Origin of the sequence: uncultured Flavobacterium sp., from assembly GCF_963922255.1 — a bacterium.
Lineage (GTDB): Bacteria > Bacteroidota > Bacteroidia > Flavobacteriales > Flavobacteriaceae > Flavobacterium.
This window is the reverse complement of record NZ_CAWUIC010000004.1, coordinates 1-57671: the sequence shown is the minus strand read 5'-3', so window position 1 is coordinate 57671 and position 57671 is coordinate 1. Positions and strand designations below refer to the sequence as shown.

Here is a 57671-nt window from a genome sequence, read left to right as displayed (position 1 = left end):
AGCCGATAGCATAACATAACTCTTAATAGTGAGTAAGGTCAAAATTCTAGCAGTAATAGGATTAACGTTAGTACCAATATTGATATACCAAGGCTTTTGATTTTTAAAGAAAAAACCAGCCTGAACATCAGCATATATTGTTAATATTTTTCCATTACCTGGCAATTTATAATCCGCTCCAAATCCAAATTCAAGCGAATCATCACCCACTGCAACAAAAGCAAAAAATGGAGGATCTTTAGTATCATCAAGTCCTAAACGGGCTGCAAGAATATTAGCCCTACCATCAATCATAAATAAAGAAGGAATGGAGAATAAAGCCATCGCTTTTATACTAAAAGTATAACCATCATCAGCAGATGTTCCTAGAGTAGCTCCAGCTCCTAATGAAACTAAGGTATTATAATTAACACTCTTATCAGGACCATTAAACTTCTGAACATTAATACCTCTTCTCGGCGCTTTATAATATTCATACCAAGTATTATCAGATGTAAACCCTTGTATAGCCTGTTTTTCAGCAACATATCGATAACCTAGTAAGCCTCTAAATCCATATATTGCAAACGTCCCCAAAGGAATAGGAACAGGTGGTTCTAACTCACAATCTATGATAAAAGCAGGATACCTAGGCATCAGTTTCATTTCTGCTTTTCCAGCTAATTTTGCTTTAGGTATTTGTAAAGTAATACCTCCTGCATACTCTTTAGAAACTCCCGGCTCAGGTATAGTCACCCATCCATTAATTTTAGCTAGAGAGCCTGAATTAGCAGGAATTACTAAATCTAAATATAAAGTCTGAATGTGTAAATAAGGTTTGGGTTTTTCTTGTCCCTCAACATCATCAACACAATAGTAATACTTAACTCCGTCTCCTCTTACTTCTATTCCCAGTGGGTCAATACTAACACCACCATCAAAACCAAAATAGTTAAATTTACGCATTACACCATTAACCTCTTTTTGATGAGAACCATAGTGTATAGCAGAAACGGTAATCTCTACAGGTCCTAATGGTAAAACTATTGGATTTATTAGTTGTACGGAACCTCCTTTAAATTCTATAGACCCATCACTATAAATACGCAATCGCTCAATCTCAATAGGGCCTAATTGCAAAGTCTCTTTTAAAAATCCTTCAAATTGTAAAGTTCCAGAGGTACCAATATAAAAATCATTATCTTCTTTACCAAGTTCAACACTTTTCATGTGATAGGTAAAAACATCAGGGAACTCAATAGGATATGGAGGTTGTGCAGAAGCAGTTAAATTAAAATCACCATCATCGCTTAAATGCCCTTCAATATCAATGTGTACTGGATCAGTTGTTCCAGGATAAACAAATTTTTTAATTTCTAAAGCCCCTTTTATATTCGAGGAAATAACCTTGTTCTGTTTGAACGTGATATCAAATTTTTGAAAACCTACCAAAAAACCCTTAGTCTCACTACCTATATTAAACCACATAGTTCCATTTTCTGAAACTACTATATCAGTTATATAACTTCTAAATTCAGCTAAACTATTGAATTCTTTTGATAGACCTGAAGTTGGATTGATGTTTAAGGGAAACTTAAAATTATATAAATTTTTATTATTTAAAGAGTTCAAGTAAGTTAATAATTCTGCTTCATCATTAATTAATATACTTTCTTCCTCTTTTGTAATTATATTATTCTTTAATCCTACAATTGGATAAACAAAATTAAATTTAGAACTAAAAAAATCTATAATTTGACCGTCGGATGGATTTTCAGTAGGAACAGCTTCAAGTGCGAATGTACCAGAAACGCCACCAGTACCTATCAATAAACCATAACCTCCAATTCTTAAGGTTGAACCATTAGTATTGGTTGCTGTCTTAAACCATTTTGCGGGCAAGGTTACTGAAAGCGTATCTGCATATACTCCTCTAAAATCAACTGATCTTCCATCAGCATCTGCTTCAGGAATATTTACTTTATCACTTAAATCTATCTTTAACCTTTCTAACTGAATTAAAAGCCCTGTTTTGCCTATTTCACTGTAAGTGGGTCTTAAATCCCCAACAAGATCCATTTTATAACCAACACCTTCTTGCGTGTCAGCATATAATAATACATTACCAAAATAGAAACGGGTTAACACTGTACTGTTTTCAGGCTCTCTTTCCCATATTCCAGTAGTATCATTTAATTTATAAGGATATAAAATATTTCTTGGAAATTCTACAGCTGTAGAAACATTTAAGGTAACCCTTGCTTTTGGAATTAAAATATCTTTAATGTAGGACTCAATATCTTCAGGTATAAAAGACTTAAAAAAAACTTCTAATTTTCTTTTTGTTTCATTCAAATCATTATTTAATAAATAAGCTCCAAAGGCATATAGTGTAGCATACTTGTCTGTATGTGAATTTATTGCTTGAACAACTTCTGTTAATTTTGTATCTTCATTAACAGTTAAGTTTAAAGTTTGTATTACAGGATCATTATTGTAATCCTTTAAATCGGTAATAAATTGTTCTAGAGCTAATGTATCTTCATCAACAGGAATGGTAAAAGTATTAATAAACTGAGCTATAGCTTGTTCTTCTGATACATTCAAAATCACTAAGCCCAATTCAAAAAATTCTTGAGGGGTAAATGAAAAATTATTCAAATCAAAACTACGGAGGTACGCCAAAATTCTCCATTCATATTCCAATGTTACTGGAAAGGCTGATATAGAACTATCTGTTGTTTCACTTTCATCAGGATTTATAACTAATCGGACACCAGACCCAAACAACTCTATACCTAATTTATTAGTTACAATACTTAAGCTATAAAAGGCTTTATCCCCTTTAGGGCTTTTTTTATATTGTAAGTCTTTGTAATGAATATTACTGAATAAACTTTGCAAACCCTGCTTTACAAAACTCAGTGACTCAGGGAAATCATCTAACGATACTACAGATGAAAGAGTAGGATAATAACGACGAACTACCGGTGGTGTATTACTTGATGAAGGCATAATTATCTATTATTTATTCTAAATTGAAAGCTAATAAAACAAAATATATATCTTAAAAAACTATAGTTCTCTTTTATTTAACAACCTCAATGATTTTTTCAAGTCATTAATAAAAAAGCCTACATCATTTATGTATCCTGTTTTCAATTTTTAAAATTAAATCCTTAGACAATATCAAACAATACGTATAAACACGTAATTTTAAAAAAACAAGACCGAAAATGAATTCACTTTCGGTCTTGCAATTAATTTTTTTTAATCAAAAAAGATTATTTCATCATAATCAAAATCTCCCTACTCTTATCAGAAAGATTGACTCTGTTTTATATGATTTTTTAAACTCATTTTCTAATAATTTTAAATCATATCCTGTGGGTTTTATAAGCTCTAAATGAGCTTGTAATTCCTCCTTACTATATGTAGTTTCCATATTTTCTAATTATTATCTAAACTTGTTAATCGTTTGAAACCACTAATTTCATCGCCATTTTCTAAATCATATGCTTTAATATTTTTTGGGAGATGTAATTTAACTTTGTTTAAATAAAGATAATATATCATTTAACACATAAAATATTTAAAATGGATTATATCCTTCTTTAACCCTATCAATTCTTCTTTCTGATAGTGATTTTATGGTATGATTAATATTTCTGAACCAAATAGAATTGCTTTCATAAGCCGATGCTTGATAAATATCTGGATTATCTCCTTCATCTAAATAAATGAATAAAAATTGATCTCCACCATATAAGTCTATTGCATAAAAAGGACGAGTTATAGTTTTATTCATTTCAGTCATTTGTTCTCGAACCCATTCTTGCATTTCATTTTGGTTTTCTGGAATTCCATAATCAAAAACGTAACAATCCTCTCCTGCTAGATATAATAATTCTTTTAAAACTTTTGGAAAAGGGTTGCCATTGTTCCAAGTTTTCTCTAATTGTGTTATTTCAGCTTCTGAAATGCCTTTTATTGGAAATCTAAAATCTGTATCTTCTGAATACTCAATTGGATTATCTTTTAATTTTGTTAAATATTGTATATTCATGATAATGATAAAAACTATTATAATCTAATTTCAAAATTCACTTTTTTTACAAACTATCTAGATAAGTTTTTAATGATTGTATGAAATTTGCATCTTGAATTTCACCCTCTTGCGTGTAATAATTAATAAGTTGAGTTGCATAATTATTATAATCAGAAATTGATAATAGTTTTTTTATAATCAATTTTCGTTCAGGAAGTGGCTGAATATAAAAGTTTGCTTGTTGATCAATATTCATATTTTCTCCCAAATTATAAAAATTTTGTAGGGTTTGATTTTGAGTAATAAAATTAATAGCAGCATTTATCATTTGCTCTAATAATGGCTTTACTATATAAAAACTTGAATCATCAAATACTTTTGTAGATTTTAATTTTTCCTCATCTAATGATGCTAATACATCTGAAAAATCTTCTGAAAAAGTAGGTGTTTCATTTAAAAAATGTTTAAAATATACATTTGAATTATTAATATAAACATCATGGAATATTTGTTCTACATTGCTAAATAATACATTAACAGAAACAGATGAAAAAACTACATCATGAGGAAAGTAATCATCATAAAAAGGTGTAATTGTAATTTTTCTTTGAACTTCCTGTTTAGTGTAAAAAAACTCGTTCTCAAATGATTCTAATGTGTAACCTGCAGGTTTTATTAGTTCTAAATGAGCTTGTAGGTCCTCTCTATTATATGTAATTTCCATATTTCTTAATTATTATCTAAATTTGTTAATCTTTTAAAATCGCTAATTTCATCACCACTATCTAAATCAGATGCCTTAATGATTGTTGGTTGTCCATCGAATTTAAAATCACCATTAGTCTTGTTGATATTAAACTTTTTTTCAAATTTTAACTTTCTATTATTATTCCTCAATTCAAAACCAGAAAAGTTATTATCATAAGCGGCATTAATTGCTCCTTTTTGATTTAATGAAGTAGCTGTAGTTTGCTTTAATTTGGTTTCAATTACTATTATATCACTTATTTTCTTTTTACCATATTGATCTGTTGTAAACTTTACAAAAACTTGATCGGCAATAAAATAATCTCCTGCGCTATTATATTTTAATTGAACGTTAGTAATTAAATCATAATCATCTAAATTTTTAGCGATTGAATTACTACTCATCCAGTTTTGCAGAGCATTATATTCTGTTGAATTTCTTACAGCAAAACGAGCACTAACAATTCCTTCAAATTTTCTTCCCAAAAAGGTTACATGTTTAAAGAAATAACTTTTTCGCCATCTTAACCAAGCAGGAGAAAACAATTCCTTTGAACTCCAAAGTCTATAAGGATCTTCTAAAATAGGTTTTAGTTGATTAATGATATCCTCTGGGTTTGCTTGTATAAGTCTTCTTACATCTTTACCTCTTTGTCCCGAATGTGCAATTTCATGAATAGCTTTCTCAACCAATTCATCACTAAAATCATCAAATTTACGTAAAAAACTTTCCGTTTGAAAATTTCCTAATGTACCATTTTTTTGCATTTTTAACCACGCATTCAAGTAACCTGTACCTGGCAATGGAGTTACTTGCGATAAAGGGCTTTGCATAAATAATCTTCTAGCTTCATCATCAAACTTTAATATTTGTGCTTTTAAACTTGGATAACTATAATACTGCGTATAACGGTTGGTTAATGTTGTATCAAAAATTATTTCTAGTGATTTAGCATCATTGACATTATGAATCCTCAAGTTTTTCCAATTATCCATCGCTTCACCACCATTCTGAATCATTTTTTGCCAAAACTCATCGGTAATGTTTGCATCCATAAAATCATCCAGAAATAAGATTCGTTGGTCTGATGTATAAGATAATAATTTAGATTCTACATTAGATCTAAAACTGGTAGGAATTTGATTTATAAAAGATTGAAAATTATCTAAACCCGCTGCATTTATTCCTTGAAACTTTTGCTTTAACTGTAAAAAGTCTCCCACATCCCAACTTGCTGGATAACCAAGGTCTTCAAGTTTTCGTGCATGTTTTTTTATCATTTTACTTGCCAAAACATCTAAACCTAAAGAACCTATTTGAATCCAAAAAAGTATCTGATCTAATTGTTTACAACGTTTAAACTCATCACTTTGTGCTGAATCATCAGGTAACTGACCATTTGGCGTATTGTCATTAATGTTTTGGTTGACTTGATTTCTATAATCGTTACAATTGTTAGTTGTATAAGTTAAGTAAATTGACACAAAACTTGAAGATATTTCTAATAAAGCTCCTATTCCTTGAGCACTAGACCAAATCCCTTTAAGAATAAATAAAGTTTCTGAAGTTTGTGTTCCTGTTCTCCATGCTCTAAATGCTCTTCCAAACTTCCCAACATGTCTTAAATGTCTTAGTTTAGAAAGGTTCCCAATTCCAGTAAAAGTTAATGCAACATCAAATGCTAAACCAATTCCTGTCCATAAATCTTCATTATCACCAAAATCATCCATATATTTTAAGTAAAATAATGGCAATAATGCGGTTACATTCTGTCCATTCTGATTTAAGTCTACTAGGGGTATTTTTATAGCTACATCGTTCTCTTTATAATCTGAAAGTGATATGGCTTGAAAGTAATTATAGGTACCCACTAATTTAGGCACTGTTGTAACCTTTTCAGTTTGATAATCATTTCCATAATTTGGAGATGTTTTTACTACCTCTTGCTTGTCTTCATAAACCTCAATTTTTCTATCAGAAAAATTGAAACTCATATTATCTGTATAAAAACCAAAAGACTTTTCGTGGTTGTAATTTAACATTACAGTATTAGATGTATATCCTAACAAGCCTAACTCTATATTGTCATAATTTGTTACATCATCTTCAAAATCATTTGTATTAAAACTAGGATTAAATTCAGAGACATACCAAAGATTAAACAATTTTAGCATTAATGCTTTTCGATTATCTTTCCCAATCCAAAGAATTTGATCATTAATTTTATCATATAAAGTCTCAAAAAGAGTTTTATTTTCATTTTTCTCTTTTAAAATTGTACTTTGCAATTTAGCTAAAAAGTAGGTTGAATCTGCTGGATCTATAGATTCAATAATCTTTAAGACAAGATTTTCTTTGTCTTCATAAATTTTGTTTTTTGCAAAACCTATTAATATGTCTATTCTCAGATCTATTGGTATAACTTGAAGAGAAGAAGGACCTAAACATTTAATAAGTAATTCTAATTTTTTATCATCATTAGTTTCATTTAGTAACAATGGTTTAATTCTATAGCAACTTGAGTAGAAATTTACTAAAGAACTATAGTACTTACTAAAAGCCTCATAATCTGGGTAATAACCATCGTTTGGTAAAATAGGCGAATAGGTATTTAAAGAAGGGTTATTTGGAAAATAATACATTGCCCATCCTTTTTTTATCTCATATAAAATTCTTAGTAAGTTAGTATCCAAATCGGCCAAAGTAAAGCCTGGCTGTTGAGTTCCAACACCATCTATTATCCCCCAATAATCAGTAAGCAATGGGAAAATTTCAATTCTAATTTGATTAATTCTTAAGGTAATTAATGTGGTAATTCTATCCATTTTTTGGATAGTATCTGTAGTGGCTATCCAACCTGAAACTCTTTCAGAAAAATTCTTTTGATAAAAATAACCTAATGCTTTTGTGTTATAATCTCTATCTGGATGTAAAAAATCGTTAATTTGACTTAATTCATAAGAAACAAAACCATTACCAATTTCATTTTTAATTGGAAAATCAATTTTCTTATTTGATTTTAAGTAATATAATTTAGGCGTATTGTCAACATTTTTAATGATTTTAAAAACAGCTTTATTCTCTTCATAAATAAAATTTGGAAGTGAAGAATTTATCGAAGTAACTGTAACTTCATCATCAATATTTGCTGGATAATTGTTTTCAAAATCTATATACTTAAAACAATAATTTTCTTTTAACTCAACAGGTGTAGGAGCAATACTTTGAGTAAATGCTGTCCCTTGTTTGTAAGCAAAATAAAGTATTGCTTTTTCTTCCAGATAATAACCATCAGGAACATAGCTTTTTCCGTTATATCTGATATTCTTAAATTCATCCGAATAGTAAAAATGATATTTTACAAAACTTGTTTCTTTTTGGAATTCAAAACTTATTAAAAATCCGTCAATATCATATATTAAATTTTGAAATATATCTTCAGGCAATTTTACAGCTAAACCATTTTTTAAAATACAAATATTATTCATTTTTATTCTTCTTTAATTGTAAAACTTATTTCTTCATTTATTACACTTTCAATTAAAATATTTTCTGAGTAACTTTTTGAAAAGAAAATTAATTCATCAATGGAATAAATAGTAATATTGTCATTCAAATTGTTAATTAAAAAATTATTATCAGAGTTTTCAGAAACAATCTTTAATGTATATTTTTTATATGAAACACCTTCTTCAGATAAATTAAAATTGCCATCATCTAAAGTTGGATGAAAATAAAGCTTAGGATTATTTAGGTTATTCAATTCAATAATGTTCAATAAAGAATTATGCTCGTCCTCTGCAATACCAAGTATCATTGTAGTTGCCAAAGAATTGTCATAAGTATGTAATACAATTCCATTTATCGTTTCACCCATATCTGTAAATTTATCAAGCTTAACAAATTCATTACTAGATAAATTGGGTAACTTTTGAGAATCATTTAAATCTTGTACTCCATAACCAGTAGCTTCTTTATTAGATGATGGAGTTGGAGAAAAATTTGAATGATTACTTAACTCATTTTCTGAAATAGATAAATAAGTAAACAAGGTTAAATCTTCAGTTTCACTTATAGCTATAGTATTTTGTGTACGTTGAGTATAAGCAATTATTAGTCCTCTGTTTTTGTCAATTGATTTCTGACTAAATAAATTAGGCTTGTAATTATGAACATGATATATTTTGTCAGCTTTTAAAAAAGAAATAGCGTTCATTAAATCAAAAATATCGTCCATAAATTTTGGAGCAAAATGAATAGGGTCAGGTATCGGAGTGGCTGGGTCACCATCATCTATTCCTAAATCTGTAAAAACAATATCTTTACCTAAATAAATCAATTGTATTATTGAAGCTATATTCTCATTATTAGCAATCGGTGAACTTACAACCACAGTTTTTGTAAAATCAGAAACAACTCCATTAACATCAGGTTCTTGTATTAGATCTTTTGATTCAATAAAATTTTCGCTGTTCGTAGAAATTATATTAGCCATTACACCATACAAGTAAGTATTTTGTCCTTTATCTGTGGTAAATTGCAAGGCTATATTTTGTTGAAAACTTGATACCACTGGTGCTGTTGTAAAGGTTTTAACAGGCCACTTTTCTGTTTCAAATGTTGTTAATGCAAGATTTGGCTCATCTGTTCCAATCTTAATATTATTCAAATTAGTACTGTCTAGTTCATAATTTTTATAAAAATTATAAGAACGTTGTCTGTTACTTTGTATGTAAAGATAGATAGTGTTTTTTGTAGCAAATGAATTTATTAAATTATAAATATCTGTTGCAGATGTAATAGGTGTTGTCAAACCAAATTTATTTATTTTTCCTCCATTAGCATGCAAACCATAAAATGCAGCAGGATCTAAAAATTGAGTAATGGTTTCTCGTATTAATTTTTCTTGGTAGTTATCTGTTGCTGTAGACACATTAATTACATTTGCTGATGCTCTAGCAAACGCAAGGTTAAATTGAAAAAGGTTTGCGTCATTTTCTATATAATAGTCTCCGTTGTTTAGCACAATGTCTAAACCTATGACTCCAGAACAACTTGCCAAATGTGTTCCTGCTGGAATCATAGGAAATTCAAAATTTTTATCTGGGTCAACTAAATTAGAATCGTCACCATCATAAGAAGCTGAAATTTTATAAAAATAACTATCTAAAAGTTGAGTCTCTAATTGAGTACTACTTGAATCAGGATAACCAACAAATTTGGCTTGAAAGACTGGAATTGGTTCATTAGGTATTTGATTATAAAAACTAGTAAATTCGTTTCTAATATGAGTTATCAAACCATTCGTGCCGGTTGGAACTACATCACCATTTGAATCAATAAATTGACTTTTAGGAAGACCTCTATAAATAAAATATTTTATAGACAATCCATTTACGGGTTGTTTATAGGGTTTCAAAATCAAGTTGACTTTTGTAGCATCACCTGTCATCGGTTGAATGAAAACTTGACCAGAACAAATACTAAATATTTTCTTGTCTACAGTTCCTAAGTCTAGTAAAGAAGTAGTTCTAAATTCATTTTCGGAAACTATGCCAAAAGCTTGGGCAGCCGTTTGCGTAAAATTGGCATCTTCTAAAAAGAAAAAAGAATTGGCATCTAATTTAGGTTGCTTATTGGTGCCACCGTTAGATGTTGTCGAATTTTGAGCTTGAGTATTGCTTATTAAATCTGGCATAAGAAATAGGAATAAATTAAAAACGATTTGTTTAAAAGACTTTCATTATCTACTATAATAAATAAGAGAGTAGTCTAAAACTTCCTATCCACCTTCTTAGACAATCGTTCCAATTTCTTATCCATATCCTCCATCAAACTCTCAATAGCACTCTCGCACATCGGTTGAATTTTATCTGGACTCATAACAGGAATTCCTCCTACCATCACAGCTTTCTTTTTGGATCCAGCCAACTCATTAAACTGAAAAATACTTTTTCCTGTCTTGTCATACAAGTCTATTTCTACGTAAGCTCTAATACTATAATACCCAAATTTTCCAACACCCGTTTTATTAAAATCAAATTTTAAATAAACAAACATTACACCATCTACTCCTAGCTCTTCAGCCATAGCAGCAACTTCACTAACAACTGGACCAGCTTGTCTAATGATTTTATATCCCTCAATGGATTCGTAGGATGACTCTAAAAAATCTTTCTTATTTTTATCATAAGTTGGTACATATTCTTTATATGTATCATTATTCAGAATTTTATCTTCATCTAAAACTTCAAATGGAAAGTTTTTTACATAACTTTCAAAAAATGCATCGTGGAACTTTTTAAGGGGTGCTTCTAAATTAAAACTTGGATCTTCACTTAACTTTGTGTTTTTTGCAATAAAGTCAGCCGAAGCATCTACTTGCGATAAATCTATAGTTTTATCTGCATAAAAAGTTACCACACCTACTTTTCTTTCTTGAGAAAAGGATACTACATTAATTAGAAATATAGCTACTACGAAAAATTTAGTTTTTAAATTCATTTTCTTCTTTTTATATTATTATGTGTTTGCATAAAAGCATTTTTTTAAGTAATAGCTTTAGTGCTTTGTAAATTTATTTTAATTTCAAATCAATAGCAATGCGTATTTATACGTAATTTTCAACCTAGTAAAATCACTTAACTACCAAAAAAAAGGTCTCAATTTGAGACCTTTTAAATTTTAATTATATGCGCTAAATGTGCCATCGGAAATAACACCAACATTTCCATTCTCATCCTCTCCAGAAAAACTAAAAGTCCCTTTGATAAACTCTTCATTCTTCTCTGTAATAACCAAAGTACCACTCATAGCTGTAAAGGTCGCATCACCAACCCATAACTCCGCATTAAACAAAGTCTCAAGATTGGTATCTGTTGGAGTTTCATCAGTAATTGGATGATTACCTATTGAAGCGTTAACTGGCATCCATAAAACAAGCCTAGTTGTGATTGAATTTGCTTCTTGCTCACCCGAAATAGCTTTCTGAAGAGAAGTAATAGTAGCTGGATTAAAATTGTACTGTTGTCCATTATAAGTGAACTTTAAGTATAGTTCATCTTGTACATCGTCATTTGATGAATCATCTTTCGAACAAGAAACAAAACTTACAGTTAACAAAACCAAGAAAAGTGAAACTAATTTTTTCATAATAATAAATAGAGTTTTAAATTTAATGGGTAAAATTAATTGCATAAGTTAAGACAAACAATACGTAATAACACGTAATTTTGACTCAAAAAAAAACCGCAAATTGCGGTTTAAAAAAACAAAAAAAATCTAAATACCGAATTATTGACAAATAGGAATTTCAAATTTTCCTTCAATAAAATTATCAGTTGAGGAAGAAGCTCCTTTTACTTTTCCAATAACTAAATTGTCAGCTATTGAAAGAATTTCAACAGTAATGCCTGAAGATAGACTAATAAAATCAGAAGAATTTGGATCATTAAAAGTTAAATATACATCGTTTGTAAAGACACCTATTTGACGCGGTGCAATTAAAGTTATAGGAAAATCTGAAAAACCTAAAGTTTCACATCCAAGATTCTGTGATGTAAAATAAAGCTCAAAACTATCAACTCCAAAAACATTGGCAAGCGCTCCTTTGCCTCCACCAATAGTAAAGTTGGAATCATATAGCTCACCACTTAATGGATTATTAGAAATACCATCTTCTTTTACTTTATCATCAGAAGAATCAGAACATGAAAGTAAAAGAGTAAATAATAAGAAAAGAAAACTAAGATTTTTTACTGCAAATTTGTTATTTATCATATTTTAAAGAAAATTAAATTATAACAACAAATTTAACAGGTAGAAAACAAACAAACAATACGTGTTAATACCTAATTCATACAAAATGGTATTTCCTATAATTCACTCAAACTAATCGCATTAGTTTTCAAAGCATATAAAATAACACCAATAAAATTTTTAGATTCCGTTTTTTCCATGATCCGCTTTCTATGTTTCTCCACAGTTCGAGCACTAATACATAAAACATCAGCGATCTCTTTACTACTTTTCTCTTGCGAAGCCATTTTTATAATTTCAATCTCTCTAGGAGTAAAATTAATATGAATACTTAAATCATCATTATAGAGTATCTTTTTTTCCCACAAAATAGCCTCTCTAATAACAGCTGCTAATTCAATATCAAAATAATAATCTTTCTCTATAACACTTTTTATAGCATTTTCTAAAAGTTCCGGAGCAGAATTTTTTGTAAAAAAACCATTAGCACCACATTCCATAATTTGATGAATAGCCTCTTTAGAAGTAAGCTGTGATATAATTAAAATCTTAATGTCTGGATTAATTGCTTTTAACCGGCTACACACCTCAAAACCATCTATAATTGGCATTTGAATATCCAGCAAAACAACATCAATCAAGGTGTCCTCAGCGGCCTTTAAAAAAGCTAATCCATCATTAGTATCATAGACAACTTCAATACCTTCAAAAGTAGAAAGCAACAAGGATAAACTTTTTCTAAAAAGTTGATGATCATCAACTAAAGCAACTTTAATCATGTTTTTTATGTATTGAGATAACAAAATGGTTTCCTTCCATAACATTTCGTTGAACAAGTTTAGCTTCAATACTAGTCAATCTAGATTGAATATTATATAATCCAGCTCCTTTGGATTGTGAAAAACTGGCCTTAAAATCAAATGGTTTTCCGTCATCTACAATTTCAAGATGAATCAAATCATGAGTTTCATATAAAAACAATTTACATTCAGTTATAGAGCCATACTTAAGCATGTTGGATGTAAATTCTTGAATGATTCGAAACAATTCATAGTTAATTGCTTTAGGGATAACTAGATTTTGCACATCAGTTTGCAAACTGAATTTTTTATCAGTTGATTTAGTTAAATTTTCAAGATATTCTCTAAGCGCAACAATTAAACCTGAACTTTCCAATAAAGGAGGCATTAAATTATACGAAATTAATCTTGCGTTTTCAATAGTTTGTGCAATAGCTTCTTTGATAGCTGTCAGCAAATCTTGTGTTTCCTTTTGAGTTATCTGCTTAGATAATAAAGTAAAATAATTTCTAACGGCACCTAAATCTCCTTGAACACTATCATGTAAATCTTTAGCTATACGTTGACGCTCTTTTTTTTCACTTTCCAAAGCTGTTTTCAAAAGCAGTTCAGCTTCCTTTTGCTTTACATTAGCTATTCTTTTCTGATAAAAAACAGCTAAAAAAAGTAGGCCAAAAGCTAAAAATAGCATCACAAATGTCCCAATCCAAAAAACTGATATTATTTCAATCTTGCTTTCCATATACCAATAATTATTAAACTGCGTAAGATTAAATTCAAAGCAATATTCAATAGCCAATAATTTTGAAAATCTGATTTATCTGAAACATAAATATAATTTGCTAACAGAAATAAAAAAACAGATCCACAATAATAGATAATTAAACCTGAAATGAAGTAAAAATTTGAATTTTCTAATAGATTATCAGTTTCAAGTTCCTCAAATATTCTTTTAAACCAAAGTATTGAAAAAAACAATATATTAATAGTTTGATATACCTTAAAAAAAGCTGAAATAGTTAAGTAATCAAAAGATATTCTATAGATAAAAGCTAGAATAGAAAAAATTATGAATATAAGTATTGAAATGATAAAAACTCTTTTAAATTTTTCATTTAATAGTTTATAAAAAAAATAGTGTATACTTAAGAAAACTAATATACCATAAATAAAAAACCAATATTCTACATTTAGCTTAAGCAGCAGTGAACCAATAAATTCATATAAACTTGCAATAAAAACTACAAAGATAAAAGGATGAAATTTTTTAATACCTCGAAGACTCTTATCAAAAACTATGAAAGAAAATGGTACTAAACCAAATAGAATTGTAAATGTTAAAATGTATATCATTTGTGGAGTAAGTTTTTAAATAAACTTACTCCACAAAGTTAATTAATTTTCCGAAAGTGAGCCCTCTAATGGACAAGTTGGTGGACAAGTAATCATTTCATCATAAATAATCCCCTGCTCTAACATATCTTTTTCATCAGTATCAACACCAACCAAAACTAAACTCATTTTTGAATTTTCATCATCATAACCATTATAGATTCGTAAACCAATGCAATTTTCTTGATTCAAAATATGATTTACATTTTCAGTCCCGATAAATGACGAAACTACTTCTCCTGGATATTTTCTATCAAAGGCGTTTATCAAAATTCTAGCTTTTTCTTCAGTAATAATACTTCCTGAGTTTTCACTTAATGCCATGCTTAAATATGTTTTAAATTTATTTTTCAAATCTAAGAGGCAATCATAAATTATAAAATAAGTATTAATACTACTTTATAATACGTATTTATACGTAATATATGAATTTTTAAAGCCAATGAGTTATCATAACGACTGATTTAACAAGAAAAAAGAATATAATAATCTCCATATTAAGTGTATTTACGTATCCAAAAATTAATTAAATAACAAGTAAAAGAATAAAGTTGGTAATTCTAAGGATAGAATTAACTTCGAGAGCTTCAGGACTACGCAATAATTTATTTAAATTAAGTATTTATACGTATTTTATTAACATTTATTAAAATATAACTTTACATATTTAATACTTAAACTAATACATTGTTATGGCTTCAAAAACAAATTTAGATACGTTATATCTTGTTAATGACAAGAACCGTAAAGTAAAACTGAATATTACTGTGGGTGATGAAGGTCAAACTTCAATGCTGACGGTTAGACTGAATAAAACAGTTTTAATTGAAGATCACGAAGGAAACCTAATAGATTGTGAAATTGGTAATAACAGTGAGCTAAATGGCAAAAAGCTTAAAATTGTAGCTACTATCTCAGATACTTCTAGGAAAACAAATGTAACCTTCTTAAACCTAAAAATAAATGGTGGTGTTTTAACTAGAAATTACCCGCTTTACAAAACGGTTGAAAATGAAGGGGATGCTGCTGATTACTACTGCAATATCGAATTTTATAAACCTTAAGATATCCAACATGAAAAAAGTAATACAATTTCTCCTAATAGTTTTATTTGTCGGTAATGCTTGGTCTCAAAACACCAACAATGAAACTGAATATGACTTATTAAAAGCTCCTGTTTCTCCTGCTTCAAATTTACTAGGTTTTGCACAAAGCGATATAAATAAACCAACAGATGTATCTGAGTTTATGGTTTCACTACAATCAGCATCTGATAGTTACACAAGTCTACCTTCAAATTATGCTGTTGATATTGCTCCTTTTTGGTTACTGAAAAGTAAAGCCTTAGGAGACATAACTACAAAAGGTCTAGAAAACTCGTATGGCAAAAATGTTATCCCTCAATCACTAGTGCTGTCTTTTGCAATCAAAAATGTGGATTCAACAACGATTAATTTTAATACAAATAGCACTTATGCTGGTTTCGGATTGAAGTTTTCAATTTATAGAGGGGATTATGATAAAACTACAAAAGAAAAACTAAGCCAAATTCAAAACTTACAAAAATTGAAACTTGACTTAATGCAAAATATTCAAGATGTTACTGAAGAAAACTTACCACTAGAAATAATTGAATTAAAAGAAAAAAGAAAGCAAATTTTTATCAACGTGGATGTTAATGATGAATCGGAAGACAATCTGGCTCTAATTGAGTTATTATCAAAAAAAGCAGCTAAAATTGATGAAGAAATTGAACAAAAAACAGCAATTCTTCTAAATGAAAATAAAACAAATAGTGAGCTTAAAACTATAGACGATAAAATAAAAACTATTGCAAGCCAATTTCAATTAACACGTGTCGGTTTTACATGGGATATTGCTGGAGGAATTGGGGGCGAATTTCATAACAAAAGTTTCAACCAAGGTAAGATTTACAATGCAGGGGTTTGGACTACACTGGGTTATACTACAGAAAAAACAGGTGCGTTTTTAGGCTTAGTCAGATACCTACACAATCCTGAAAGAATATTTGCTTTAGATAATGCAATTAATGACCAAAAAAGTGTTTCTACTTTCGACACGGGTTTTAGATATATCCTAGGGCAACCTCAAGCAAAACTTAATGCAAGTCTAGAAGCTATTTACAGAAGTTTTCTTTCTGAAAGTGAAATAGATAACTCTTGGAGACTTATGTTAAATATAGATTATGCATTGTTTAAAAATCAAAAATTAACATTCTCTTTCGGAAAAAATTATGATGGAACAACAACTAAAGACGGAAATTTAGTAGCGGCTCTGGGAATGGTTTTTGGTTTTGGAAATAAAAGATAGAGTATAAATTATTGTATCTAAAAAATAACAAATGCTTTGTTTAAATAGGATGTAAAGTAAATTTGAAAACTCAAATATTAACCTGCTTTAGTAATGAACAAGCAAAAAATAGCTAGATTTCCATGGTATGGTTTTGATAGCTGCATAAGTCATTTAAAAATAAATTATTAAAAATCTAATATTATGAAAAAACTTTTCACTTTTACTCTACTAGTCTTATTTGCTATTTCAATTAATGCACAAGAGAAAAAATCAAAATCTAAAACATACGAACAACACCGTAGTGCAAAAACAGGTCGTTATGTAAAAAAATCAGAAACTAAGAAAAGCCCAAGCACTACATATACTACCAAAAGAAAAAAAGGGTAATGTCAAACAAAGTAAATGCAAAACTCTACAAGCTCCAAGACAGTTTAATACCAATTTACGGTGATACTGAAAAACTTATTGATACAATTGTTGAATTATACAATGACAAAACGGGTCATGATTTTAAAAACATTACTTTAAGAGAAGATATAAATCAGATAGTTACCATTGATGAGGAAGAAAATAACTATTCCTATCATGCAAAATTATTTGTTTTAAATACTGAAGAAAAGACACCAGATTGGATAGATTTTGCTAATACAATAGCACAAGATGAAGCTGAACTTGAAGAATTTAAAAATAGATATTCTTCATTTCTTCTTTTTGTTTATGATGAAGAAAGCGTTTTTGCTATTTCAAAAGGCTATTATGGCCATCATCTATTAGGGGAACACATTGACATCTTTTTTGGAATGGAAATATTATCCAGACTTATTGACAAAAGCTCAACTGAGATTAGACAAATAGAAGATCGAGCTCTTTTCGGGAGTGAATTAGGCGCTCAACGTTTTTTCAGAGAAAACTACAGTCTTGCTTATGATGATGATTTTGGTAAAATTTACAAATCAATGTTGGCAGCGATAAATGAAGAAGATTTTATCAAATTAGGAATAGTGAAAAAGAGAGAAAGTACAAGACAAGTTTCTATATCTGGCAGCTCTTCTTTAGAGATTTCAACAAATTTCGATTATAAAGAATTATTAAATCGTATAACAAAGATTAAACGATTACTATTGACCGATGGTGTAGATTTTAATCAATTTTATCGGGTTCCTCCTCAAGAATTAAGCTTAATTCGAGATAATCTTGGGGAAGAAATTATTAGAATGGCATATAATAAATATTTGGCTAATGAAGAAGTTGACTTCTATCACCCAGAAATATTCGAATATTTAAGCTCATCAGTTACAGAATTTACAAATCAAGATAGCGGTACAAGTATTGAAATTGAAATGAGTTCTTCTAAAAAATTTAAAGATTTAATTGATGAGATTGGAGAGGACGTAATTGATATATCATCCGAAGAAAATTTTAGTAATAGCTTAATTAACACTTATGGTTCATACAAATTAAGTGAAGAATCTAATTTTATTAGTTCCATATCATTAAATAAATGGATTAGCGGAGAGGTAGAATATAATGGAAAAAAATATTTTAAAGTTGATTCCCAATGGTACGCATATAAAGATAGTTTAAATAAATTATTGAATGAAAGATTTAATAATACCAATTTCGAATCTTTAGCTCCAATAATAAAATTAAAAAATTGGGATCAAACTGAAAATCCAAGTGAAGGATTATTTAATGAAAGTTTTATTTCTACTCCAGGATTTATTGTTACTGATAGAACATATATGAGTTATATTGAAGTTTCTGATTTAATTAGAGTAACGGATAACGAATTATTTTTTTATCATGTAAAAAAAGGATTAGGACAAGACATGAGAGTACTTTCTAATCAGATAATCAATGCTTCGAGATATTTAAAATTTGCTATAGACGAAACGGATAATAAATCATTATCTAGTTATTTTACCTCAATAAGTAATAAACATTATGAAAGCGGCAATATTAAATACGTTAATACTGATGGAGAAGAAAACGAATTAGATTTAGACAGTTTCATTGAACTAATGAAGTCAAATAGAAAAATAAAATTTGTTTTTGTATATGCAACTAGTTCTGCTTTAACAATAAATGAGGAAATAATAAATACAGACTCAAGAATTGCAAAGTTATCTCTAATATATACATTAAGAGACATGAAAAGAACAGACTTTGAATTTTTAATCGAACGAATAAACTTAATTTAATGGCAACAACAATAGAGAGCATCGGAATTCTTCAGGCATATTTGAAAGGTGTATTAGATAGAGCAAATCATCATGCACAAGACGTCAATAGTATTGCTTTAGCTATTGCTGGAGGTATAATTTGGCGTTCTACTAACCAAATTAAAGTTTTATCTCGTCAAGGAGATATGAAAAATGTCTTATGGGTGGAAGTCAACCAAACAAGACTTTGTTTTGTATATGATCATTTAGGAGGGAATATTGATGTCAGAGAATCTAGTATTCAAGGAAAAACCATAAAGTCATTCAATAACAAAACACCATTAGAAGAAGTAAAAACTTTTTTTGAATCAATATAGTACTAAAAACACAACAATACTAATAGTGGGTCTGCAAGACAGTACAAAACTTGCTGGATATGAAAAAAGTGCAAAACACAGAAAAGCAGAAGAATTAATAGAGAAAGGATGTAAAATTAAAATTCTTTCTGAAGAAGATTTTGCAGAAATTCATAAAAATTAAATAACTAATTTTAGGACAAGCTACCTAAAAAAAAGAATGCCACACACGAAAATCTTCTCAAAAATCCATGCATGACATAACCTTATTAACAAACTTAATCCAACAATCCCTTAACGAATTAAAAATTGTGTAACATTTCCATTAACAAACAATAGAAACTTATACAAAGTAAAGACTTATTTAACTTCAAAACCATACGTATTAATACGTAAAATCACTTCTTTGATAATGATTTAAATAAATAATTACCCATATAAAATAGTAGGGTAAAAAAAAGTAGTAAAAGAGGTATTCAATTCCGGAATCACACACTACTTTATTAGATTTAAGACAATCTTTACTATAGTTTTGAGCTTTTAAAAATAATAAAAGCACCCACCAAAACTACACAAGGATGAATCCAAACCCCAACCAAATTAAAGCCATCTACCAAATGCTTTTTGAAATGGCAACCGGAAACTTATCGTTCAGAATAAGCGAAGCAAATGATAATCCTGAATTAAATAAAATAGCAAGAACCTTAAACCAATTGTCCCAAGAATTAAAAACTATAATTCTTAAGATCGGATTCATAAACCCACATTATTCGTATCAAAACTTAGTACAAAACTGTTTTCTCTTAAATGAAAATTTTGAGATTGTCAGTTTTAGTCCAACGGTCATCGATATGCTAAATTATAACCAAGAAAAACTCCATAAATTAGATTTTGAAAAAATACTCACAGCCCAATCAGTAGCAGTTTGGAAAATCTGCAAAGATGAACTTCAGCAAAATAAAGAGTACCACAGCACAACGCAATTAGTTTTCAAAGACAGTCAAAATCAACTGATTCCTGCTTTTTGCAGTGTGACCAAACTAATCCTAAGCAACAAAATTCTAGTCTCTAATGTAACTACAATACTTTTCGATATAACTTCAGATAAGGCCAACACCATTCCTAAAAAAACAGATGCCGTTATCATTCAAGAAGTCTATGAATACATCATGGCGCATTTAGAAGAGCCTTTACCTACGCTTAAAGAACTATCCAAACTATTCGGAACAAACGAATTCAAATTAAAAGATGGGTTCAGACATTTCTTTAAAACCAGTATCTATAAATTTTACACGGAAGAACGTTTGAAACAAGCTCACGTACTAATCCAACAAACAGATTTACCTCTAAAAGAAATAGCTTTCATGAGCGGATTCAATGATTACACCAACTTCTCAAAAGCATTCAAAAAACAATACCACTTCCCTCCTAGCGATTTAAAAAGAGACACAAATTTGTAGCCACACTACTTTTTGAACTAGCTTAAATCCCTTTCTAACTAACAGTATCAATTTGAAATTCAGAATTTTACGAAACTAAATAATAAAATACTGATATGAGAAGTAAAGTAAAACCTCTAATAATAGTTTTTATAAGTTACCTACTAGTTTTTTTGTTCGTTTATGCAGCAACTAGCAAAATGCTCGAATTTCAAAACTTTCAAGCACAATTGGGGCAATCTCCATTAGTAAGTGCTTACACAGGGTTTGTTTCCTATGCTGTTTTGGCAATTGAACTAGGTATAAGTGTAGTACTTGTAATACCAAAAAAACGTTTTTTAGGACTCTTAGCTTCGTTTTGTTTAATGGTTATGTTTACTACATACATAACAGTCATTCTAAACTTTTCCTCATTCATACCATGTTCTTGCGGTGGAATACTGGAAGACCTAAATTGGAAAGAACATTTAATATTTAATGGAATAATTACAATAACAGCAGCACTAGGTGTCTACCTATCAGCTACTTCTACAAGAAAGACACTGCTATATCTACTTTCACTGGGTTGTTTTAGTGCTATGCTAATAATCGGCTTATATCTAGCATCCGAGAACCCTATGCATCGTGAAAATCCATTCATCAGAAGGTTCATACAAGGTACAGCAATCAAAACAGCAGAAATCAACCTAGATAACAATTCCAAATACATTGCTGGATCGGATGAAAAAAACATCTATTTAGGAGATAATAAAGCTCCTTTACATATCATTAGATACGACTCTACTTTAAAAATTAAAAAACACCATAAAATAGAACTAGAAAGTGAAAACTTTCCATTTCAATCAGTTCAAGTAAGAGTCGCTCCACCCTATTTTTACCTAATGGATGGTACTGTGCCTGTAATCTTCAAAGGAAGCATAAAAGATTGGAAAGCGAAATTATGGATGCACAACAACAACTACTATTTCTCAAAAGCTGAAATAATAGCAGATGATAAACTGGTCTTCCGAGCTCAAGAACTTAAAACGCACAATAATATTTTAGGTACGTTCACAAAAAAAGACAGCTTAACTGTCAATTACGCACCCACAATTCTACAAAAACAACTAGATGGTTTCTTTGATACGGATGGGATAATCAATGTAGACAGAAAAAATCAAAATGTCATTTACACATATTACTACAGAAATGAATTCAGTGTGTCAGATAAGAATCTCAAACTCTTACACCGCAATAATACCATTGACACAACCACAACAGCCAAACTAAAAATTGCACACATCAAAGAAACAGGACAAAAAAAGATAGCTTCTCTTCCAGCAACGGTAAACCAAATTACAGCTTATAGCAATAATATACTATTTATAAACTCAAAAGTCATAGGACGCTACGAATCAAGGAAAATGTGGAAGGAAGCTTCAATTATCGATATGTATAACTGTGAAAATGGAGATTATATTTCAAGCCTCTATATCTATCATGCTAACAAAGCTAAAGTGAGGGAAATATTCGTCATAGAAGACAACCTCTATGCCATTATAGGGCATCAACTGCACAAATACAAACTAAACATAAAGAAACAAAATAAGCAATAGAACGAAATAAAAAACCAAACTGATCGGTGGCAGGGCTGAGACTGAAAACCTGTAGAAAAGAGTAAGTCAAAAATTATAATTTAAATTTATGTATTATGAAAACATTTTTAAAAGTGATTTTGCCTGTATTGGCATTCACATTAGCTAGTGCAGCTGCAGTAGAAACTAAAGCAACTAAAGCGGAAAAAGCAAAGAATGCAGTGTTAATCACTGGGTACATTCAAAATCCATCACCTCTAAATTGCGAACCAGTAGAGGTGGATTGTTCAATAAATTTTACTACTGCAGCCTGTATGACTTCAGAAGCTACTCCAAGACACGTCTGGGAGAAAAATGAAGCTAATGCTTGTAACGTTACACTTTACAAAGTATTAAATTAACAGCTGTAAAGAATATGCAGTTTCAATACAAAGAAACTGCATATTTTATTTTTTTAATTCTCAATTTGGCTTCATCCAAGGGGCTTTCTGACTCCCTTTCAAATAATAACCAAACCAGTCCAATATTTTATGATTTAAATCTTCCTGGTTTTTGGGATTCGTAAAAATGTGACCATCATTAGTATAAACCAACATGATATGCTCTTTATTCAACCGTCGTAAAGCAGCGTACAAAGTCTCTGACTGAGCAGGACTAACCGTTGTATCTAATTTCCCTGCCCAAGTCAAAAGTGGTGTAGTAATATGGGTAGCATTATGCAAAGGGGAATTCGCATAATAAGCACCTTGATTTTCATAAAACGGAAAACCCATACGCAATTGTTGGTTTTCATAACGCCAAGCTTCCATCCGATTATCATTATTACTAAAAGAAAAATAATTGGAGATAGGATTACCTACACTACAACCACTAACAGCTGCTGCAAATAAATCCGTTTGGGTAATAATGAAATTAGTTTCATAACCTCCAAAAGATTGTCCCATTAAACCAATTTTTTTCGCATCAGCCACACCCATCGACAGAACTTGCGTAACTGCTGCAGTTACACAATCGGTTGCTGACTTCCCAGGATTACCACTTTCATAAGCAATATCTGGTAATAATACAGCATAACCGTTACTCACAAAATTCGACACATTCAGTCCTATTCCGTTATGCAAACTGGGATTTTCATAGGTATGTACATGCTGGGAAAGGGTTTCATAAATGGAGACTATTAGAGGATAAGTAATCCCCTTTTCATAAGAAGCTGGATAAAACAAAGCTCCTTTTAAAAAATTTCCTTGACTATCTTGGTAATAAATGATTTCAGAGGTGCCCCATGGATAAGTAAAATGATGAGGATTACTTTGAACAATAAGCTGTTCATTTTTTCCTCTTTTAAAAAATAAAGCGGGTGGACGGTCAAAATCTTGCTTCACATAAATCATGGATTCATCGCTTGATGAAACAGTTAATCTACTGATAGAGCTTTCATCCATAACATAAATTTGAGCATCTTGCTTGGGATATAAGTGATAAAATCCTTTGGCTTCAGTTACCATATTCCTTGCCTCTAGCAGAACACCTTTAGAAAGGTCATAAACTTTACTAGCGGACTTAGAGTAATTAAACTGCTCCACATTTTTCACGGCTGAATTATGAAACCTAAACCGCATTTGATTTTCTTTTCCTTTAGTTAATCTTTTACGAATAGTACCGTCAGGTGAAAATGCCCAAATATCATGAGCATCATAGCACAATAACAATCCACTTGTAGTAGTCCAACCTGCCTGACCAAACAAATGCAATTCTGTGCCTTCGTCGCTTACACTATTATCCCATTCAGTCACAATTCCTACTGACAAATTGGTATGTTTCTTCGTAGCTATACTATAACACCACCAATTGCCATCCCTATAATAGGAAATAGAACGACCATCTGGAGAAAAATGCATAAAGGAATCATAACCCGAATGTTCTTTAAGGAACAAGTATTTAACTCCTGATTTTAGATGAATAAGATAGTAGTCTCTTCTCCCAAACCATTCATATTGGGGTTCATACTGAATAGGATCCGCAACCAAAGCATACTCCTGAGTACCATTGAAGGCCACCCAAGATTCCTTTTCAGTTGTTATTTGACGTACTATACTTTCTTTTGGATACCAAACAGCCAAATAATTGGGATGAAGAATTGACTCCTTCAATTTCCTTTTTCTATAAGGCAATTGGTCGGCAGCATTCCAAACCTCAACACCTTCAGATAAAGAACTGGTATCTTTAGGCACAAGCGGAGTAATACCAAAAAACACTTTTTGTCCGTCACTAGAAACGTTTAAAGCAGTAGTATAATGTGGCTGTATTTTCATGTCCTTCACAAATACTGTGTCGTTCTGTTTCAATTGCAATAATGCAGTAGAACGTAAATCATAATAATACAAGACTACCTCATCGCTAGCTGTTGCATAAAAAGTGAATGTAGAACCTCCCACTTGCCATTTAATTTTTTCTAAAAGCATTCCAGCTATGCTTATCAGGCTTTTCTGCTTCAAGGAACTTGCAAACCCTAAAGAACTAATCTTGGTATGTCCTCCTGCTTCCTGTGCATAAACCAAAGAGGTTTTCTCGTAATTCCATTGATAACTGGAAACATCTGCTATAGATTGCACAATAACTCCGTTTTTTCTAACTACTAATGTGCTTTTATTTTCAAGGGTAACCAAGTAGTGTCCATCTTCCGAAAAATCAAATTTTGATACGGCAGGAATAACAACTTCGCGAGCATATTGCAAATTAAAAAGCACCAAACTACCTTGCCTTTCAAAAGCAAAATAATCCTCCCCCACAAACCTCCCTCCTATCAAATCAGCAAAAACAAATTTTTGCATCGTAGTGGTGTGAACCACAAAAGTGGTATCAATACTATTCTCATAAGAAAACCGATAACTTACCCAATTCCCTTCTTCAGATAGTTGCTCATTTCCCATAGTACTCCAAAGCTTGTAATCAGCCTCACTAAGTTGCTTTTGGGGTAGCTCCTGCCCCATTACGGGACAGGGAACTAACACAAATAAGAGGAGTGTAACCACTCCATAAAATACAGTCAAAAAAGAAGTTCTCATTAATAGCCTGGATTTTGAGTTAAATTCGGATTGATTAATAATTCGTTTTCAGGCAAAGGCCAATATTGATCAGTACTATTCCAACCTGACTTAGTTAATGGCAATACGGCATCAAGGCTGCCGGTTCGCTTCAAATCAATAAAACGATGACCAAATTCTGTGAATAATTCATGCTGACGCTCCTCTAATACAGCATCAACTAGGGCTACAGCCGTTAAGGCCGTTGTATTAGGTAATCCGGCTAATTGCCTTATTTTGTTTAAATCTTCCTTGGCACTACTCAACTCTCCTTGTCTAGCTCTAGCTTCTGCTCTAATTAAGTACTGTTCACTTAAACGCAGAACAATAGAATATTCTTGGGAAGGTGTTGTGTTCGTTTTTCGTTTATACTTGTGTGCATGATACCAAGTGCTTGTACCATTGGTAACGGCAGCAATCCAATGTGTTTTTCGTAAGTCGTTTGGTTCAAAGGATGTATATAAAGTAGTACTTAATCCAACGGTAGTAGGCGGTCCTGTCTGAAAAATAAACAGAGCTCCTTCATTGGTATTGTTTCCTGTTAGCTTCGGTGAAAATTGCCAAATAGTAGCAGTACTGTTTTTAAGAAATACCGCATCAATATCGTCCTCCCAAACATACAAGGCATTATTAATAACAGCCGATGCTGCATTAGCAGCTTCTACCCATCGTTCATCATACAAATAAATACGAGCCAACAAAGCGGAAGCAGCCGAACGGTTGGGTCTAACTCGTTCAGCCGAAATATAGGCGTCAGGCAAGAGTGTTACAGCTGTTTCCAAGTCACTAATTATGTGTTCGTAAACATCTGATATGGGCATACGACTTTGAACACTATTTAAAGTATAGTCAGTGGTCTTAATATAGGGAATCGCTCCATAAACACTAACCAAATAGGAATGTACTAAAGCTCTAACAAATAGAGCCTCACCAATAAACTGATTCTTTTCTGCAGTTGTCAAACCAGTGGAGTTCTGACAACCTTCTATAACGGCGTTGGCAGAATAAATCTGATGATAGCTGGTATTCCAAAACTGAGAAAGCAGTGGACTTGTAGATAAAAGAGCATTGCTATACATGGGGAAAAAATTGGCATCATTAGCACCATAATAAACAAGTTCGTCTGTATACATGCCCAACGTAGCACTAGAGCCACTAGTACTACCATATAATAAGCCACCATCTCTTAGTTTGGAATAAATATCAACCATAGCCGCGTTGGCTGTACTTTTATCAGCGAAAACAGTGCTTCCTGTCAACTGAAAATAAGGTTCTTCTACAGTCACAAAATCATCACAGCCCAATAAGGTAATAAGGGCAAATACTAGTAGTATTTTATTTTTTAAATTTTTCATGTCTTATCAAGTTAGATTAAAAAGTTAGTTTCATACCTACAGTAAAAACCTTTAAGGGCGGCAAAATATTGGTAACCTTGGTTTCAGGATCTCCTTCCTTAAATTTGGTAAAAGTCAATAGGTTTTGACCTTGGGCATACAGTTGACAACCAATTGTAGTGCTAGAAGGTAAAGGCAAAGTATAGGTCAGTGAGATATTCTTTAAGCGAATGTAAGAAGCATCGCGGATAGCTCCATCGCTCAGCACATAGCGTGAATAAGCAGTGGTTAAAGCACTGTTACCTCCTGCTGTAAAAGGTTGCAAAGTTGCATCATCAAGCACACTAGCCAATTGATTTACCGCTATACCGGGTACTCCTGATAGGGATGTAAATGTTTGTTGCTTTACAAACTGAAACAAAAAGTCCAATTGCAATTGCTTATAAGTAAACTGATTTTGAAACCCTCCAAAATATTTCGGAGTCAAGTCTCCTACTATTTTTCGGTCTCCTGCTGCATTAATCACACCATCTCCATTAACATCTTCAAATTCATAAGCTCCTGTAGTGGCATTCATTCCCGTATAATGATAGAGTTTTATAATAGTAGTGGGCTCTCCTACTACATACAAATTAGCATAAGTAGAGGTTTCAAGTCCCGGATATGAAAGTAATCTGTTGCGATTAACAGATAAATTAAAACTAGTCAACCATTCAAAATGCTTACGCTTAAAATTCAGGGTACGCAAAGTAAACTCCAAACCACTATTCTCCACTGTGGCATCAAGATTGCCATTCAAAGAAGCAAATCCTGTCGTCCCCGGCAACGGAATACCAACCAACTGATTAGACGAACGATTGCGATAATAAGCTCCTGTCAAAAACAAACGGTCATTAAAGAATCCTGTTTCTAGGGCTACCTCCATTTTCTCACTCTGCTCCCACCCAAAAGCTGGATTATACAAACGGATCGGTTTCAAACCATTTGTGCCTTGATAATTGACTCCAGAAGAAGAATAAGTGTCCAAATACTGATAATCTCCTATTTGATCATTACCAGTAGTTCCAAAACTAGCACGCAATTTTCCAAAACTCAATACCTTACTGCCCACCAAGAAATCTTCTTTTGAAAACAACCAAGCAACTCCCACAGCACCAAACGTAGCAAACTGCTTACCTGGACCAAATCGACTAGAGCCATCACGACGACCAGTCAAATTAACGATATAGCGGTCATCCCATGTGTAATTCAATCGAGCAAAAAAAGCTTGGTAGGTATAGACAGTTTCATCACTTAGCGGTACAGTTTTCAAAGTAGCCGAAGCCAAATCATCCAATAAACTATTACTAGCAAACCCAAACCCATTCACATACAAACGATTGGTTTTCTGTTGCTGAAAAGTAGTTCCTGCTAAAGCTTCAAACTTACTTTTCCCCATGGTTCCCTTCCAATGCAGTTGAGGTTCAGCAATCCAAGAGTTACGGGTAGTCAAATTGGTATATAAAGAAGATATTTCACTTCCCACTCCATAGGCAGGATTGTAAATGGTAGAGGGTTGTGCATTCGTTTCTTTGTTAGTCAAATCAGTATAGCCAAAGCTACTTTTGAGTGCTGTATTTTTAAAAAGCGTATACGATAATAAAGTATTTACTACTAAATCCTTGGTTCGCGAACGAAAACGTGACTGCAAAGGAGCCAATGGATTATCCCAAGTGCTATTCTCCCAATTCAAATTACCCTCTTCATCATAAATAGCGGGTGCATTGGGAGCCAATGTTCTAGAAACAGCTGTTAAATTTACTGGAGGTTGCTTGTTATTTTGTACACTATAAGTCCCTGAAAAATTCAAGTTGAATTTATCATCAAGCGACTTATGATTCATGCTAAAATGAGCAGCTCCTTTTTTATAGGTAAAATCCCCAGGAAAAACGGTGGTTTCATCCCTATAAGTACCGCTTAACAAGTACTGTGTTTGAGTACTCCCTCCCGCTACAGTAGCCTGCACGTTATTAATAGTGGCTGTGCCTCCAATAAACTCTTTTTGCCAATCAGTATAACGATCTCTGTCCCATGTACCGTTTACATCATAGGCTGTCGCTGGAAAAGTAGTAACACCATCGTTAGCATAAGCCTGTTCTCGCATAGCTAAATACTGTTCCGTATCCATCAATTTCGGCAAACGCGTGACTGTTCCAAAACTCGTGGAACTATTTAAAGTAAAAGACGTAGTACCCGCTTTTCCTTTTTTAGTAGTAATTAGCACTACTCCATTAGCTCCTCGGGAACCATAAATAGCGGTAGCATCAGCATCCTTCAATACCTCTATACTTTCAATGTCAGATGGATTAATAGAATTAAGTGGACTGGTCAAACTAGGTGAAAAACCTGAAGTGGAAGTAGCACCTGTAGTTTCAGAAGAATACGGCACACCATTAATAATATATAACGGCTCATTCCCATCAGCTCGCAAACTATTTTGTCCTCTAATTCGGATGGAAAATGCCCCACCCGGCAAACCACTATCTTGTCGAATATCAACCCCTGCCATCCTACCCTGCAAAGCAGCCAACACATTAGTAACAGGTTGCTTTTCAATAGCATCAGCCGTAACACGCACTATACTACCCGTACGTTCTTTTTCTTTTACATTGTAATAACCTGCATTAACAATAACTTCTTGCAGTTGCGTAGTATCTTCTTGCAACACCACATTAAAAACAGTTTGATTGCCTACAGCCACTTCCACTGTTTTATACCCCACAAACGAAAATACTAAATTATCAGTGGGTAAAACAGTAAGACTATAATTCCCTGATGCATCAGATAGCGTACCTTGTGCTTTATCTTTAACTAGAATAGTAACACCAGCTAAGGCACCAGAGGCATCAGAAGTAGTTCCCGTAACGGTTTTGGTTTGTGTATAACCCACTGTTAAACAAAAAAATAAAAAAATAGAAAACAATTTGGGCAAAGGTAAAGCAGCCCAAAGCGGAAAGAGTGAAATTTTATTCATACTTTTGGTTTGGTTAAATGAAACATTGGTTTTGTTTGTCTAGACTTCCTAACGAGTTGGCCGACGAGGTAGGAAGTCATTTTTTTTATGCTAAATACACGTTTAATAAATCCTCATAAAATAGATATAAAAAATTGTAGCTACTAAAGGATTTTCTTTTTTTCAATCAGCAATTGAAGTTAAAACAGCTAATCACTATTTACTAATCACTAATCACTATTTCTCCATAAGCAATATTTTAAAAATTAAATAAGTATAAACTGTAAACTGTAAACTGCAAACTAATCCCTTTTCACTTTTCATTAATTACTAATCACTAGTTACTAATTACTAGTCACTAATTACTAATCACTAATCACTATTCACTCAAATTTTCACCCTGAGCGCAGTCCAAGGGCACACAACATCATCAAAAACGAAAATTCCTTGCAATAAACAATATAAAGCTAATCACTAGTTACTAATTACTAATCACTAACTACTATTCCCTGCCAACTGACAACCGACAACAGACAACCGAAAAAAAACTGAGCTTGGCAAAAAAAAGGCATGGAACTCAGCTTATTGCCTTAGAGGTACTGGTATACCGAGGAACAATAAGTGAGCCCACGCCAATAGACGTGAGCATCTGACTTATCATTTCGTTCCTTTTAAAATTACCAGTTTTCTAAGACGAAATTCAAAGCGAATGCTTCAATATTTTGATTTGAAGAATCGCAAATATATTAATTCAAGTACAAACATAAGTAAAAAAATTTTAATATGGTATATGTACCATTGATAATTTATTAAAATTAGTTGCTCTTTGTAATACAAAAATATAAAACGTTTTGACTAAAATTGAGCAATATATAATTGAAGAGATAAAAACTATGCGAAAAAAGCATGGTCTAACACAATTAGAGCTCTCTCAAAAATTAGATATGAGCGATAGTTTTATTTCGCATGTTGAAGCTCCTTCGAAACGAGCAAAATATAATATTAATCATTTAAATATGATTGCTCAAATATTTGATTGCTCACCAAAAGATTTTTGGCCTGAAAAACCACTGTAAGAAATTTTCATTTCTTAAGAAAAAAATTTCAATTCCATATTTTTTCGTTCTGCTTAAAATTTTAATGTATAAATAGTAAATTACGTATTTATACGCAATCAAATGTTTTAAAATTTAACCTAAATTAGCATCAAAATAAAATATTAGTTTTAAGATTATTAATACGTTATAAGCAATTATTTTGAACCTATAATATTTAGAACAATGGATTTATATACACTTGAAGAAGCCAAAGAATTAATTAAATATTATTCGGAAAAACTTATTGGAAAGCCAATAGTTCCAGATATGCAATCAAACGTGATAAGGTTTGATTTTGTTGAATACGAAAATGGAAAATTTAGAGTTAACTGTGTAGGGAGTGATTATGGAATAATAAGACCAATCCACGAAATCTCTAGTGTTGCTAAATACTATAATTTACCTACACCAAAAGAAATATTAGAGAACGCAAAATAAATTGATATGGGTTGGGGTTGGTTAAATAAAATTGTAGTTAAAATTGCAGCTGAAGTTCACAAAACAAAAATTGACGAATTTGAAAAACGTCTACTAGAAATTGAACAAAAACAACAAGTTATTCTGAAGTCTATTGAAAATAATCAAAAAGCAATAAACAAGCTAGACAATAGAATATACAAAGCAAACATTGAATCAGCCACAGCAGTTGGTGCTATAAACGCTGTCATTTCAAGAGCAAACGGAAATAATTTATTAACCCAAAGAGAAAACGATAATGCATAATCAAAATATACATGAAGTAGAGTTACTTTCTCAGAAAATTGAAAAGAATACCGCAACTCTTGAAGATTATAAAAGATATGAAAATCTATTACTCAACGGAGGATTTACTCATGATTACATTTTTTCTAATCTAAACCGAGCAGGATTTTGGAGTTGGGAAGAATTTATTGCAGCTAGACAAAAGAAAGAAAAAGACAAAGATACAGAAGCTAATATAGTTGGAGGATTAATTGGTATTGGTTTAGGATTACTTTTATTAGGTATGTGGGAAGGTAAAAAAAAATAACTACCTATAAGTGCGGTTACAAGTAATGGCTAGGTCAGGAATATCCCAAAAATTCTCCGAATTTTCTAAAATTAGTCTATATTGATTTGGCTTGGTTAAGTATTCAATTCACAAATCAAACATTGTACTATTTGCTTTATAGTATTTTATAGTTCAATTTATCCACAGTCAAGTTTTATCTAAGAGGAAAAAATGGAGTGATAAAATATAAATTTAACATCTAACTATTAATTAGCAAACTTTGTGGTGCTTCAAATTGAAATTAAGACTAATTTTATAAAGTATATAAATAAACTTAAAAAGTAAAACACAAAGTACTTTAATATGTAATTTTCATACTAAAAACAAACTAAGTAGACAGCTTACCATGAAACCAAAAAGAAGAAGATCGTTATAATCTACAATGGAAAGGACTTTCAGATACTATTTTTCAGCCTTAGTATGTTTAGTTTTCTCCCCAGATAAATTTTTCATTCTAAAATGGTACCAGGTACTATTTGGTGTATTCTTTCTAATAATAACTTTTACTATGCTGGCCCTCTCCCATTAGAAATCATTCTATTTTTTTAATAGTATATAAATAGCCGTAAACAAACGACCATTAGTTCAAAAAACTTCCAAATAAACAACATCAAACCTATTAATTACGTATTTTTACGTAATCAAATGTTTTGATTTTATGCTAACTTAGCATTTATAAATTAAACTATTGCGACTATCCTGCTAAATCGACATAATAGTAGTATGGATTTTGCGAGTACAGACAAGTTGTAGTGCATAACCAAAAACCGAAAAAAAATGTTTGACGGAAAAAATTCAAAGAAAATAGAATACCTAGAGGACGAAAGAAGAAAACTCTGGGAAAGACTTTCTGAACTAGAAAAACAAGTTGCAGAAAAACCGTCAGATATAGAAAAAGAAGCTAGACAAGCATCAAAAAAAGCAGCTGAATACAGAAACAAAGCTGAAGAAAGGTTTAATCAAGCAAGCGAGATTCATTCAAAATTAGTTAATATCGAAACTGAAATTGAAGAAAAATTAAGTGATATTAAGTCTAACCACACAAAATCAATTGAAATCAGCAATGATTTGTTAGAAAACAGTACGAATTTATCCAATCTTGTAACTAGAATAAGTGAAGTTCTTGAAGAACACCCAGAAATTGAGGAAGAAATTGACAAATTAGATGAACTAATATTGAAAATTGAGGAAAATTCCAGTAAAGCTAATACAACATATAAAGGGATTTTAACAAAAAAAACGGAAATAGATGAACTTCACAGAGAAATTCTTGGTTATGAAGATGAAGACGAAGATGGAGAAATAATTACTGTAGAAGGACTAAAAAAAGAACTAGAAACATCTTACAATCAACTAACAGAAATATCTGAAAACTTAGAGGGAAATCTTGAAAGTCTTAAAGTGACAAGTAAAGGACAATATGACGACTTCATTAAGATAAATCAAGATAGTTTAGATAGCATTAAATCAAATTCAAAAAAAGAATATGATAAAATTAATAAACAAATAGAATCATTACTTCCCAATGCTTTAACTGCTGGATTAAGTTCTGCTTTTATCACCAAAAAAGGAGAAGAAGAATTATTGTATAATGAATACAAAAAAAGCTTTAACAATGGAATTTTATACATTTCATTATCTGCGTTATTACCAATTGGAATAAGCATTTTTTACCTTTTATCAGGAGCAACTTTAACTGAAACAATTGAAAGAGCACCTAAAATAATGTTAGCTTTTCTTCCTCTTTACATTCCTTTAATTTGGACAACTATTTCTGCAAATAAAAAAGTGAACTTATCAAAAAGGTTAATAGAAGAATACTCTCACAAACAAGTATTAAGTATGACAATTGAGGGACTTTCTAAACAAATAGAAAACATTGAAGATGCTGAAATGTCAGAGGAATTAAGAATAAAACTTCTAAATACTTTCTTAAATGTTACAAGTGAAAACCCTGGTAAATTAATTTTAAACTATCAAAAATCTGATAATCCAATATTAAACTTTTTTGACCGAGATAAGAAAAAGGACAAAACAATAGTTGAGACATTAAAAGACAGTACAAAAGATATTATTGAAAAAGCAGCAGACGAAATTGAAGAAGGAATTGTGAATAATGGAAAATAGTTAAAGATAAAAAATTACGCACTACAACAATGGCTATAAGTAATTGCTTGTTCTCGCCTACTTCTGAAAATCCTCGCGGATTTTCAGTTTGGTGTGTACTTGCAAAGTTAAGTGCTAAACCACGCAACTACTCATAGCCGAGACCGTTGTGCTTCATGCTGAAAAACACCGATAATAAATGAATGATGATTATAAAGAAGAGTTTTTATTAAGACTCAAAAAAAGTGAATTATATAAAGCTCTTAAAGAGAATTGTTCAGAAAAAGACTCGAATGTAATAACGATAGTTGAGGATTGTACATCCTATGCATTTCAAAGGACAAAAACCATTGTTAGGCATATGGGAGAATTTACTCTTCATGATGGTGACCATTTATTTAGAGTTTTAAATCTAATGGAAAGGTTAATAACCAAGGAATCAATTAATGAACTCTCTAGCCCTGAATTACTTCTTTTAATTATCAGTGCTTTTTTTCATGATATAGGAATGGCTCCTAACGAAAAGGAAGTCTTAGCTTGGAAAAAAGTTTGGGACATTGAACCAGAAATTGAAGATAGTGAGCAAAGTACATTTAATGACTTTAAAAGGTTCTATAATTCTCGACCAGAGGATGAAAAAAGATTAAATGATTTGATAGTCAAAGGAAATTACTCACAGGCTGATATAATAAAATCATATTTGATTACGGAATACATACGGCAAACACATGCTGAAAGAGCGAGAGATATTATTGAACAAGATTGGTCGGAAAAAATTGTTTTTAGAGATACAGATTTAACTGTTGAATTGGCTCAAATATGTTATAGTCATAATGAAGATGCACTATCATTATTAGATTTAGACAAAAACTTGCTTTGTGGTTCGGGAATATACGCATGTTTGCCATTTGTAGGAATAATTCTTAGACTCGCTGACATATTAGATTTTGATGGTAAACGAACTCCCTCAATATTATTTTCACATTTATATGTGAGAAATCCAATATCAATCAATGAGTGGAATAAACATCGAGCAATTGAAGCATGGGACATTAGTCCAGACTTAATTCAGTTTAGTGCCAAATGTACACATCCTGTTATAGAATCTTCGATTCATGAATTTTGTTCAATGATCGACCATGAACTTAGTTTAGCAAACAATATAATTTCAACACTAAACGAATTTCACAATTCAATAGACCGAGATTTACAAATTAAACTACCACTCAAAGTAAACAGGGATAAAATAAGAACTAAAATAGATATAAAAAACAAACCTATTTATATCTATATGGATACTAAATTCTCTTTGAGCAAAACTCAAGTTATAGAGCTACTCATGGGAACAAAGCTCTATGGAAATCCCGAAGTCGCTTTACGAGAACTATTACAAAACTCAATTGATGCATGTCTACTACGTAAGGCACAAGAAGCAAAATGGGGCAATTTATATGAGCCTAAAATTTTCGTGAAATATTACACGGAAAAAGGAGAAGACATCCTAGAAGTAATCGATAATGGAACAGGGATGGACAAATATATTATTAATAATTATTACTCCAAAATTGGCTCGTCTTTTTACAAGTCAAAAGACTTCTACAATTTGAAAGCTGAATCTAAAGCGGAATTTTCCCCTACATCGAGATTTGGTATTGGTATTCTTTCATCTTTTATGATTTCAGATGTGCTAATTGTTGATACTAAAAGAGTATATGGTCCTCATAAATCTAGCGACCCCCTTAATATAACTGTCGAAGGTCAAGAAAGTATTTTTTGGATAAAATCAGGAAAGCGGGAAACACCAGGAACTACTACTAAATTAATTCTTAGAAAAAGTCATAACCCTTGGGAAAGAATGACTGAAAATGAATTTATTGAAAATGTTGAAAATGTAATTCCGAACCCACCTTTTGAAATAAATATTGAAACTCAATCACACAATAAAAAAAGAGATGAAAATAGTTTTAAAGAAATTACCTCCTATTCTTTAAAGGATAATTCTTGGCAAGAAAATGAGAACATTAAATATATAGAAATTCCAATTGACAGAAAAGATATTGGCTTAATAGGCTCAGCTACTGTAGCTATCTTGGAAAGTCATAATAAGCCAGTGGAAAGATTAGAATTAAACTCTAGAGACATAGAGGTTGAAGGAGAAATTTACACATTAGAAAGAGAACTCAAAATTGACCTAAACTCAATAAAAGAATCATCCAAATCAATAACAATTAGTGATGATGGTGATATAAGAACAGATGATTCATATAACACATTGGCAAGTTCTAAGTCAAAAATTTCATTGCATGGTATTGAAATACCGTCAAGTTTATTTCCAGAACGTTGGAGAATGAAAAATAACCAAGTTAAAATCAATTGGCCTTTTCCTCTAATACTTGTTATTGACGTTTGCGGTATGCGGGATTTGGATTTAAACTCTCCAAGAACAGAAATAATTGTTAGTGAAAAATGGACAGACTTTGAAGAACAACTAGCGACTCTAATTTGTGAAAAAATTAAAGAATCTGTGGAAACAGATTATTGGAATAACTTATTTAAGATATTCAATTTTTCGAAAAGTAGCGATAGCTTCAAAAGAGCTTTAGAAAAATTAAAATAGAAGCACAAAAGCACAACAGTGTATATTAAGTAATAGCGGTTTAAATGATAAAACGAAGGTAAAAATATAAAATAAAAGTTAGTGCAAAACCGAAAGGTTTGTGAGTAGAAATCCGCTACTACTCATACACGTCATCATTGCGCTAAATGTGACAAATCTATGGAAAAAGAAAGATACTATACAGAAAATGAAGGTCCAATTGCTGAAATCGAAATGATAGCTCTTAAAAAAGCTGTTGAATTGAGTAAAGAAATTGAAGGAATCCAACAAATTACAATTTTAATCCATACAAAAAGGAATACAGGTTATATAGAAAGAACTATTGGAGAAAAATATTTAAAAGATTTATTCAACGGTACTGTATCTGCTTACTCAAAGGGACCGAAATTAAAAATTGAAACTTTACGAACTTATGACAAAGCTTATGGTTCGCAGAAAAAAAATAGTATCCTTCTTGCGTTTGGACTTGATTCAAAAGAATTATTTAAGTATGACGATAACCCAAGTATAAAAGGCATGGTTGCTCATCAATGGATGAAAACTGGAGTTACTGAATGGGCACAAGCTTGGAATGCTACTGAATTAACTTCTAACCAAAAAGCTGAACCAACTGACTTACCTGACGTGGTAGTTCAGGAAGCTTTAAATGAACTTAGTAAAGTCATAAACCCTAGTACTGGAATTACTCATTCCATGGATAATGATAGATGTAAAACTTACTTAAGAGCTCTGAACAAATATGATTACGAATTAAACCCAGTTAAAGTAAAATCATATTTGATTAAAAATTTGAACTGGGATAATAGACACGCGGAAGACTTAATAAAACTAATTGAGAAATTAAACTCAGGAAGTTTTTTCAAGGGCGGTGAAAAAACAGGTCTTCAAAATCATATTAAAAGATGGAAATCAAGAATATAAACATTAAGCACAAAAAAGTATAACCACAATTACGGTGGATTCGACTACGTGCGAATCTAGCGCGAATTTCTAAAACTTATGCTTAATTCTAACAGCATCAACTAAATACCGTAACTCAGTTATACCAACCGTTAAAAGTTTGACTTCTTTTATTTTATCAATTATTAGGTATTTAGATGTAATCTAATGTTTTGATTTTATATTATCTTAGCATTAGTGAATTAATCTATTGAGACTATCCTGTCAAATTGGTATAAAAGTAGTATGGATGTCGCGAGTATAAACAAGTTAGCTGCAAGTAACCCCGAAAATTATGTGGAAAGAATACGAAATAAAATTATTTGACTTACTAAAACAAACTTATCCAGAATGTGAAATAGAATTTGATGATTCTGTTTTTGGAATATATAGTAAAGTTGAAAGACAAATTGACTTTGCAGTAAGAGGTAATTTAGCAGGTAAAAGAATATTAGGAATTGTAGATTGTAAATATTACAACAAAAAAATACACGTAAAAACTGTTGAAAGTTTTATTGGAATGATGCAAGACGTTAATGCAAATTTTGGTCTCATAATAACTAACCAAGGATATTCACAAGCTGCAAAAAATAGAGTGAAATATTCTAACTTAAAACTTGATGTTTTAAAATTCAATGAATTAAATGAAATTGAACTTACAGTAGATTATTTCTTTAATCAGAATATTAAAAGATTACAACTTTCAAAATCAGAATTTTTTCGTAGAAATAAGCAAAATACAGAATATTTTGATGAAATAAAATCGAACTATAAAAAACGTATAATTTGCTATAAAGAAGAATATGCTAATACTGAATATTATGCTTTTAAAAAACTTCTCGAAAATTCCGTAAGAACCTTGCGTGATTTTGAGCAAATTGATGATATCAAATTATTTATTCCTGCAAATAAAAATGATGAGTCAACAAATTGCATTAACAAAAAAATTCTGTATTCTTGTAATATAAATAGATTTGAAATTGAAAAATTTCTAAATACAAATATTAATCATTTAAGAGATGAAATTATTAATTGGAGAAATGATTTTTTAGGAATTTTAACAAAAGAAATAATTCTAAAATTTGCAAAGACTTTTATTAATGAAGAAGAATATAATAATTACGAAGATATTTCCTGCAGATAACAGCGGTAACCGTTGCACAACCCCTAATTTTTCAAAATAATTTAAAAATTCATAAATTTTAAACCTCTTTAAAAGCTATCTCAAGAAGGTTCTTTTTAGGTAAGGTCTAACTTTGATAAATTACGTATTTACACGTAAATATTTGATATAAAATTACACTATATTAGCTACCAATAAAATCAACTTTATTATGACTATCCTGCCAATATGGTATAAAACTAGTAGGAAAGTAGCGAGTATAAACTAGTTGTGCGTCATTGTACGGAAAATCGAAAACACTAACAAGAAACTTAATTCATACATATTATGAATAAAATTGAAATTAATTTTGAAAATTGCTATGGTATAAAAAAATTAAATGAAGAATTAAATTTTACAAATACAAATAAAGTAAATGCAATTTATGCCAAAAACGGATTAATGAAAACTTCGTTCACAAAAGTTTTTAAAAAGATTCAAGATGGTAAAGAAAATGAAGTTGGTGATGAAATTTTTAATAACGAAAAAGTTGAGAAAGAAATAAAAATTGATGGTGAGTTAATAAAGAAAGAAGAAATTTTTGTTATTAATTCTTTTGAATCTCAATATGAATCATCAAGTATTTCATCTTTATTGGTTAATGACGAAATAAAAGATAAATTAGAAGATATTTTAATCTTAAAAAACAATTTATTAAAAAAACTAGAGGATAAATCAGGTTTAAAAATTTCCAAAATTGTATTAGGAAAAAAAGTGTTTGAATTAGAAAATCAAATTATAAAAGATTTTAAGTTAAGTGAAAAAAGTTTTCTTAACAATCTAAATAAATTTAAGAGCAACTCGAATAATTTAATATTTCAAAATGTTTCATATTTAGATATTTTTGATTCAAGTGTTATAAATAAAATTGAAAAAAAAGAATTCCAATCAAAAATCTCTGACTATTTAAAAAAGACTGATGAAGTTTATAAAAAATATTCATTTTTTGAAAAAGGAGTTTTTTCACTTTCAAAACTAAAAAACGTAAATGATTCTTTAAAGAAGAATAGTTTTTTTGTAAAAAACAATAAAATACAGCTAGGTAATGAAGATAGTATTGATGATATAATTGAATTTGATAAAAAACTAAAAATAATTGAAGATGAATTAAAGGAAAGTAAAGAATTTCAAGCTATTGAAAAAGGCTTGTCAGATGTAAAAGGTTCAAAATTAAAAGATGTTTTAGAATCAAATGTTCATTTAATTGAAGAATTAAAGATAAGCAACCTTGAAAAATTAAAAAATAAAATTTGGTATTCATATTTTGAAAGTGAATCTGAACAATTATATGAGTTATCAGAAAAATTCAATAATTTAAAATCAGATATTGAAAGTATAAATGTGCTTGAAACTGATTGGCAAGATGCAATTAATATTTTTAACGATAGGTTTTCTTTACCTTTTAAAATGGAAATTGAAAATTTAAATAGTTGCATAATTGGAGAAAGTCTTCCGAAAGTTATATTCAAATTCTGTTCAAAATATGACACAAACGAATGTCAAGATAATGATTGGGTTAAATTAAGTAGAGAAGAACTTGAATCGAAAAATACTTTAAGCCAAGGTGAAAAAAGGTCATTATATCTGTTAAATATAATTTTTGATGTTCAAAAAAGAATAAAAGAAGATTCAAAAACTTTATTTATAATTGATGATATTGCTGATTCATTTGACTATAAAAACAAATATGCAATCATCGAATATTTAAATGACATATCAAAAAACAATAATTTTTATTTAATAATTTTATCTCATAATTTCGACTTTTACAGAACGGTTTGTTCTAGATTAAATCTAGATAGAAATAAAAGATTTCACGCTGTTAAAAAAGAAAATGAAATAGTTTTAAATAAAGAACATTATCAAGATAATCCTTTTATTACTTGGAAGAAAAATTTATCAAGTGGTTCTGTATATACTGCAATAGATTGTAGAAAACATATAATTTCATTAATTCCATTTATCAGAAATATAATCGAATATGGCGTCGATTATAATATCTTAACAGAATACAAGAATGATTATATGTTTTTAACAAATTTGCTTCATAACAAAAGTCAGTCAAAAGATGTAAAAGTTAAAGAGTTAAAAGAAATTTTTAAAAAATATCTAGATAGATTTAATTTTGATATCTCAATTTCTGAAAATGAAAATGTTTATGATATAGTCATCGATTTAGCTAAAAACCATATTGATAACGAAGACTTTAAATTAGAAAACAAAATAATTTTAGCTGTAGCAATTAGATTAAAAGCTGAAGAGTTTATGAAAAATAAAATAAAATTGAATTCTTCAGCGACATTCGATTGGATTAAAAAAGGGAATATCTACAATGGTAATTCTGACGCTTTTTTGGAATTTGTAGAATTAGAAAAAAATCAAACTAGAACATTATATGATGGTTTTAAACAAATTGGCAATGCTAACGAAATAAAAATTATAGAGACTGTTAATATTATGACTCCAGAAAACATACATCTTAATTCATTTATGTATGAACCAATTTTAGATATGGATATTTATGAATTAAAAAGTTTATATCTTAAAGTAAATAATTTATATAATTAAAAAACAACGAACGCACAACAGCCGTTTCATGAAATTGCGGGGTTTGGGATTTATCAGAATTGGTATTTTTTGAAACTAAATTTTGTCTATATTTGTAATCAAAAGTGTTGAAAATCCGCAACTTCGTGAAGCGTCAAAACGTTGAATATTGAATTGATTATTTCCTGTTTTAACGTTGTTATAAACATCCATAAATGAGTGTTCAATTCCTGAATTACATACTATAAAATTTGTAACTAAAGCTAAAATCCCATACTTTTATTACAATAGCTTTAAAGCAAAGTTATATGTCGTACTAATTTCGTTCATCAGATGAAAACAAAAAAAAGATCTTTTATATCATAAGCAGAAAGAACCTTTCGCTATTATTTTTCGGCTTTAGTATGCTTAGTCTTCTCCCCTGATAAGTTTTTTATTCTCAAATGGTACCAGGTACTATTTGGTGTAATCTTTATAATAATAACTTTTACTATGCTAGCACTAAGCCGCTAAGGCAATACCAAAAAAATCTACTTCAAAAAACTGCAACAACAAACAAAAAAATAAAAATTATCTCCTTTGAATTTAAAATTACGTATTTATACGTAATCAAATATGTCAAATTTAACATAAATTAGCCTCAATAAAAAACTATATAATTGCGACTATCCTGTTAAATAGGTATAAAACTAGCACTAGAGTTGCGGATGTATCCTAGTTACCTGCAAGCTGAAAAAAAGCCAACGCTCGGTCAAGCACATTTGGTTTTTGCCAACGCTCAATTCCAACGCTGAAAAACCAAAAGAGCTTGCCCTTTCCCAACCCACGACAAGATAATGAATAATTACACTGCATTATAGTGAACTTTTACTATCTTTGACACTGAAAAAATAAATTAGGTTTCAATGAACCGAATTAAGGAAGTTCTAAAAGACAAAGGAATATCACAGACTTGGCTTGCCAAACAGACAGGTAAAAGTTATACCACAATTAACGAGTATGCTCGAAATGTGAGACAACCTAGTTTAGAAGACTTATACCAAATTGCTGAAATTCTAAAAGTTTCAGCAAAGGACTTACTAATCGACAAAAAGGATTAAAAAATGTCAGAAGAATTAAAAGCAAACAACTATACAAAAAAAGGAAATCCTTTTGGTATTTATGAGTCCTACACGATAGGTGCTACAAACCTTAACGAACTAAAAAAATATAAAATAGTTCCAAACAACGACTACAAAAATTATGGAAAACGAAAACCAGATGGAGTAATCGTTGACCGTAGAAATAAAGATGAAGTCCGAGTTATTGCAATCGTTGAGTACAAAGACCCTTCAGATTTTGACACAGAAGAAAAAAAACTCAAGGCATTTCGACAATGTAATAACTATTGTCAAGTTGTAGGTGCTGCATTTGGTATTGCGACCGACACACGAGAATATTTCTATATCAATCCAAATGCTAATGAAGAATTAGCAACAGAAACCTATGAAGACGATTTTGGAACAAAAAGGTCATACAGTCTAATTCAAAATGAAGATGGTTACAATTTAAGCCACAACCTTGTAAAAGACTTATCTGACACAACAGAACTGAATAAAAGTTTAGCTCTTTTTGACAGACTATTAAAAGAAATAAATTCTGCCAACAGCAAATTAATTATTGAGCGAAAGTTAAACCCAAATAACCTCGCAAAAAACGTATGGCAATCAATTTGGTTAGCAAGTGGAGAAAACCCTGACTTATGTTTATCTACGTTCGTAGAAATATTCATTTTTAGGTATTTAAGCGATTTAAAGATTCTAGAAAAGAATAGTGATGGCGTTCCTGTCGATTTCGATTCAGTTAAAAAGTCGGGAAAAGATGTTTGCTTGAAATATTACTTTAATAATGTTCGTGGGCACATTAAAGCACTGTTCCCCGAAAGTGAACTAGACAACACTTCTATTATCAATGGTTTTATTCTAGATGCAAGAATCAAAGAACATAATCATTTATTCTTCAATATTTTAACTAGTTTTTCCAATTTCCTAACTAATGAAAAAGGAGAAGAAATTAAACTTGTTAATATTGACCCAGAGTTCAAATCAAGACTTTATGAAGACTTCTTAAAAAGAAGTATAAGTCAAAAAAATTGGGGACAATACTTTACGCCACGTAATGTTGTTAAAGCAATAATTGAGGTTTCGGGCATTGAAAAACTAGGTAAAGATGCTGTGGTAGGCGACCCAGCCTGTGGTGTTGGAGGTTTCTTATTAGAACCCCTACTTACTAAAATAACAAACGCTTTTTCTGTTAAAGATGGTAATCTAAATTCTTCTTTAAATTTCAAAGGTGAAGATAGAGACCCAAAAGTTATCATAATGGCTAAAGCCAATATGATAATTTACCTTTCAGAAGTATTAAGAGATAACCCAACACTAACCAAAAATTTTGCAAAAACAATCAATGAAGTTTTTAAATCCTTCCATACTTCAATTTTAGGTTCGTTATCGACTACTAAAAAGAATGTTTACGACTTAGTAATGACAAATCCACCTTACGTTACGAAAGGAATTGTTAATTACAAAGAAGCTATAAAAAATGATGGAGAGTTAAAAGACTATTACTATGTAAACGGAATGGGTGTTGAATGTTTTTTCATTGAAAAAATAATCAATGAACTTAAACCAAATGGTAAAGCTTTCATTGTTATTCCAGACGGTTTATTAAACCGAGTAAATGACCATAAAATCCGTGAGTTTATTAAAAAGCATTGCATTATAGATGGTATTATTTCTCTTCCAATTGGGACTTTCTACTCAACCCAAAAGAAAACCTACATATTAGCTGTAACCAAGAAAGAATCAACAGACATTCAACAAACTGATAAAATATTCGGTTATGTAGTAACAACAATTGGAGAATCACTTGATGTTTATAGAACACCTATTGATGATAATGATTTAAAGGATTTTGTAAGACAATTTAAATATTTCAAACTTGATAAAAGCTTATTTGAACCTTTAACAATTAATTGTAAAACTTTTGATATTGACAAGTTTGACCCTAAAACTAATTGGTGTATAGATAGATTTTGGGATAAACAATCTAAAATTGATTTGGGTATTGAAGAAGAAATCAATATCGTTGACATTGATGAATATCACAACCAAGTAAGCAGAGTTACTAGTGAGATTCAAGAATTGAATAAAGCTTTGGGTAATATTGATAAAGCCATTGCTTCTTTGAATCCTGAAACTAAATCTTTCACTTTAAACGACCTTTTTTACATTAAACAAGGTGATGCTTATTATACACTAAAACGAATCAAAGAAAATGCTTGGGAAGGGAACATTCCCGTTTATTCTTCGAATACAAAAAATGATGGGATTTTAGCTCACATTTTAAAAGACCAAATAAAGGAAAAAGATAAGTTTTATGATTATTCATTGACTTGGGCTATAGATGGAATGGCAGGTCAACTGTTCTTGAGAAATGAAGAAAATAAATTAAACCTTAAAGAAGATAAGTATCTATTTACAGTTAATAATCACTGTGGTGTTATAATACCTAAAGAGAAGATTGACTTTTTCTTTGAACGTTACTTTTCTGACAGAGCAAATGAAAACTACAAAAATCAATTTTTTAAGGAATTAGAAATTGGATTTGACAACATTACTAGTAAAGACGATATTGAAGAAAGAGATAAAGCGTTTTTAAAGTTTTACAACTCATTGTTCTATGACTGTCCAAATGAAAAATCAAAACTTGAAAAGTTTAAAGATTTTAAAATCAAAGAGGATTTAGTAGATGATAAGGACGTTACAATCCTTGAGAAGAACTCTAAGCTAACTTCTGACAACATAGAATTAATAGTAAATTCAGGCATAAAATCAATAATTCTTAATCCGATTCAAGCCACAAAAAAAGATGAACTAAAAGAAGTTCTAAAAGAATTCAAAAAGTATTCAACGTGCTTTACTGAAGAAACCTCAAAAATATTTTTTAAGGAAATATTACCATTAGTAACTAAATACTATACAAATAGGATTGAAATAGACCTTCGATATGTTATGAAAAACGTACAGCCTTTGTTCTTTCAAAGGACAAGAGCTTACGGTAATAAAAAATTGGGAACAGGTCAAATAATAGATATAGAAATTGCAGTTCCAATAGACAAAGATGAAAATTTCGATTTATTGACTATGGAGAAAATATCAAAAGAACAGGATAAACTTTTAAATATTAAAAAAGAGATAATAATGAAATACAGCGAATTGGGTGAAATGGAAGTTGTGATTCAATAATGCCAACGCTTAAAGCCATACACATTTGCAATTCGCACCAGCCAACGCTGCAACCAAAAATTGCAAAAGAGTATGTCTTTGCCAACGCTGAAAGACGAATGAAAAAATAAAGCCAGCAGGTAACAATGTATATAAAAAATAGGCGAAACAGTAGTAAATTCAAGGGTTTTGGCTCGTGTCAAACTTTGTGCTTAACCGAAAGTTTAGTGCTTCGAAATCGCCTACTTTTCATATACTAACCGTAGGCAATCATTTAAAAAACAACCGAAAAAGTAATAACAAATGGGAGAATTAATACTACCTGATAGATTTAAACATATTGAAAAAGTTGATAATTTTCTTGAAGGTTGGGAAAACGTAAAACTAGCAATACGACCAGAATATCGGCTTGAAGCAAGTTTAGAAAAGACAAGAATAGCAATTGAATCTGGTCTTAATGATGCTGCAATAAATTATGTTTGGAACTTGGCAATGTTTGACATACAAAAAAAGATTGTTGCTTATGGGATTGAATACTTTTCAAGCGCAATTAATTGGGATGGAAAACCACTACAAACTATTGAGGATTTAAGAGAAGTCAAAGATTATCAACTAATTACTGGAGCATTTGGATTAGGAATAATCCCTAATGAAGCTCATTTTTTTTTACAGCAATGTAGAGAAATCAGAAATAATTTTAGCACTGCCCATTTTCCAATGGGAGAAATCGACAAATTTGAAACATACAATTTTATTAAAAATTGTATCAAATATGTATTGACATTTGATATGCCTGCTCGTGGACTTCAAATAAAAGATTTGATTGAAAGCTTAACTTTAGAAAGATTAGAAAGTGTCGAAGAAATAAATGCAATTATTGAAAGTCAATCAGAAAAGATTCACGGACCAATAATTCACAATTTATTTGCCAATTTTATTAAACAAGATTGTGACCCAAATTTAAAATACAATATTCGTCAAATTGGACCAAATTTATGGGAATTAGTTTCAGATGATATTCGGAGTAATATTGCTTCAAAATTCTCTTCGTTAAGAGACATAAAAGGAAAAGATGCTGCGAGTGAGGCTCTGGAATTTCTTAAACTTGTAAATGGCGTTGAATATATTCCAGAGTCATTTAAAGAAATAATATTTAAAAAACACTCACAAGCGTTACTCGATGCTCATTATGGGTGGGATAATTTTCATCACGAACCAGCTTATGCTAGAGATTTGGCTAGTTTAGGTCAAAATGTTCCATTATCTTCTATTTACACTTATGTTAAAGCGATAATGGTTTCTTTTCTTGGAAACGGTTATGGCATCGCAAGAGGAGCTCAACAATATAACGTGCAAATGATTTCCGACTTATCGCAAACAGGAATTAGGACTTTATTTAAGCTATTAGAAAGTGATATTGATATTTCAAGAAAACTATCTAATTCCGCTGCTGTGAATAGATTATATGGAATTTTAGATTTGATCAAAGACAAGACTATGCTTCCAAAACAAAAAGAATTATTTGATTTTATAACTAACAGTAAAGCTATCAAAGTTAGAGGACATTTTGAATCTAACTATTGGAGACTTGCAAAAAAATAACGGTTGCCAATAATGGCTATAAGTAATTACTTGTTCTATCCTACTTCTGAAAATCCTCGCGGATTTTCAGTTTGGGGTGTACTTGCAAAGTTAACCGCTAAACCACGCAACTACTCATAGCCGAGAACGTTACCAGTAAGTTAACAAACACTCGAACTGAATTGAAAAAAAAAGAAATAATCGAATTGACAAACTTTGTAACCGAAAATGGTTGGGATATTTTTATAGATATTTCCAATCTGATAATTAGTCTAATAACATTACTAATTGCATTTAAAATCTTTAACCGATTTTCTTTTAAACCAAAAGTGCTTGACAAACAGTTTGAAACTGTCTCAGAATTGATAAATGTTCTACAGAATTGGACAATTTCCATAAATACAAAAGGAATTGAAGAACCAAAAGAAAATTATTTTAGTAGAGGTTGGCGGACAAAATTTTTTGAGTTTAAGACATTAAAAGAAAGTGAAAATCATAAAGAGTTATTTTTTGAGGAAAAACTACTTTTCACACACGAATGGTACGAACAAAATCCATTACTTGGGTTAGATATAAATCCTTTTATGCCAAAAGAAATTGCTGACAAAATTGCGAATTTCAAAATTTGGCTACCGACAAGAGCAAATGCTGATAATTTTGAAAAAGTTACTTATATAGATTTAGATAAATTTGACACATCAGTAAAAAGATATTCTGATTTAGGATTAATATGTAATCCAAGAGAACTTTGTTTTCAGAATTTTGAAACTTTTTACAAAATGTGTAAAGAATTAATTGAGGAAATAGAAAAATGGTTGAAAAAATATGATGCCACTAATTTAAATCTGAAATAAAACCTACAGGTAACACTTTATATAATTTATTGCTAGTTCTAGCCTTCTTACGAAAGTCCTCACGGATTTTAGTTTGGTAAGTACTTGCAAAGTAAAGCGTTTAACAACGATACTACTCATAGCTGAGACAATTAGTTGCAAGCATAAGGACCATCTAAGTAAAACAAAATGACCGAAAAAATTATAAATATCATAGACGACAGTAGCTCCACTTTGGATGATGCTAAAGATGACTATAAGTTGCTTGCTGAAAAACTTGAAATAGACATTACTTATCATTATTCGCCAAGACTTATCCAAGACGAAATAATAAAAAGATTTAAAGCCAACATAGATAGAAGTGCAGACACAACAAACAAGAACATTTCTATTATTCAACTAAAAATTGTTGCTCAAAATTTAGTTTACAGGTATCTGCTCTTTGACGAGCCAACTCTTGACTATCTAAATATCTTGCAAAATCTTTTTGCAATTAAAGACGCAAGTATTCAGAAGATTCCATCATTTGAAGAAACTGACATTTGGAAAATAATCATCTCAAACGTAAAAGATTACAAGTTAGTCTCTGATCTTTCATTCGACATTAAACCCGAAAGGATTCGAGAGGAGTATCCTCAAGAATATGACAGAGTGATACAGTTAAAAACACTAATTTCAGAAGGTTGCAAAGTTACCATAGAAAATGAAAGCCTCGAAATTAAAGATATTGAACTTGCAATCAACAAACTTGACAGCATTGTAAAAGAAATCGGTGGAATTACATTAGCAAGAAGTATTTTTCATTTACTCACCCAAAACAATTACTCGACATACTTTGAAAGGTATCATTTGACAAGACAAGGTAATGGATTAGGAATGCACAAAAGTCCACAAATACCAATAGGTTACTTGCTAAACCTTTGTGTAAAATATCCGTATGAAATCCAAACGCTAAGAAATATAGACAAAGAGTTAAGACAAATTCAAGATTTATCTATCGCAATTGTTACAAGCTACTACAATGTTGAGCATTACAATCAGTGGACACATTTTTTTCAAACTGGAGAAACAATAATAAAATTTTGCACCGAAATAGCACTTTGGGATTCTATTTACTCTCTGATTCAAATCCGTCCAAAACTTTCATTACAAATAATAGAAGAATTATATCAAGAAATTGATGAAGCAACTTTTTCTAAAGTGGTTGGGGTTAGTAAAACTGAATACTTTACCGTTCTGAATGAAATTTTTAAAATTTCTAATGACAGAAATGGTGTTGTTACTATTTACGTATCTGCTATTAAGAAAAAATTAAAAGAGTTTGAGGAACAACTAATTAAAAAAGTTCTTGATATTAATTCCCATAACACACAAGCCAACGCAGAATATCTTTTACCATCAGACATTACGAAAGTAGATTTTCAATTCAATTCTCTAATAAAATTGAGCGATACGAAATATATCCTAATGGACAAGTCGTGGTGTGCTCCCTCTCTTTTTGAATCATTAGCCACGGTTTTTAGAGCGGCAAAAGTGAAAAAATTTGACAGCAGCATAGGTTACGCGCTAGAAAAACTAATTTACAAATGGCTAAATGAACACGGCATAACTTATTCTCATGGTACTTATTCAGTTGATACCATTGAGGGCGAATGCGACCTTTTAATTGAAGCAGAAGACGCGATAATCTTAATCGAGTTTAAAAAGAAAGTATTAACAAGAAAAGCAAAATCAGGAATTGACATTGACCTACTTATTGATTTATCAGACAGTATTTTATCTTCTCAAATACAAGCAGGTAGAACCGAAATAATTTTAAGAGAAAATGGTGAAATTACTTTGACAAACCAAAAATCAAATTCCTCTAAGAAAATTTATTGGAATAACAGAGCAATAGAGAGAATATCATTAACGCAATTAGACTTTGGCGGCTTTCACGACAAGACAATAATAAATCAGTTTTTTAACGCTTTACTTACCCATTCATATGTAACATATTCAGAGGAAAAAAGTATATTGAAGAAGTTCGAGGAGTTAAAAGAAAAACAAACAATTTGGAGTAAACAATTCACCAAATTAAAAGCCCTTGACAAAGCATTTAATCATTTCCCATATTTTGGCTCAAGTTTCATGAATTTAGGACAACTTCTGGAAACAATAAATCTATCAAAGGACAATGATTCATTCTATGAGAAATTAAAAACGAATAAATATGTTACATTTGGAACACTTGACTTTTATAGAGAATTTGAAATGAAGTTAAATTTGGAAAATAATGCCAGCCACTAACAGCCGTAACCATTGCACAACACCTAATTTTTCAAAATAATTTAAAAATTCATAAAATTTTGACCTCTTTAAAAGCTATCTAAAGAAGTTTCTTTTTAGGTAAGGTCTAACTTTGATAAATTACGTATTTATACGTAATCAATTAATTCAAATTTAACCTAAATTAGCTTCGATATAAAACAATATAATTGCGACTATCCTGCTAAATAGGTATAAAACAAGTATCAGAGTTTCGGGTATAAACTACTTGGCATTAATTTGAAACAATTTCAGTCCACTACATACAAATAAATTAATTAAAATATCAAAAAATGAAAACTACATTTATCATCATTCTTTTTTTATCAATTTCGTCATGTATTTATGCGCAAGAAATAAAACTCAAGAAAGAAACTATCTATATTGACGGAAAAGCTGTTTTGAGTTATGAAAAAAAATCTTATGGAAATGAATTAGTTATATATGAATTGAATACAAAAAATGAACTAATTACAGATGTCTATAACCCGACTAGTAATTATCAAAAAATATTCTTTATTAAACAAAAAAAAAGTATGGAAATGAGGCCAAAATATTGGAATAAATCTCTAATAAAATGGTTTATAGAACAAGATATTTTAGATGTAAACGGTAATTTAAATGAGGAAAAAGTGGATATATTTATTGAAAAATTTGACGAAAAAATTACAGAAAGAACCATAATTAAGGATTAAACTATTGCCAAGAATGGCTTTAAGTAATTGCTTGTTCTCACCTATTTCTGAAAATCCGTGAGGATTTTCAGCTTGGTGTGTACTTGCAAATTTAAGTGCTAAACCACACAACTACTAATAGCCGAGACCGTCAGGTAGCATTTAAAAAATAAACTCAAAAAAAACAATGAGCGGATTTAGATTATATAGCTTAGTCATTGAAAACAGGCAGATAGAAACTGAAAAAATAATTCTAACAAATGAGCAATCGATTAATTCTGATAATTATTTCACTTTAATAATCGGAAACAATGGAACTGGAAAAAGTCGAATTTTAAGTGAAATCGCTAGATATTTTACAAGAGAAACACGTAGTCAAAAACAGGTTCATTTATTCAGAGAATTTTACTTTGAATACAATAAACTACCATCAAAAATTATAGCATTAACTAATAGTATATCTGACAAATTTCCTGTTGATGAAAGTTTTAGACCAACTCGCGATTCTCAATCAGATTTAAGACATAGAGATTTTAAATATAATTATTTAGGAACAAGAAATAGAATTAATAGTTTTTCTAATAAAGCTTTAATGAATAGAGCATTAGAAATTGTTTTTGAGAGCTATTCGGAATTTGATATTTCAAGAAATTATCGCCACATCTTTGATTATTTAAACTATGAACCGATTATAAAGCTTAATTATAGATTTACAACTTCTTTTTTCGAAAACCACAAAGGTCACTTAACTCCTAAAATTCTAATAGCTAATATTGAAGAGATTAATATTAATAGATTTTCATATAGAAGTGAAAGTGTGATAAATGAAGTCAAAGAAAGAGCTGAAGATATCTGTGATTTCGTAAATAATAAAATTAACTTTAGCGAGAGAGAAAACGAGTTGACAATAAATTTTTCGGAAAAAAATATAACTCGAATATATAATGACAACTCAATCTACAGTGATAATGTTTATGCTTATGACATTTTAAATATTCTTAGAAAAATTGGATTCATTAGAAGTTTTGAAATTCAAGTATTTAAAAAGGGAGGAATGCCTTTTAATTTTAGAGAAGCTAGCTCAGGAGAGGCTAGTATACTTTCGACATTACTTTCTTTAATTCCTTTATTAAAAAACGACAGCCTAATTTTAATTGATGAACCTGAAATAAGCTTGCATCCACTATGGCAATCAAGATATCTAGATTTAATCAACAAAATTTTACAAAGTGTTAATGGTTGTCATATTATAATTGCATCACACTCACCTTTTTTGGCGTCTGACTTAAACCCTATTAATTCTAGTGTGATTACTTTAAAGAATAAAAAAGGATTTATTTTTTCTGAAATGATTTCAAAATCTACTTATGGGTGGTCGTCTGAAGATATTTTGCTAAATGTTTTTGAAATGCCTTCAACTAGAAACTTTCATTTATATGAAAATGTTTCAAAAGCACTAGCCCTTTTAGCTAACGAAAAAAGATCAAATAATGAACTACTTAAAATTCAAAATAGATTAAGAGAATTCTACCCATCATTACGTGAAGAAGACCCTATGAAATCAGTTATTAAAGCAATATTCGAAGCTAATTTTAATGAGTAGTAGAATTTTAATTCCATATAGTCTTACAGCAGGTGAAGCTACAGTAATTGATAATAATTTCAATACACATTCTGATTGGAATAAAGGAGTTTTTGATTCAATAAAAAAGAATATTATCAATCATTTAAGAGCTCAGCAGAATAATACTTGTTGCTATTGTAAGTACCCATTAGGTTTTGATATAAAACAAGTAGATATTGAACATATAATTCCAAAATCTGAATATGAGCAATTCACATTTGAAACTAGGAATTTAGCCTTAAGCTGTCCTGCTTGTAATACTAAAAAAAGTACCAAACCTGTTTTATATAATGCTGTTGTGAATTATCCAACTAATGGAGCAAATTTTATAATAATACATGCTCATTATGACAATTATACAAATCATATTGATATAATAAATAATTGTGTTTTTGTCGCAAAATCTACAAAAGGAAGTGAAACAATTACTTTCTGTGAACTCTTTAGACTGAGTACTGTGGAACAAAGAGCAAAGGCTTATCAAAATATTAGTCCTACTGTTATGCAGCAATTAATCAATGAATTAAAAAATGGAAATCAAAAAGAGAAAGAATACCTTATTAATACGATAAAAGAAGCAATACGCTAAAAAAACGTTGTATAGAAAAGACTATATACAATTGAGTCAAAAATTAATAAGCTAAAAACAAAGGTTGATATTAATCCGAAAGTTAGTACCTAAAAACCTACACTTTTCGCAGGTGAGACCGTTTCTATAAATAAACAATAAAAATGAAGTATGCTTTAGTCAATTTACAGAGAAAAGAAGCTGAACCAAAAGAGATAGGAATTTGTATTTGCTGTGGGAATAACGTACGCGCATATTGTGGAAAACTGCGAGTCAATCATTGGAAACATATAAACTTACTTGAATGTGATACATGGTATGAAAGAGAAACTGAATGGCATAGAGAATGGAAAAACAATTTTTATGATTTTCAACAAGAATTTATTAAATATGATAATATAACTGGTGAAAAACATATTGCAGATATATATATTAAGTCAAAAAATTTGGTAATTGAATTTCAACATTCTCCAATTACAATTGATGAAATATTATCTCGTGAAAGGTTTTACAAAAAAATGGTTTGGGTAATAGATTTAAAAAAATATTTAAAAAACATTATTCTATTTGAAAATATAGCTGAAGAATTTGCAGAAAATGTAGAATATCCTTGGGCTGTAAATCAAGATGCAAAATATAGAAGATTAAAAAAAGAAGGAAAACTTGATGAAGCAGAAAAACTAAGAAAAGATAATAGTGGTTGGTATTACTTACAGAGTTTTGAGCAAAAATATGCTCAATACAGCTATAAAGAAAATTACTTTTTAATGGTTTGGAAATATCAACATAAAAGATGGGATAAAACAGCAATGCCTATGTTTTTCGATTTAGATGATATATATATATATTTGTGTATAGATTCTGTTAAAATTTCAAATGCATTTATTGTAAAAAGGTTTTTGAAAGAAGAATTTATACGGCATTACAAATCTTGAATAAAGTAATATAATGAAATGGTTAGTAAAAAACATTAAAGCTTAGTAAATTTATTGAAGTTCCAACAGAATTTTCAATACATTCTAAAAGTAATTTTGTATCTGTAATCATATCAAAAAAATTAAATAACTGAAAAAATTGTTTTTTATCAAATTTTATAATAATGCACAATTATCAATTAACAGTACCACACGAATTCGAGGCTTTTCATTTAGGTATTGAGTTAACCATTATGAATATACAAGATAGTACACATCCGATATTTACAACAACAGAAACAAAGGATGCGATAATTTACCTTATTCCTTTTGATGAAGAAGACAGTATGTATGCTTTCGATAAAGAAATAAGGCTTAGTATGCCTTTTCTTTTTAAATCTTAATTTTGCTCCTCTAGTAACGTTTTGAGCTTAAAATCAACAAAAAAGTAATGTGAAGTTCCCGAATTACATACTATAAAATTTGCAAGTATAGCAGTAACCCTATACTTTTACCAAAATAACTTCAATCCAAAGTTATATGTTGTACTAAATTTGTTTATCAGGTGAAAGCAAAAAACAGCTCTTTTATATCAAAAGCAGAAAGAACCTTCAGATACTATTTTTCAACCTTAGTGCGTTTAGTCTTCTCTCCTAATAAATTTTTCATCCTAAAATGGTATCAGGTCCTATTTGGTGTTATCTTTCCAATAATAACTTTCACCATTCTGGCATTAAGCCGCTAAGGCAATACCAAAAAAATCTACTTCAAAAATATGCAACTACAAACAATCAAATATAAAGTTTGAAATTGTAATTAGTAATCAAATAAAAAATTATCTCCTTTTTATTTAAAATTACGTATTTATACGTAATCAATTAATTCAAATTAAAACTAAATTAGCATCAATAAAACAGTATATAATTGAGACTATCCTGCAAAATTGTTGTAATAGTAGTATTAGAGTTGTGGATATAGACTTGTTATAGAAAACTTTAAAGAAACGACATTGCAAGAAATAAATTTTCGACATATAGCAACTCAAATCGGGGATTCACTAAAATACTCGACATCGGTTAATGAAATTGATCGACTTGGACAATCTATTTTAAGGGTAAATAAAGAGAACTTTCCTAACTCCTCAATAACATCAGTTAGAGCACAATCATTATTTAATTGGGTTCTCTCATTAGCAAAGACACCTTTAGACAATACAGAAAGGGCAAAACGACTTATTAATTTTTGCCTTGAACTGACACCAGAAGAACAGAAGAAAACAACAATTGAATTTTTAGAAAAAAATCACTGTCCATATAACCTGCTCCATAAAGACAATCTTGACGAATTTTTAAAGAGAAATTTTCATTCTGAAGTGACAAAGCATTCTCAAAGACTTTTTGCACAAGGAAATTATTTTCACGCAGTTTTTGAAAGTGCAAAAGCATACAACAAAGACGTAAAAACAAAATCACAAAGCGATAAAGATGGACAACCACTTATGCTGAATGTTTGGGGTTGTGACAATGGTGTTTTGAAAGCAACCACTTGTCAATCGCAAACTGACAAAGACTTCCAAGATGGTATTAAATTTATTTCAGGAGGCTTAATGAGTGCTATACGAAATCCGACAGCTCACGAACCAGCAATTACTTGGCCTATTGACAAACAGGACTGTTTGGATATTTTAAGTTTAATTTCCTTTCTCTATCGACAACTTGATAAAGCCGTTTATTATAAACCCTAAAACCAATCAGTATGGAATTTTTACTTGAATTAAGATTTGAAGATATTGGATATAATGCAATAATTCATTTTATGACATCCTTCACAGCAAATGATGAAAATGAAGCAAAACATTTTTATACGGAACTAATTTCAGCATTTAACAGACGTGGTGTAGTACTATTCCCTTCAACATACATTAGGATTGATAATAACCCTGAACTTCGAGAAAGAACTTATGAATACCATCAATTTTATCTGTCAAGAGCGACAGCGAAAATTCAGATTGAACAATTTCATTTAGAAAACCCAGACCAAGACAAATCTCTTTGGGACAATTTAGTCGAAAAGTTTTTTGCAGGAGAAAATTCGACAGCTAACATCGGTAGACAATATAATATTCCTGTTAGGGTTGTTGACAAACATACTCGAAATCCAATTGGCGGTGAATTTTACTATTTTTCAGTTGAGCAATTGATACCAAAACAGTAAAAAAAGCTGTCTATAAAAACACCTACCCAAAAGTGGCGGTTCAGTGATTAAATCAAGCTTTGTGCTCCTATCAAAGTTTGTTCTTGGTTGATAGTGAAGTGCTTCGAAATCGCCTCCTTCGGGTAGCTGCAAACCGTTAGCTACAATTTGACAGAACAAGAAAATTTATGATTAAATATTTGACATTTGGAATATCAATTTCCTTTATATCTTGGATTGTAGGAATGATTTTGAATAGTATGCTCGTGAAAACAGAATATTACGAAAAATTGTCAAATCTGAACTTTATTGCGAGTAAGAACACGAATAAAAAAATCGGAATTGGATATTTTAAATGGGTTGTGAAAAATACCTTTTTCAAGTTTTTTAATCAGAAAATAAAACTTGAAAACAAAAAAGTGGAATTGACTGAAATACGAAAAGAAATGACTCTTGCGGAAATAAGCCATCTGATTGGATTTATTTTCGTCACTTTTTTTGCTGTTTATAAAAGTTTTACTCACAACTTATTATTCGCACTGATAATAATGGTCGTAAATAATTTAATGAATTTATATCCTTCATTATTACAGCAAGAAAACAAAAGACGAATTGACAAACTGATAAAAAGACAAATAAAAACTGTAGCTAACACCGTATAAAATTAATGGCTAGTTCTCGCCTACTTACAAAACTCCTCGCAGACTTTCTATCTGCGATTTATTTGCTAACTTTAGTGCTTAAAACACGTAACTAACCTTATACAAACACTTCAGTAGCAACACTTGTAAAACAATACGCAAATGGCATCTAAAAATCAAGAGAAAATAGAAGAACTTTACTCCTATCTAAAAACTAATTTTGAAACAAAAGGTTTTGGTTTAAGAGATGGCTATATATATTCTGGTTTTAGTAGAAAAATTCATTTTGAGCTTTTTGTTGATTATTTAAAAATAGGTCTGAAATATCCTATTCCTAATATTTCGGAAAAGAAATTTAATTCTTTAAATCAATGTGTTTCTGAAATTAATAGTGATTTTATTCATAGAACATATAATACAGTTCCAAAAAACAAATACCATGTTTGGGAGATAGATGTTAGTAATTTGTCATATAATGAAATTGGCAAATTAATAATTGCATTGGAAGCTTATACAAAATAAAAGCCGCTGCTAACAGCAGTTCCTATGTAAAGCACCATAAAGTTATTAACAACTTTGAGTAGGGGTTATATTT

The 57671-nt window shown here is 30.3% G+C and carries 46 protein-coding genes (1 of these 46 running past the window's edge); 32 read left to right on the top strand and 14 right to left on the bottom strand.

The features are described 5' to 3' along the window. The 11 genes from AABJ49_RS04895 to AABJ49_RS04845 all read right to left on the bottom strand — a co-directional run. On the bottom strand, nt 1-2994 hold the 5' portion of the coding sequence (locus AABJ49_RS04895) for a hypothetical protein (protein ID WP_338376542.1). 4965 nt of this gene lie to the left of the window's left edge; only the first 2994 of its 7959 coding nucleotides appear in the window; the start codon lies at nt 2992-2994; the stop codon falls past the left edge of the window. 577 nt (nt 2995-3571) lie between these two features. Further along, on the bottom strand, nt 3572-4045 hold the full coding sequence (locus AABJ49_RS04890) for an SMI1/KNR4 family protein (protein ID WP_338376541.1): 474 nt from the start codon (nt 4043-4045) through the stop codon (nt 3572-3574). Nucleotides 4046-4091: 46 nt separating this feature from the next. Next, a complete protein-coding gene (locus AABJ49_RS04885) occupies nt 4092-4751 on the bottom strand; it encodes a hypothetical protein (RefSeq protein ID WP_338376539.1) in 660 nt (219 codons plus the stop codon). A gap of 5 nt (nt 4752-4756) precedes the next feature. Beyond that, nucleotides 4757-8263, bottom strand: a complete 3507-nt coding sequence (locus tag AABJ49_RS04880; protein ID WP_338376538.1) for a hypothetical protein — start codon at nt 8261-8263, stop codon at nt 4757-4759. Nucleotides 8264-8265: 2 nt separating this feature from the next. Continuing rightward, nucleotides 8266-10473, bottom strand: a complete 2208-nt coding sequence (locus AABJ49_RS04875) for a hypothetical protein (RefSeq protein ID WP_338376536.1) — start codon at nt 10471-10473, stop codon at nt 8266-8268. 74 nt (nt 10474-10547) lie between these two features. Next, the gene (locus AABJ49_RS04870; RefSeq protein WP_338376534.1) at nt 10548-11279 is read right to left on the bottom strand and encodes a hypothetical protein; all 732 of its coding nucleotides are present in this window, start codon (nt 11277-11279) and stop codon (nt 10548-10550) included. Nucleotides 11280-11459: 180 nt separating this feature from the next. Continuing rightward, nucleotides 11460-11927 (bottom strand): hypothetical protein, encoded by a 468-nt coding sequence (locus tag AABJ49_RS04865; protein WP_338376532.1) that lies wholly within the window; start codon nt 11925-11927, stop codon nt 11460-11462. Between the two features lie 141 nt (nt 11928-12068). Next, entirely contained in the window at nt 12069-12554 is a 486-nt protein-coding gene (locus AABJ49_RS04860; protein ID WP_338376531.1) for a hypothetical protein, read from the bottom strand. A gap of 95 nt (nt 12555-12649) precedes the next feature. Beyond that, nucleotides 12650-13312, bottom strand: a complete 663-nt coding sequence (locus AABJ49_RS04855; RefSeq protein ID WP_338376530.1) for a response regulator transcription factor — start codon at nt 13310-13312, stop codon at nt 12650-12652. Next, complete coding sequence (locus tag AABJ49_RS04850; protein ID WP_338376528.1) at nt 13305-14075, bottom strand: histidine kinase; 771 nt, start codon at nt 14073-14075, stop codon at nt 13305-13307. Before AABJ49_RS04850 ends, AABJ49_RS04855 begins: the two co-directional genes overlap by 8 nt. A 653-nt stretch (nt 14076-14728) precedes the next feature. Continuing rightward, entirely contained in the window at nt 14729-15049 is a 321-nt protein-coding gene (locus AABJ49_RS04845; protein WP_338376526.1) for a hypothetical protein, read from the bottom strand. A 368-nt stretch (nt 15050-15417) separates the two neighbouring features. On the opposite strand from AABJ49_RS04845, the gene AABJ49_RS04840 reads away from it, so the two are divergent. The 9 genes from AABJ49_RS04840 to AABJ49_RS04800 all read left to right on the top strand — a co-directional run bounded on the left by AABJ49_RS04840 (nt 15418) and on the right by AABJ49_RS04800 (nt 22970). Beyond that, nucleotides 15418-15789 (top strand): hypothetical protein, encoded by a 372-nt coding sequence (locus AABJ49_RS04840; protein WP_338376524.1) that lies wholly within the window; start codon nt 15418-15420, stop codon nt 15787-15789. A gap of 10 nt (nt 15790-15799) precedes the next feature. Next, nucleotides 15800-17056: a hypothetical protein gene (locus tag AABJ49_RS04835; protein WP_338376522.1), complete on the top strand. Its 1257-nt coding sequence runs from the start codon at nt 15800-15802 to the stop codon at nt 17054-17056. 183 nt (nt 17057-17239) lie between these two features. Further along, nucleotides 17240-17425 (top strand): hypothetical protein, encoded by a 186-nt coding sequence (locus AABJ49_RS04830; protein ID WP_338376520.1) that lies wholly within the window; start codon nt 17240-17242, stop codon nt 17423-17425. Continuing rightward, the gene (locus tag AABJ49_RS04825) at nt 17425-19239 is read left to right on the top strand and encodes a DUF6119 family protein (RefSeq protein ID WP_338376518.1); all 1815 of its coding nucleotides are present in this window, start codon (nt 17425-17427) and stop codon (nt 19237-19239) included. Before AABJ49_RS04830 ends, AABJ49_RS04825 begins: the two co-directional genes overlap by 1 nt. Beyond that, on the top strand, nt 19239-19577 hold the full coding sequence (locus AABJ49_RS04820; RefSeq protein WP_338376516.1) for a hypothetical protein: 339 nt from the start codon (nt 19239-19241) through the stop codon (nt 19575-19577). The genes AABJ49_RS04825 and AABJ49_RS04820 overlap by 1 nt, the downstream gene beginning before the upstream one ends. After that, nucleotides 19564-19740 carry a hypothetical protein gene (locus AABJ49_RS04815; protein ID WP_338376514.1) on the top strand — a complete coding sequence of 59 codons (177 nt, stop codon included), beginning with the start codon at nt 19564-19566 and terminating at the stop codon, nt 19738-19740. Before AABJ49_RS04820 ends, AABJ49_RS04815 begins: the two co-directional genes overlap by 14 nt. Nucleotides 19741-20134: 394 nt before the next feature. After that, complete coding sequence (locus AABJ49_RS04810) at nt 20135-21016, top strand: helix-turn-helix domain-containing protein (protein WP_338376512.1); 882 nt, start codon at nt 20135-20137, stop codon at nt 21014-21016. A gap of 596 nt (nt 21017-21612) precedes the next feature. Beyond that, nucleotides 21613-22590 (top strand): hypothetical protein, encoded by a 978-nt coding sequence (locus AABJ49_RS04805; RefSeq protein WP_338376510.1) that lies wholly within the window; start codon nt 21613-21615, stop codon nt 22588-22590. A gap of 95 nt (nt 22591-22685) precedes the next feature. Then, nucleotides 22686-22970 (top strand): DUF6520 family protein, encoded by a 285-nt coding sequence (locus AABJ49_RS04800; protein ID WP_338376508.1) that lies wholly within the window; start codon nt 22686-22688, stop codon nt 22968-22970. A 60-nt stretch (nt 22971-23030) separates the two neighbouring features. On the opposite strand, the gene AABJ49_RS04795 is transcribed toward AABJ49_RS04800, so the two are convergent. Genes AABJ49_RS04795 through AABJ49_RS04785 form a run of 3 tightly spaced genes read right to left on the bottom strand, consistent with a single transcriptional unit; the run spans nt 23031 to nt 29999 of the window. Further along, nucleotides 23031-25634, bottom strand: a complete 2604-nt coding sequence (locus AABJ49_RS04795; RefSeq protein ID WP_338376506.1) for a prolyl oligopeptidase family serine peptidase — start codon at nt 25632-25634, stop codon at nt 23031-23033. Beyond that, nucleotides 25634-27007 (bottom strand): RagB/SusD family nutrient uptake outer membrane protein, encoded by a 1374-nt coding sequence (locus tag AABJ49_RS04790; RefSeq protein WP_338376504.1) that lies wholly within the window; start codon nt 27005-27007, stop codon nt 25634-25636. Before AABJ49_RS04790 ends, AABJ49_RS04795 begins: the two co-directional genes overlap by 1 nt. A 16-nt stretch (nt 27008-27023) precedes the next feature. Continuing rightward, complete coding sequence (locus AABJ49_RS04785) at nt 27024-29999, bottom strand: SusC/RagA family TonB-linked outer membrane protein (protein ID WP_338376502.1); 2976 nt, start codon at nt 29997-29999, stop codon at nt 27024-27026. A gap of 830 nt (nt 30000-30829) precedes the next feature. On the opposite strand from AABJ49_RS04785, the gene AABJ49_RS04780 reads away from it, so the two are divergent. From AABJ49_RS04780 to AABJ49_RS04670, 23 genes are all read left to right on the top strand, one after another. Continuing rightward, the gene (locus AABJ49_RS04780; RefSeq protein ID WP_338376500.1) at nt 30830-31054 is read left to right on the top strand and encodes a helix-turn-helix transcriptional regulator; all 225 of its coding nucleotides are present in this window, start codon (nt 30830-30832) and stop codon (nt 31052-31054) included. Between the two features lie 204 nt (nt 31055-31258). After that, nucleotides 31259-31513: a hypothetical protein gene (locus AABJ49_RS04775; protein WP_338376498.1), complete on the top strand. Its 255-nt coding sequence runs from the start codon at nt 31259-31261 to the stop codon at nt 31511-31513. Nucleotides 31514-31519: 6 nt separating this feature from the next. Then, entirely contained in the window at nt 31520-31798 is a 279-nt protein-coding gene (locus tag AABJ49_RS04770) for a hypothetical protein (RefSeq protein ID WP_338376497.1), read from the top strand. Continuing rightward, entirely contained in the window at nt 31791-32084 is a 294-nt protein-coding gene (locus tag AABJ49_RS04765; RefSeq protein ID WP_338376495.1) for a hypothetical protein, read from the top strand. Before AABJ49_RS04770 ends, AABJ49_RS04765 begins: the two co-directional genes overlap by 8 nt. Before the next feature lie 798 nt (nt 32085-32882). Beyond that, nucleotides 32883-34232, top strand: a complete 1350-nt coding sequence (locus tag AABJ49_RS04760) for a hypothetical protein (protein ID WP_338376493.1) — start codon at nt 32883-32885, stop codon at nt 34230-34232. Nucleotides 34233-34719: 487 nt separating this feature from the next. Beyond that, nucleotides 34720-36828 carry an ATP-binding protein gene (locus AABJ49_RS04755; RefSeq protein WP_338376491.1) on the top strand — a complete coding sequence of 703 codons (2109 nt, stop codon included), beginning with the start codon at nt 34720-34722 and terminating at the stop codon, nt 36826-36828. 159 nt (nt 36829-36987) lie between these two features. Next, nucleotides 36988-37749, top strand: coding sequence for a hypothetical protein (locus tag AABJ49_RS04750; protein ID WP_338376489.1), 762 nt, complete (start codon nt 36988-36990; stop codon nt 37747-37749). 313 nt (nt 37750-38062) lie between these two features. Further along, on the top strand, nt 38063-38911 hold the full coding sequence (locus tag AABJ49_RS04745; RefSeq protein ID WP_338376487.1) for a restriction endonuclease: 849 nt from the start codon (nt 38063-38065) through the stop codon (nt 38909-38911). A 306-nt stretch (nt 38912-39217) separates the two neighbouring features. Then, nucleotides 39218-41497: a hypothetical protein gene (locus AABJ49_RS04740; RefSeq protein ID WP_338376485.1), complete on the top strand. Its 2280-nt coding sequence runs from the start codon at nt 39218-39220 to the stop codon at nt 41495-41497. A gap of 884 nt (nt 41498-42381) precedes the next feature. Continuing rightward, a complete protein-coding gene (locus AABJ49_RS04735; protein WP_338376483.1) occupies nt 42382-42576 on the top strand; it encodes a helix-turn-helix transcriptional regulator in 195 nt (64 codons plus the stop codon). Nucleotides 42577-42579: 3 nt separating this feature from the next. Then, nucleotides 42580-45762 carry an N-6 DNA methylase gene (locus AABJ49_RS04730; protein WP_338376482.1) on the top strand — a complete coding sequence of 1061 codons (3183 nt, stop codon included), beginning with the start codon at nt 42580-42582 and terminating at the stop codon, nt 45760-45762. A gap of 282 nt (nt 45763-46044) precedes the next feature. Further along, nucleotides 46045-47343 (top strand): hypothetical protein, encoded by a 1299-nt coding sequence (locus AABJ49_RS04725; protein ID WP_338376481.1) that lies wholly within the window; start codon nt 46045-46047, stop codon nt 47341-47343. A gap of 161 nt (nt 47344-47504) precedes the next feature. Then, nucleotides 47505-48176 carry a hypothetical protein gene (locus tag AABJ49_RS04720; protein ID WP_338376480.1) on the top strand — a complete coding sequence of 224 codons (672 nt, stop codon included), beginning with the start codon at nt 47505-47507 and terminating at the stop codon, nt 48174-48176. 168 nt (nt 48177-48344) lie between these two features. Beyond that, nucleotides 48345-50444 (top strand): hypothetical protein, encoded by a 2100-nt coding sequence (locus AABJ49_RS04715; protein WP_338376478.1) that lies wholly within the window; start codon nt 48345-48347, stop codon nt 50442-50444. Nucleotides 50445-50755: 311 nt separating this feature from the next. Continuing rightward, complete coding sequence (locus AABJ49_RS04710; protein ID WP_338376476.1) at nt 50756-51157, top strand: hypothetical protein; 402 nt, start codon at nt 50756-50758, stop codon at nt 51155-51157. A 166-nt stretch (nt 51158-51323) separates the two neighbouring features. Continuing rightward, nucleotides 51324-52739 carry an AAA family ATPase gene (locus tag AABJ49_RS04705; protein ID WP_338376474.1) on the top strand — a complete coding sequence of 472 codons (1416 nt, stop codon included), beginning with the start codon at nt 51324-51326 and terminating at the stop codon, nt 52737-52739. Then, the gene (locus AABJ49_RS04700; RefSeq protein WP_338376472.1) at nt 52732-53349 is read left to right on the top strand and encodes an HNH endonuclease; all 618 of its coding nucleotides are present in this window, start codon (nt 52732-52734) and stop codon (nt 53347-53349) included. Before AABJ49_RS04705 ends, AABJ49_RS04700 begins: the two co-directional genes overlap by 8 nt. Before the next feature lie 143 nt (nt 53350-53492). After that, the gene (locus AABJ49_RS04695) at nt 53493-54263 is read left to right on the top strand and encodes a competence protein CoiA family protein (RefSeq protein WP_338376470.1); all 771 of its coding nucleotides are present in this window, start codon (nt 53493-53495) and stop codon (nt 54261-54263) included. Between the two features lie 164 nt (nt 54264-54427). After that, entirely contained in the window at nt 54428-54646 is a 219-nt protein-coding gene (locus tag AABJ49_RS04690; RefSeq protein ID WP_338376468.1) for a hypothetical protein, read from the top strand. 605 nt (nt 54647-55251) lie between these two features. Next, on the top strand, nt 55252-55986 hold the full coding sequence (locus AABJ49_RS04685) for a TIGR02391 family protein (protein WP_338376466.1): 735 nt from the start codon (nt 55252-55254) through the stop codon (nt 55984-55986). An 11-nt stretch (nt 55987-55997) separates the two neighbouring features. Beyond that, nucleotides 55998-56456 carry a hypothetical protein gene (locus AABJ49_RS04680; RefSeq protein ID WP_338376464.1) on the top strand — a complete coding sequence of 153 codons (459 nt, stop codon included), beginning with the start codon at nt 55998-56000 and terminating at the stop codon, nt 56454-56456. A 167-nt stretch (nt 56457-56623) separates the two neighbouring features. Further along, nucleotides 56624-57097, top strand: coding sequence for a hypothetical protein (locus tag AABJ49_RS04675; RefSeq protein WP_338376462.1), 474 nt, complete (start codon nt 56624-56626; stop codon nt 57095-57097). A gap of 141 nt (nt 57098-57238) precedes the next feature. Beyond that, nucleotides 57239-57598, top strand: coding sequence for a hypothetical protein (locus tag AABJ49_RS04670; protein ID WP_338376460.1), 360 nt, complete (start codon nt 57239-57241; stop codon nt 57596-57598). The last annotated feature ends 73 nt before the right edge of the window (nt 57599-57671 follow it).

Coding starts and splice junctions, on each gene's coding strand:
- AABJ49_RS04890 (WP_338376541.1), bottom strand. CDS start 4,045: ATGAATATACAATATTTAACAAAATTAAAAGATAATCCAATTGAGTAT.
- AABJ49_RS04885 (WP_338376539.1), bottom strand. CDS start 4,751: ATGGAAATTACATATAATAGAGAGGACCTACAAGCTCATTTAGAACTA.
- AABJ49_RS04880 (WP_338376538.1), bottom strand. CDS start 8,263: ATGAATAATATTTGTATTTTAAAAAATGGTTTAGCTGTAAAATTGCCT.
- AABJ49_RS04875 (WP_338376536.1), bottom strand. CDS start 10,473: ATGCCAGATTTAATAAGCAATACTCAAGCTCAAAATTCGACAACATCT.
- AABJ49_RS04870 (WP_338376534.1), bottom strand. CDS start 11,279: ATGAATTTAAAAACTAAATTTTTCGTAGTAGCTATATTTCTAATTAAT.
- AABJ49_RS04865 (WP_338376532.1), bottom strand. CDS start 11,927: ATGAAAAAATTAGTTTCACTTTTCTTGGTTTTGTTAACTGTAAGTTTT.
- AABJ49_RS04860 (WP_338376531.1), bottom strand. CDS start 12,554: ATGATAAATAACAAATTTGCAGTAAAAAATCTTAGTTTTCTTTTCTTA.
- AABJ49_RS04855 (WP_338376530.1), bottom strand. CDS start 13,312: ATGATTAAAGTTGCTTTAGTTGATGATCATCAACTTTTTAGAAAAAGT.
- AABJ49_RS04850 (WP_338376528.1), bottom strand. CDS start 14,075: ATGGAAAGCAAGATTGAAATAATATCAGTTTTTTGGATTGGGACATTT.
- AABJ49_RS04845 (WP_338376526.1), bottom strand. CDS start 15,049: ATGGCATTAAGTGAAAACTCAGGAAGTATTATTACTGAAGAAAAAGCT.
- AABJ49_RS04840 (WP_338376524.1), top strand. CDS start 15,418: ATGGCTTCAAAAACAAATTTAGATACGTTATATCTTGTTAATGACAAG.
- AABJ49_RS04835 (WP_338376522.1), top strand. CDS start 15,800: ATGAAAAAAGTAATACAATTTCTCCTAATAGTTTTATTTGTCGGTAAT.
- AABJ49_RS04830 (WP_338376520.1), top strand. CDS start 17,240: ATGAAAAAACTTTTCACTTTTACTCTACTAGTCTTATTTGCTATTTCA.
- AABJ49_RS04825 (WP_338376518.1), top strand. CDS start 17,425: ATGTCAAACAAAGTAAATGCAAAACTCTACAAGCTCCAAGACAGTTTA.
- AABJ49_RS04820 (WP_338376516.1), top strand. CDS start 19,239: ATGGCAACAACAATAGAGAGCATCGGAATTCTTCAGGCATATTTGAAA.
- AABJ49_RS04810 (WP_338376512.1), top strand. CDS start 20,135: ATGAATCCAAACCCCAACCAAATTAAAGCCATCTACCAAATGCTTTTT.
- AABJ49_RS04805 (WP_338376510.1), top strand. CDS start 21,613: ATGCATCGTGAAAATCCATTCATCAGAAGGTTCATACAAGGTACAGCA.
- AABJ49_RS04800 (WP_338376508.1), top strand. CDS start 22,686: ATGAAAACATTTTTAAAAGTGATTTTGCCTGTATTGGCATTCACATTA.
- AABJ49_RS04795 (WP_338376506.1), bottom strand. CDS start 25,634: ATGAGAACTTCTTTTTTGACTGTATTTTATGGAGTGGTTACACTCCTC.
- AABJ49_RS04790 (WP_338376504.1), bottom strand. CDS start 27,007: ATGAAAAATTTAAAAAATAAAATACTACTAGTATTTGCCCTTATTACC.
- AABJ49_RS04785 (WP_338376502.1), bottom strand. CDS start 29,999: ATGAATAAAATTTCACTCTTTCCGCTTTGGGCTGCTTTACCTTTGCCC.
- AABJ49_RS04775 (WP_338376498.1), top strand. CDS start 31,259: ATGGATTTATATACACTTGAAGAAGCCAAAGAATTAATTAAATATTAT.
- AABJ49_RS04770 (WP_338376497.1), top strand. CDS start 31,520: ATGGGTTGGGGTTGGTTAAATAAAATTGTAGTTAAAATTGCAGCTGAA.
- AABJ49_RS04765 (WP_338376495.1), top strand. CDS start 31,791: ATGCATAATCAAAATATACATGAAGTAGAGTTACTTTCTCAGAAAATT.
- AABJ49_RS04760 (WP_338376493.1), top strand. CDS start 32,883: ATGTTTGACGGAAAAAATTCAAAGAAAATAGAATACCTAGAGGACGAA.
- AABJ49_RS04755 (WP_338376491.1), top strand. CDS start 34,720: ATGGCTCCTAACGAAAAGGAAGTCTTAGCTTGGAAAAAAGTTTGGGAC.
- AABJ49_RS04750 (WP_338376489.1), top strand. CDS start 36,988: ATGGAAAAAGAAAGATACTATACAGAAAATGAAGGTCCAATTGCTGAA.
- AABJ49_RS04745 (WP_338376487.1), top strand. CDS start 38,063: ATGTGGAAAGAATACGAAATAAAATTATTTGACTTACTAAAACAAACT.
- AABJ49_RS04740 (WP_338376485.1), top strand. CDS start 39,218: ATGAATAAAATTGAAATTAATTTTGAAAATTGCTATGGTATAAAAAAA.
- AABJ49_RS04735 (WP_338376483.1), top strand. CDS start 42,382: ATGAACCGAATTAAGGAAGTTCTAAAAGACAAAGGAATATCACAGACT.
- AABJ49_RS04730 (WP_338376482.1), top strand. CDS start 42,580: ATGTCAGAAGAATTAAAAGCAAACAACTATACAAAAAAAGGAAATCCT.
- AABJ49_RS04725 (WP_338376481.1), top strand. CDS start 46,045: ATGGGAGAATTAATACTACCTGATAGATTTAAACATATTGAAAAAGTT.
- AABJ49_RS04715 (WP_338376478.1), top strand. CDS start 48,345: ATGACCGAAAAAATTATAAATATCATAGACGACAGTAGCTCCACTTTG.
- AABJ49_RS04710 (WP_338376476.1), top strand. CDS start 50,756: ATGAAAACTACATTTATCATCATTCTTTTTTTATCAATTTCGTCATGT.
- AABJ49_RS04705 (WP_338376474.1), top strand. CDS start 51,324: ATGAGCGGATTTAGATTATATAGCTTAGTCATTGAAAACAGGCAGATA.
- AABJ49_RS04700 (WP_338376472.1), top strand. CDS start 52,732: ATGAGTAGTAGAATTTTAATTCCATATAGTCTTACAGCAGGTGAAGCT.
- AABJ49_RS04695 (WP_338376470.1), top strand. CDS start 53,493: ATGAAGTATGCTTTAGTCAATTTACAGAGAAAAGAAGCTGAACCAAAA.
- AABJ49_RS04690 (WP_338376468.1), top strand. CDS start 54,428: ATGCACAATTATCAATTAACAGTACCACACGAATTCGAGGCTTTTCAT.
- AABJ49_RS04680 (WP_338376464.1), top strand. CDS start 55,998: ATGGAATTTTTACTTGAATTAAGATTTGAAGATATTGGATATAATGCA.
- AABJ49_RS04675 (WP_338376462.1), top strand. CDS start 56,624: ATGATTAAATATTTGACATTTGGAATATCAATTTCCTTTATATCTTGG.
- AABJ49_RS04670 (WP_338376460.1), top strand. CDS start 57,239: ATGGCATCTAAAAATCAAGAGAAAATAGAAGAACTTTACTCCTATCTA.